The sequence below is a fragment of the Methylobacterium durans genome (genome assembly GCF_003173715.1).
Lineage (GTDB): Bacteria > Pseudomonadota > Alphaproteobacteria > Rhizobiales > Beijerinckiaceae > Methylobacterium > Methylobacterium durans.
In genome coordinates this window covers 5,506,841-5,561,942 of record NZ_CP029550.1, presented here as the reverse complement: position 1 = coordinate 5,561,942, position 55,102 = coordinate 5,506,841, and the positions used below count along the sequence as shown (strand labels likewise).

Annotated in this window: 53 protein-coding genes, 1 tRNA gene, 5 pseudogenes and 1 other annotated feature (2 of these 60 cut by a window edge); of the genes and pseudogenes, 27 read left to right on the top strand and 32 right to left on the bottom strand. The window is 68.9% G+C overall.

What is annotated here, in order from left to right:
• Together DK389_RS25765 and DK389_RS25760 are read left to right on the top strand one after the other, a co-directional pair.
• Positions 1-271: the 3' portion of a septal ring lytic transglycosylase RlpA family protein gene (locus DK389_RS25765; RefSeq protein ID WP_418292076.1), read on the top strand. It extends 77 nt beyond the left edge of the window; 271 of the gene's 348 nt are visible here — the last part of the coding sequence; the start codon falls outside the window, past its left edge; its stop codon occupies positions 269-271.
• A 130-nt stretch (positions 272-401) separates the two neighbouring features.
• Positions 402-1,166, top strand: coding sequence for a hypothetical protein (locus DK389_RS25760; RefSeq protein WP_194075113.1), 765 nt, complete (start codon positions 402-404; stop codon positions 1,164-1,166).
• 68 nt (positions 1,167-1,234) lie between these two features.
• Here the strand turns inward: DK389_RS25760 and DK389_RS25755 are convergent, their stop codons facing one another.
• From DK389_RS25755 to DK389_RS25720, 8 genes and pseudogenes are all read right to left on the bottom strand, one after another.
• Positions 1,235-1,588 (bottom strand): MucR family transcriptional regulator, encoded by a 354-nt coding sequence (locus DK389_RS25755; RefSeq protein ID WP_418291974.1) that lies wholly within the window; start codon positions 1,586-1,588, stop codon positions 1,235-1,237.
• Positions 1,589-1,655: 67 nt separating this feature from the next.
• Positions 1,656-3,137, bottom strand: coding sequence for a methyl-accepting chemotaxis protein (locus DK389_RS25750; RefSeq protein WP_109893935.1), 1,482 nt, complete (start codon positions 3,135-3,137; stop codon positions 1,656-1,658).
• A gap of 639 nt (positions 3,138-3,776) precedes the next feature.
• Entirely contained in the window at positions 3,777-4,010 is a 234-nt protein-coding gene (locus DK389_RS25745; RefSeq protein WP_194075112.1) for a hypothetical protein, read from the bottom strand.
• 182 nt (positions 4,011-4,192) lie between these two features.
• Positions 4,193-5,074, bottom strand: a pseudogene (locus tag DK389_RS25740) (MFS transporter); the annotation flags it as partial.
• Between the two features lie 17 nt (positions 5,075-5,091).
• Positions 5,092-6,320, bottom strand: a protein-coding gene (locus DK389_RS25735; RefSeq protein WP_109888298.1) for an IS3 family transposase whose coding sequence is annotated in 2 segments (ribosomal slippage) — positions 5,092-6,032 and positions 6,032-6,320 — 1,230 coding nt in all. Because the reading frame shifts where the segments join, the coding sequence is not laid out codon by codon here.
• Positions 5,923-6,039: a sequence feature (AL1L pseudoknot), on the bottom strand. Its footprint overlaps the gene before it by 117 nt.
• 49 nt (positions 6,321-6,369) lie before the next feature.
• A pseudogene (locus DK389_RS34570) lies at positions 6,370-6,483 on the bottom strand (arsenical-resistance protein); the annotation flags it as partial.
• Positions 6,484-6,506: 23 nt separating this feature from the next.
• Positions 6,507-6,930, bottom strand: a pseudogene (arsC, locus tag DK389_RS25725) (arsenate reductase (glutaredoxin)).
• Positions 6,930-7,167, bottom strand: a pseudogene (locus tag DK389_RS25720) (arsenate reductase ArsC); the annotation flags it as partial. The pseudogenes arsC and DK389_RS25720, both read right to left, overlap by 1 nt.
• 305 nt (positions 7,168-7,472) lie before the next feature.
• Here DK389_RS25720 and DK389_RS25715 point away from each other — a divergent pair.
• On the top strand, positions 7,473-7,667 hold the full coding sequence (locus DK389_RS25715) for a DUF6522 family protein (RefSeq protein WP_162560860.1): 195 nt from the start codon (positions 7,473-7,475) through the stop codon (positions 7,665-7,667).
• A 160-nt stretch (positions 7,668-7,827) separates the two neighbouring features.
• Here the strand turns inward: DK389_RS25715 and DK389_RS32915 are convergent, their stop codons facing one another.
• Positions 7,828-8,052, bottom strand: coding sequence for a hypothetical protein (locus DK389_RS32915; protein ID WP_162560859.1), 225 nt, complete (start codon positions 8,050-8,052; stop codon positions 7,828-7,830).
• 1,457 nt (positions 8,053-9,509) lie between these two features.
• On the opposite strand from DK389_RS32915, the gene DK389_RS32910 reads away from it, so the two are divergent.
• The 5 genes from DK389_RS32910 (at position 9,510) to DK389_RS25700 (ending at position 11,919) form a co-directional block, all read left to right on the top strand.
• The gene (locus DK389_RS32910; protein WP_162560858.1) at positions 9,510-9,776 is read left to right on the top strand and encodes a hypothetical protein; all 267 of its coding nucleotides are present in this window, start codon (positions 9,510-9,512) and stop codon (positions 9,774-9,776) included.
• 397 nt (positions 9,777-10,173) lie between these two features.
• Positions 10,174-10,437 carry a hypothetical protein gene (locus DK389_RS32905; protein ID WP_162560857.1) on the top strand — a complete coding sequence of 88 codons (264 nt, stop codon included), beginning with the start codon at positions 10,174-10,176 and terminating at the stop codon, positions 10,435-10,437.
• 124 nt (positions 10,438-10,561) lie between these two features.
• Positions 10,562-11,326 (top strand): Crp/Fnr family transcriptional regulator, encoded by a 765-nt coding sequence (locus DK389_RS25710; RefSeq protein WP_109893931.1) that lies wholly within the window; start codon positions 10,562-10,564, stop codon positions 11,324-11,326.
• 136 nt (positions 11,327-11,462) lie between these two features.
• A complete protein-coding gene (locus DK389_RS25705; protein ID WP_109893929.1) occupies positions 11,463-11,705 on the top strand; it encodes a DUF6894 family protein in 243 nt (80 codons plus the stop codon).
• A gap of 7 nt (positions 11,706-11,712) precedes the next feature.
• The gene (locus DK389_RS25700) at positions 11,713-11,919 is read left to right on the top strand and encodes a hypothetical protein (RefSeq protein WP_109893927.1); all 207 of its coding nucleotides are present in this window, start codon (positions 11,713-11,715) and stop codon (positions 11,917-11,919) included.
• A gap of 304 nt (positions 11,920-12,223) precedes the next feature.
• On the opposite strand, the gene DK389_RS25695 is transcribed toward DK389_RS25700, so the two are convergent.
• Together DK389_RS25695 and DK389_RS25690 are read right to left on the bottom strand one after the other, a co-directional pair.
• Positions 12,224-12,688 (bottom strand): Ros/MucR family transcriptional regulator, encoded by a 465-nt coding sequence (locus DK389_RS25695; protein ID WP_418291973.1) that lies wholly within the window; start codon positions 12,686-12,688, stop codon positions 12,224-12,226.
• Between the two features lie 375 nt (positions 12,689-13,063).
• The gene (locus tag DK389_RS25690) at positions 13,064-14,686 is read right to left on the bottom strand and encodes a Na+/H+ antiporter (protein ID WP_109893923.1); all 1,623 of its coding nucleotides are present in this window, start codon (positions 14,684-14,686) and stop codon (positions 13,064-13,066) included.
• Between the two features lie 662 nt (positions 14,687-15,348).
• Between DK389_RS25690 and DK389_RS25685 the strand changes: the two genes are divergently transcribed.
• The 4 genes from DK389_RS25685 to DK389_RS25675 all read left to right on the top strand — a co-directional run bounded on the left by DK389_RS25685 (position 15,349) and on the right by DK389_RS25675 (position 17,223).
• Complete coding sequence (locus tag DK389_RS25685; RefSeq protein WP_109893921.1) at positions 15,349-15,948, top strand: phasin family protein; 600 nt, start codon at positions 15,349-15,351, stop codon at positions 15,946-15,948.
• Positions 15,949-16,080: 132 nt separating this feature from the next.
• Positions 16,081-16,326: a hypothetical protein gene (locus DK389_RS25680; protein ID WP_109893919.1), complete on the top strand. Its 246-nt coding sequence runs from the start codon at positions 16,081-16,083 to the stop codon at positions 16,324-16,326.
• A 29-nt stretch (positions 16,327-16,355) separates the two neighbouring features.
• The gene (locus DK389_RS32900) at positions 16,356-16,727 is read left to right on the top strand and encodes a hypothetical protein (protein WP_162560856.1); all 372 of its coding nucleotides are present in this window, start codon (positions 16,356-16,358) and stop codon (positions 16,725-16,727) included.
• A 253-nt stretch (positions 16,728-16,980) separates the two neighbouring features.
• On the top strand, positions 16,981-17,223 hold the full coding sequence (locus DK389_RS25675; RefSeq protein ID WP_162560855.1) for a hypothetical protein: 243 nt from the start codon (positions 16,981-16,983) through the stop codon (positions 17,221-17,223).
• 539 nt (positions 17,224-17,762) lie between these two features.
• On the opposite strand, the gene DK389_RS25670 is transcribed toward DK389_RS25675, so the two are convergent.
• Complete coding sequence (locus DK389_RS25670) at positions 17,763-19,016, bottom strand: IS701 family transposase (protein WP_109893915.1); 1,254 nt, start codon at positions 19,014-19,016, stop codon at positions 17,763-17,765.
• 162 nt (positions 19,017-19,178) lie between these two features.
• On the opposite strand from DK389_RS25670, the gene DK389_RS25665 reads away from it, so the two are divergent.
• From DK389_RS25665 to DK389_RS25655, 3 genes are all read left to right on the top strand, one after another.
• A complete protein-coding gene (locus DK389_RS25665; protein ID WP_210206705.1) occupies positions 19,179-19,454 on the top strand; it encodes a helix-turn-helix transcriptional regulator in 276 nt (91 codons plus the stop codon).
• Between the two features lie 106 nt (positions 19,455-19,560).
• Complete coding sequence (locus DK389_RS25660; RefSeq protein WP_162560854.1) at positions 19,561-20,397, top strand: hypothetical protein; 837 nt, start codon at positions 19,561-19,563, stop codon at positions 20,395-20,397.
• On the top strand, positions 20,394-22,514 hold the full coding sequence (locus DK389_RS25655; RefSeq protein ID WP_109893911.1) for a bifunctional DNA primase/polymerase: 2,121 nt from the start codon (positions 20,394-20,396) through the stop codon (positions 22,512-22,514). The genes DK389_RS25660 and DK389_RS25655 overlap by 4 nt, the downstream gene beginning before the upstream one ends.
• A 470-nt stretch (positions 22,515-22,984) precedes the next feature.
• Here the strand turns inward: DK389_RS25655 and DK389_RS25650 are convergent.
• Positions 22,985-23,060 (bottom strand) — tRNA-Glu (locus DK389_RS25650).
• Positions 23,061-23,216: 156 nt separating this feature from the next.
• On the opposite strand from DK389_RS25650, the gene rlmB reads away from it, so the two are divergent.
• Positions 23,217-24,053 carry a 23S rRNA (guanosine(2251)-2'-O)-methyltransferase RlmB gene (gene rlmB, locus DK389_RS25645; RefSeq protein WP_109893909.1) on the top strand — a complete coding sequence of 279 codons (837 nt, stop codon included), beginning with the start codon at positions 23,217-23,219 and terminating at the stop codon, positions 24,051-24,053.
• Positions 24,054-24,060: 7 nt separating this feature from the next.
• Here the strand turns inward: rlmB and DK389_RS25640 are convergent, their stop codons facing one another.
• The 3 genes from DK389_RS25640 to DK389_RS25630 form a co-directional block, all read right to left on the bottom strand.
• Entirely contained in the window at positions 24,061-25,608 is a 1,548-nt protein-coding gene (locus DK389_RS25640) for a CYTH and CHAD domain-containing protein (protein ID WP_236960358.1), read from the bottom strand.
• Positions 25,609-25,818: 210 nt separating this feature from the next.
• The gene (locus DK389_RS25635; RefSeq protein ID WP_109893907.1) at positions 25,819-27,000 is read right to left on the bottom strand and encodes an MSMEG_0565 family glycosyltransferase; all 1,182 of its coding nucleotides are present in this window, start codon (positions 26,998-27,000) and stop codon (positions 25,819-25,821) included.
• A 164-nt stretch (positions 27,001-27,164) separates the two neighbouring features.
• Entirely contained in the window at positions 27,165-29,063 is a 1,899-nt protein-coding gene (locus DK389_RS25630) for a YML083C domain-containing protein (RefSeq protein WP_109893905.1), read from the bottom strand.
• A 267-nt stretch (positions 29,064-29,330) separates the two neighbouring features.
• Here DK389_RS25630 and DK389_RS25625 point away from each other — a divergent pair, with 267 nt between their 5' ends.
• On the top strand, positions 29,331-29,762 hold the full coding sequence (locus tag DK389_RS25625) for a cupredoxin domain-containing protein (protein WP_236961048.1): 432 nt from the start codon (positions 29,331-29,333) through the stop codon (positions 29,760-29,762).
• Positions 29,763-29,770: 8 nt separating this feature from the next.
• Here the strand turns inward: DK389_RS25625 and DK389_RS25620 are convergent, their stop codons facing one another.
• Both DK389_RS25620 and DK389_RS25615 read right to left on the bottom strand, forming a co-directional pair.
• Positions 29,771-30,037 carry a hypothetical protein gene (locus DK389_RS25620; protein WP_109893901.1) on the bottom strand — a complete coding sequence of 89 codons (267 nt, stop codon included), beginning with the start codon at positions 30,035-30,037 and terminating at the stop codon, positions 29,771-29,773.
• Between the two features lie 120 nt (positions 30,038-30,157).
• Positions 30,158-31,228 (bottom strand): L-histidine N(alpha)-methyltransferase, encoded by a 1,071-nt coding sequence (locus DK389_RS25615; protein WP_109893899.1) that lies wholly within the window; start codon positions 31,226-31,228, stop codon positions 30,158-30,160.
• A 351-nt stretch (positions 31,229-31,579) separates the two neighbouring features.
• On the opposite strand from DK389_RS25615, the gene DK389_RS25610 reads away from it, so the two are divergent.
• Positions 31,580-32,416, top strand: coding sequence for an SGNH/GDSL hydrolase family protein (locus DK389_RS25610; RefSeq protein ID WP_109896841.1), 837 nt, complete (start codon positions 31,580-31,582; stop codon positions 32,414-32,416).
• A 6-nt stretch (positions 32,417-32,422) separates the two neighbouring features.
• Here DK389_RS25610 and DK389_RS25605 read toward each other — a convergent pair whose 3' ends face one another.
• Positions 32,423-32,656 (bottom strand): hypothetical protein, encoded by a 234-nt coding sequence (locus DK389_RS25605; protein ID WP_109893897.1) that lies wholly within the window; start codon positions 32,654-32,656, stop codon positions 32,423-32,425.
• A 408-nt stretch (positions 32,657-33,064) separates the two neighbouring features.
• On the opposite strand from DK389_RS25605, the pseudogene DK389_RS25600 reads away from it, so the two are divergent.
• Positions 33,065-34,051: pseudogene (locus tag DK389_RS25600) on the top strand (SDR family oxidoreductase).
• A gap of 18 nt (positions 34,052-34,069) precedes the next feature.
• On the opposite strand, the gene DK389_RS25595 reads toward DK389_RS25600, so the two are convergent.
• Positions 34,070-34,900: a 3-oxoadipate:acetyl-CoA acetyltransferase gene (locus tag DK389_RS25595; RefSeq protein WP_109893895.1), complete on the bottom strand. Its 831-nt coding sequence runs from the start codon at positions 34,898-34,900 to the stop codon at positions 34,070-34,072.
• 233 nt (positions 34,901-35,133) lie between these two features.
• On the opposite strand from DK389_RS25595, the gene DK389_RS25590 reads away from it, so the two are divergent.
• On the top strand, positions 35,134-35,412 hold the full coding sequence (locus DK389_RS25590; protein ID WP_109893893.1) for a DUF6894 family protein: 279 nt from the start codon (positions 35,134-35,136) through the stop codon (positions 35,410-35,412).
• A gap of 59 nt (positions 35,413-35,471) precedes the next feature.
• The gene (gene rocD / locus DK389_RS25585) at positions 35,472-36,674 is read left to right on the top strand and encodes an ornithine--oxo-acid transaminase (protein WP_109896840.1); all 1,203 of its coding nucleotides are present in this window, start codon (positions 35,472-35,474) and stop codon (positions 36,672-36,674) included.
• A 3-nt stretch (positions 36,675-36,677) separates the two neighbouring features.
• Here rocD and DK389_RS25580 read toward each other — a convergent pair whose 3' ends face one another.
• From DK389_RS25580 to mprF, 9 genes are all read right to left on the bottom strand, one after another.
• Positions 36,678-36,866 (bottom strand): DUF1192 domain-containing protein, encoded by a 189-nt coding sequence (locus DK389_RS25580; RefSeq protein WP_109893891.1) that lies wholly within the window; start codon positions 36,864-36,866, stop codon positions 36,678-36,680.
• Positions 36,867-36,940: 74 nt separating this feature from the next.
• Positions 36,941-38,749 carry an acyl-CoA thioesterase gene (locus DK389_RS25575; RefSeq protein WP_109893889.1) on the bottom strand — a complete coding sequence of 603 codons (1,809 nt, stop codon included), beginning with the start codon at positions 38,747-38,749 and terminating at the stop codon, positions 36,941-36,943.
• 196 nt (positions 38,750-38,945) lie between these two features.
• Positions 38,946-40,424 (bottom strand): putative bifunctional diguanylate cyclase/phosphodiesterase, encoded by a 1,479-nt coding sequence (locus tag DK389_RS25570; protein ID WP_109893887.1) that lies wholly within the window; start codon positions 40,422-40,424, stop codon positions 38,946-38,948.
• The gene (locus tag DK389_RS25565; RefSeq protein WP_162560853.1) at positions 40,322-41,461 is read right to left on the bottom strand and encodes a hypothetical protein; all 1,140 of its coding nucleotides are present in this window, start codon (positions 41,459-41,461) and stop codon (positions 40,322-40,324) included. The genes DK389_RS25570 and DK389_RS25565 overlap by 103 nt, the downstream gene beginning before the upstream one ends.
• An 8-nt stretch (positions 41,462-41,469) precedes the next feature.
• Complete coding sequence (locus DK389_RS25560) at positions 41,470-42,849, bottom strand: cytochrome P450 (RefSeq protein ID WP_109893883.1); 1,380 nt, start codon at positions 42,847-42,849, stop codon at positions 41,470-41,472.
• Between the two features lie 258 nt (positions 42,850-43,107).
• Positions 43,108-43,578 (bottom strand): Ros/MucR family transcriptional regulator, encoded by a 471-nt coding sequence (locus DK389_RS25555; protein ID WP_109893881.1) that lies wholly within the window; start codon positions 43,576-43,578, stop codon positions 43,108-43,110.
• A 299-nt stretch (positions 43,579-43,877) separates the two neighbouring features.
• Positions 43,878-44,366: a Ros/MucR family transcriptional regulator gene (locus tag DK389_RS25550; RefSeq protein ID WP_109893879.1), complete on the bottom strand. Its 489-nt coding sequence runs from the start codon at positions 44,364-44,366 to the stop codon at positions 43,878-43,880.
• Positions 44,367-44,536: 170 nt separating this feature from the next.
• On the bottom strand, positions 44,537-45,916 hold the full coding sequence (locus DK389_RS25545) for an AcvB/VirJ family lysyl-phosphatidylglycerol hydrolase (RefSeq protein WP_109893877.1): 1,380 nt from the start codon (positions 45,914-45,916) through the stop codon (positions 44,537-44,539).
• Entirely contained in the window at positions 45,913-48,555 is a 2,643-nt protein-coding gene (gene mprF / locus DK389_RS25540; RefSeq protein WP_162560852.1) for a bifunctional lysylphosphatidylglycerol flippase/synthetase MprF, read from the bottom strand. Before mprF ends, DK389_RS25545 begins: the two co-directional genes overlap by 4 nt.
• A gap of 483 nt (positions 48,556-49,038) precedes the next feature.
• Here mprF and DK389_RS25535 point away from each other — a divergent pair, with 483 nt between their 5' ends.
• Positions 49,039-49,923, top strand: coding sequence for a hypothetical protein (locus DK389_RS25535; RefSeq protein WP_109893873.1), 885 nt, complete (start codon positions 49,039-49,041; stop codon positions 49,921-49,923).
• Positions 49,924-49,929: 6 nt separating this feature from the next.
• Here the strand turns inward: DK389_RS25535 and DK389_RS25530 are convergent, their stop codons facing one another.
• Positions 49,930-50,250 (bottom strand): GYD domain-containing protein, encoded by a 321-nt coding sequence (locus tag DK389_RS25530; protein WP_109893871.1) that lies wholly within the window; start codon positions 50,248-50,250, stop codon positions 49,930-49,932.
• A gap of 307 nt (positions 50,251-50,557) precedes the next feature.
• Between DK389_RS25530 and DK389_RS25525 the strand changes: the two genes are divergently transcribed.
• From DK389_RS25525 to DK389_RS25505, 5 genes are all read left to right on the top strand, one after another.
• Positions 50,558-51,355 carry a DUF2189 domain-containing protein gene (locus DK389_RS25525; protein WP_109893869.1) on the top strand — a complete coding sequence of 266 codons (798 nt, stop codon included), beginning with the start codon at positions 50,558-50,560 and terminating at the stop codon, positions 51,353-51,355.
• Positions 51,356-51,435: 80 nt separating this feature from the next.
• A complete protein-coding gene (locus tag DK389_RS25520; protein WP_109893867.1) occupies positions 51,436-52,413 on the top strand; it encodes a phosphoribosylaminoimidazolesuccinocarboxamide synthase in 978 nt (325 codons plus the stop codon).
• Positions 52,410-52,856, top strand: coding sequence for an MEKHLA domain-containing protein (locus tag DK389_RS25515; RefSeq protein WP_109893865.1), 447 nt, complete (start codon positions 52,410-52,412; stop codon positions 52,854-52,856). The genes DK389_RS25520 and DK389_RS25515 overlap by 4 nt, the downstream gene beginning before the upstream one ends.
• Positions 52,857-53,105: 249 nt before the next feature.
• The gene (locus tag DK389_RS25510; RefSeq protein WP_109893863.1) at positions 53,106-53,849 is read left to right on the top strand and encodes a Crp/Fnr family transcriptional regulator; all 744 of its coding nucleotides are present in this window, start codon (positions 53,106-53,108) and stop codon (positions 53,847-53,849) included.
• On the top strand, positions 53,846-54,100 hold the full coding sequence (locus tag DK389_RS25505; RefSeq protein ID WP_109893861.1) for a hypothetical protein: 255 nt from the start codon (positions 53,846-53,848) through the stop codon (positions 54,098-54,100). The genes DK389_RS25510 and DK389_RS25505 overlap by 4 nt, the downstream gene beginning before the upstream one ends.
• On the opposite strand, the gene DK389_RS25500 is transcribed toward DK389_RS25505, so the two are convergent.
• Both DK389_RS25500 and DK389_RS25495 read right to left on the bottom strand, forming a co-directional pair.
• Complete coding sequence (locus DK389_RS25500) at positions 54,090-55,061, bottom strand: bifunctional enoyl-CoA hydratase/phosphate acetyltransferase (RefSeq protein WP_335645502.1); 972 nt, start codon at positions 55,059-55,061, stop codon at positions 54,090-54,092. The two genes, DK389_RS25505 and DK389_RS25500, sit on opposite strands and share 11 nt — an antisense overlap.
• A 32-nt stretch (positions 55,062-55,093) precedes the next feature.
• Positions 55,094-55,102, bottom strand: partial view of an IclR family transcriptional regulator gene (locus tag DK389_RS25495; RefSeq protein WP_109893859.1) — the 3' end only. The gene runs 753 nt beyond the window's last position; the window shows 9 of its 762 coding nt (coding positions 754-762); its start codon lies off the right edge, out of view; it ends in the stop codon at positions 55,094-55,096.

Below are 55,102 nucleotides of genomic sequence, written 5' to 3'. Positions count from 1 at the left end.
CGGTGTGGCCTCGTGGTACGGTCCCGGTTTCCACGGCCGGCGCACGGTCAATGGCGAGCGCTTCAACACGCACGCGCTGACGGCCGCGCACCGCTCGCTGCCGTTCGGCACGCAGGTGCGGGTGACCAACAAGAGCAACGGCCGCTCTGTCGTGGTGCGCATCAACGATCGCGGCCCGTTCGTCGGCGGCCGGGTGATCGACCTGTCAAACGCCTCAGCCCGTGCCATCGGCGTTTCCGGTGTAGCGAAGGTCAGCCTCGCTCGCCTGTGACAAGCTGGGTCAGCCAGAGAGTGACTTCACGGAGGCGTTTGGCATGTCGGGAAGGCAACGGAACTGTGCCGAAGAGCATCCGTTAAGACCCGCATAGCCCGCAGCGGTGCAGGGCTGAGCGGGGGCGTCGATGCTGCTGAACCAGACCAGCCTTGTCCGTCGTGGCCTGCTCGCGCTCACCTCCACCTGCTTGGTGCTCGGAACCGCGGCGCACGTGCAGGCCGCTGACGAGGGTGGCCTGGGTGGTCTCTTCCAGCAGCTGTTCTCACCGCAACCCGCGCAAGCTCCGCAGCCCGCGCCTGCCGCTCAGCCGCCAGCCAATGGCGGCGCCTACGGCAGCGACGCCTCGGCAGGGTACGGCTACGGCCGGCGCGAGTGGCGCCAATCCGCTCGCCGGCGCCAGTTGAAGGATGCACAGGCGCAGGTCCGGCCCAAGGTGCGCTACGCGGCTCTGCCCCGGCCCGAGAAGGTGAAGGCAGTCGCGGAGAAGCCGAAGGCGTCTGAGGCTCAGGCGGCACTGTGGCGGTATGCCGGCAATCCGAACGCGGCTCTGATGCACGACAGCACCCTGCGGAAGGGCGACATCGTCATCACCACGAATGGACCGAAGGTGTTCACGGGCAAGACCGAGGCGCGGCATGCGGCCGGCGATTTCGAGCCGGTGAGCCGCTCATCGGCGGTGGATCGCAAGACCCGCACTCTGCTAGCCGCGATGGTAGCGCCGCACGGTGCGGTGCCGGCCGATGAGGCGCGCAAAGCCATGGCGAAGCTGAGCCGCTCGTCCGAGCCTGCGACTGCACCGGCAGCTACACAGGCGCAAGCCTCAGGCATGCGGGTGGTGTACCCGTCTGCTGATCAGCCTGCTGCCGTGAAGGTCAGCCTGCAAGAGCAGTAACACCTCACACGTGAGTGACCTGCCGCTGCAGCGGAAGGCCTTCAAGACGGCTGACCTGTGTCGGTGGTCTACTCCGCAGCCTCGGCCCAAGTGTCTAACGGGCGGCTCTGATCCCCATCGGCCTCGCGTGCTCGGCCTCGACCCAGGCCTATGGCCTTCGCCAGTTTCGAGCGCTGTGCGGCGTAAGCGGCGGCCATCATCGGGTAGTCGTTGGGCAGGCCGTAGCGCTGGCGGTAGCTGTAGGGGTCGAGCCCGTGGGTCGAGAGGTGGCGCTTGAGCGCCTTGTAGGGCTTGCCGTCGATGAACGAGATCAGCGCGTCCGGCGTGATCGACTTGCGCACCTGCGAAGGCATCGGCTTCTCGACGGCCTCTGCGGGCGTCTGAGACGTCCCGCCCACGGGGCCGCTCAGGGCAACATGCATGCTCGCGAAAAGACGCCGCCGAGCAATCTGCGCACCGAGCTGTTGAGCGCTGCTCCCTGAACAGACATCAGCGCGCCAGGACGCGAGCGGCATCCTTCGTGGTGGCCACAGCCTGCGAGACACTGCCGACTGAGCCTGAGATCGCCAGGATGTTCTGCGCAATCGCCGACACCGCACTCGCCGCATCCTGCATGTTGCCTGACATATCGCGTGTGACCACGCTCTGCTCCTCAACAGCTGCCGCCGCGCTGATGACGTGGTCGCGCATCCGCTCGACCGAGCCCTGGATCGTCGCGAGCGCGCCCACAACCTGCTGCGACACCGCCTGAACGTTGTCGATCTCACCCGCAATCTGCTCGGTCGCCCGTGCGGCTTGGCCGGCCAGGTTCTTCACCTCCTGCGCCACAACCGCAAAGCCGCGCCCTGCTTCGCCTGCCCGCGCGCTCTCGATCGTGGCGTTCAGTGCCAAGAGGTTGATCTGCCCGGCGATGCTCTGGATGAGGCCAACAATGCCGCTCATCGCGGTGGCGGCCTGCGCCAGCCTCTGCGTGAACTCAGCCGCACCGGTCACCTGCCCGTGCGCCTCGTCGGTCGCGGCGCGTGACTTGGCCATGCTCTGCGAGATCTCGGCTACCGAGGCGGCAAGCTCCTCGGAGGCCGCCGCCATGGTCTGCACGTTGTCGGCTGTGCTGCCCGCTGCCTGGGTCGCCTCGCTAGCTTCTTGGTTCGAGCGCAGGATGGCGCTGTCGATTTCGCCGAAGTTCTGTTCGATCAGCCGCTTGAGGTCAGCCAGCAGCTTCACCTGTGCAGTGATGTCGGTGGCGAACTTCACGACCTTGTACGGCCGGCCACTCGCGTCGAGGATTGGGTTGTAGCTCGCCTCGATCCAGACCTCACGGCCTCCCTTTGCGATACGCTTGAACTGCCCCGCCACGTACTCGCCCTGGCGCAGCTTGGACCAGAAATCGCGGTACTCCGGGCTGCTGGCGTAGTCGGCGTCCACGAACTTGCGGTGAGGCTGACCCACGATCTCGGGCAGCGGGTATCCCATGGTCTTCAGGAAGTTCTCGTTGGCGTCGAGCACCACGCCCTCGAGGCTGAAGGCGATCACCGCCTGCGACTTGTGGATGGCCGCAATCTGCCCCTGCCGATCCGCCTCTTCGGCGACTAGGCGCGTGATGTCGCTGGCGAACTTGACGATCTTGTAGGGCTTACCCGCGCGGTCGAGGACAGGGTTGTAGGATGCTCTGATCCAGACCTCCCGACCGCCTTTGGCGATACGCTTGTAGCGGCCGGCCTGGAACTCACCCTGGCGCAGCTTGGCCCAGAAGTCGCGGTACTCGGCACTGTCCTTGTAGGTGGGCTCGACGAACAGGCTGTGGTGCTTGCCCTGGATCTCGGCCAGCGAGTAGCCGACGACTGCAAGGAAGTTCTCGTTAGCGGTGAGCACAGTGCCGTCGAGGTTGAACTCGATGATGGCTTGTGCCCTGTCCAGGGCGGCGAGCTTGGCAATGGCTTCGTCTGCGAGGGCGCTTCGTTTTCCGAACATGCTGCGGCTCCGCATGGTGGTTCCGCGCGGCATTGGAGCTCGCACCTGACCTTGAGAGCTTCAGGATGAGAGCTGGCCGGCACGAGCGGCAACCTAAGTTAATCCGCAGAGTTGCCGGAAATAGATGCTAAACCGTTAATGCTGCTCCGGACTTAGACCCTGCTTCTATCATTGCATCTGAGGTGACATCTGCCCACCGGCCTTATGATCGCCTCGTATGGTCTTCATCGATGGCAAGGATGCGAAGCGTAGAAGAACGAAGCGCAGGATGCCAAAATCCTGACCCAGCCGGCTGGCTTTGGACCAGGTTGATTAGAGGGATCGGTCAGGCCTGGATAATCTGGACGTGAATTGGGGGCAGACTGCGTAGATACGATAGGCTCTCAACAGGTTCAGCCCAGCATATCTGTCAGGTCAGAGTTGACCTGCGCCTCCTCCCATTGTGAACCGAGGCCAGAGGGCGCCTGCCGCTGCGTGCTCACCTGGTAGTAGGCCACGAACTCACCAGTCGCCAGGCACGCCCCTTCCCCTTTTGCTTGCAGCAGTGTTGGTTGCTGCTCGTGTTAAACTCCTAAGGCACGAGCGCTGGGCTGCCGGAGGGTGCCTGTTAGGTGGGGGGATGATGGCTCGCGGCGCTGGTCACGCTTGGAGGGCATGGAACAGGTAGTAGCCGGTCAGCTGCATGGCCTGGTGAGCGGTTTCTGGCTGGAAGCCAGTCGGCGGCTCCTCGCTCCAGACGGTGCCGCCAAACTCCCATGTCTCGCCCTGGACAAAGCTGGGCACCGGCCGGTCCTGGCGAACCGCACAGCGCAAGGCGGGCTGCCGCTTCCTGCTGAACACGTTGTAGGCGCAGTACGGGGTCAACCAGTGCATCCTTCGGCCTCGCGGGGCGGGCCTTGGAGCACACGGCAGCTTGGCTGACACCAGCCTAGATCAAGCCTAGCGCGATCGTGAGGAGGGGGGCGGGAGGGGGCACCGGCCGATCGGGGTTCCCTATTCCTGCGTTACCTCCCCGATGGCCTTAGACTTTCGAGCAAATTTCAAAACGTCGGGATCTATCGCGATCGCCACAGCGCCCCGACCAGTCCGACGTTGGCGAGGCCCAGGACGAGCAGAAGCCACCACAGCGCGTCTGGGCCAGCGTGCGTGAGCACGAACGCGCCGATCAGCGGCGCGAGAGCCTGTGCAATAAGGCTTGGTCGGGCCAAGCGGCCGATCAGCACTGGGTATCGAACTGCCCCGAACAGCGCGAGCGGCACCGTGCCCCGTGCGATGGAATAGATCCCATTGCCCGCACCGTAGAGCACCAGCGCTAATCCTACCCCCGGCAGGCCGGCAGCAAGCAGCCCGAGGCCGAGAGCCACTAGGCTCATCGCAGCTGTGAGCGTCCAAAGCGGGTGATGCCGTCCCTTGAACGACATTTCCACGACGCGCGCGCCGACCTGTGCTGGACCGATGAGCGCCCCGTAGGAGACAGCTGAGGCGAGCGCCACGCCGCGCGCCTGTAGCAGCGTAATCAGATGCACCGATACCAAGGCCATCACGGTGCCGCCGAGCACGAGCACACTGGCCATGAGCAGGAATGCTCGTTGCTCGCGGGCCGCCAGAGGGGCGAGGCCAGTCTGCTGCCGCTCGGACGCCTCTAGCTGGACGGGTGGCGCCGGGATCAGTCCAAGGACCAGCGGCAGCGTGACCCCAAGGTGCAGGCCGGCATACGCCAGACACGCACCGCGCCAGCCCAGTTGCTCGACCAAGAGCGCAGACAGTGGCCAACACACCGTGCTGGCGAACCCGCCCCATAGGGTCAGCGTGGTAATCGCTGGCCGCGCCTCGGCACCGTAGAGACGCCCCAGAGTGGCAAAGGCGGGATCATAGAGACCGCAACCCATTCCGAGGCCGACCACCAGCCAGCCGCTGAACCGCACCGGGTTTCCCGGAGGCTGTTTGGTTTGGATCAGGCGGCCAAGGCTTGAACCTCGACCTCTGCATAGTAGCGCGCTTCCGCCTCGGCGGGAGGCACGTTGCCGATCGGTTCAAGCAGCCGACGGTGATTGAACCAATCGACCCACTCGAGCGTGGCGTACTCGACCGCCTCGAAGGATCGCCACGGCCCACGCCGATGGATCACTTCGGCCTTGAACAGGCCGATCACCGTCTCAGCGAGGGCGTTATCGTAGCTATCGCCAACACTGCCGACAGACGGTTCGATGCCGGCCTCGGCCAGGCGCTCGGTGTAGCGGATGCTCACATACTGCGATCCGCGATCTGAGTGACAGACGAGCCCGCTGCTGGCGAAGGGCCGACGTTGATGAAGGGCCTGCTCCAGGGCATCGAGCACGAAGTCTGCCCGGGCTGAGCGCGACACACGCCAGCCCACGATCCGGCGGGCGAAGACGTCGATCACGAAAGCCGCATAGACGAAGCCGCCCCAGGTGGCGATGTAGGTGAAATCCGCTACCCACAGCCTGTTCGGGCATTCGGCCTTGAACTGTCTGTTGACCCGGTCGAGCGGGCAGAAGGCAGCCGGATCGGGAATGGTCGTGCGAACTCTGCGTCCGCGGACGACGCCCTGCAGTCCTATCGCCCGCATCAGCCGCGCCACCGTGCAGCGCGCCACCGCGATCCCCTCGCGGGCGAGTTGCCGCCACACCTTGCGCACGCCGTAGACGCCGAAGTTCGCCGCGTGAACGCGCCGGATCTCGGCCATGAGCACGGCATCCCGCTTGGCTCGAGCCGGCAGTCTGCCGCGATCGGCCCGCCGCGCGGCATGAGCGTGGTACGTCGACGGGGCGATCGGCAGAACCCTGCAGATCGGCTCGACCCCGTAGGTGGCGCGATGATCGTCGATGAAGGCGATCATGACCGGGACCGGCGGTCGAGCTCCGCCTGAGCAAAATACGCCGACGCCTTCCTCAGGATCTCGTTGGCTTGCCGAAGCTCGCGGTTCTCCTGCTCCAGCGCCTTGATCCTCTCGCGCTCGTCCGTGGTCGGCCCGGCTCGTACGCCGCCGTCGCGTTCGGCCTGTCTGACCCAGTTCCGCAGCGTCTCACCCGAGCAGCCGATCTTGGCCGCGATCGATTGGATCGCCGCCCACTGTGAACCGTGCTCGCTCTCATGCTCCCGAACCAGCCGGACTGCCCGCTCGCGAACCTCAGGGGAGAAGGGTGGAGTATGCTTCGTCATGGCTCCAGTCTCTCAAGAGTTGGAGCCTCCGAAAATCCCGGAGCGGTTCAACCTCGGCCGCGCCGACCAGGTGAAAGAACCCCGGCATGACGTGACCGAGCGCGACGCCGGCCACGATGCAGAGGGTGACCCACAGGGTCAGATAGCGTTCAAAGGCGGACATGGGCGAAAGAGCCTTCTTAGGGGTCAGGCGGTCGCGATGCGGTGGCCACGCTCATCCACGACCCGCTCGCCGTCCTCTTTCGTGAACTCGCCTTGCTGCGCCGGCAGCAGGTCCAGCACGGCCTCAGACGGCCGGCACAGCCGCACGCCCTGGGGCGTAACCACCAGCGGTCGGTTGATCGGGATCGGATGCGCCTCGATCGCATCCAGCAGCTGATCGTCGGTTAGCGCCGGATCGCCCAGGTTCAGCTCGGCGTAAGGCGTACCCTTCTCGCGCAGGAGATCCCGTACGGTGATGCCTGCCCTCTGCACGAGCTGGCGGACCATGGCCCGCGTCGGCGGGGTTTTCAGGTACTCGATCACGTGCGGCTCAATGCCGGCGTTGCGGATCATCGCCAGTGTGTTGCGAGGTGCCGCAAGCCGGATTGTGGTAGATCACCACGTCCATCACGCAACCTCCGGCCGGGGCGAGGTGGCACCTGCCTTCTGGCCGATCTCACGGAACTTGGCCGAGAGCGCCACCTGGTCGAGGCTGGCGAGCGGCAGGGCGACGAAGGCCGCGATCCGGTTCTGTGAGGTAGCGCTGCGCGGTGATGAACGCGCGCTTGCGCTCAATCTCGGACCCTTCGACGGCGGCGGGGTCTTCGATGCCCCAATGCGCCGTGACCGGCTGGCCCGGCCAGTAGGTGCGTGCGTTGAGGCCGTGCAGCTTCCTATCAGCGCCTGATACATGGGCGTGGCGACGAAGGAGTGCGTTCTGACCGAGCGCCCATGCCTCACCGAGCTACGTTGCGAGACGATCTGTGGCTCGGTCCCAGGCGACAGTATCTATAGGCTGCCCGTCGGAGGCTTCTACCAGGAACAGCCTGACAGCAAGACTGCAGAAATGTGACCTTTGAGAGAGCGTGTCTCAGGCATACATCTTCTCACGGATATGATAGAGACATTCTCAGCCCTGCATCTGCGGCCGAGCTGATGGAGGGTTTTCCGATGCACTTCGAATTAGATGAGCAGGGCGATTGGATCGTCGATTTCGACGAACTCGCCGGCAAATTCGGTAACTCAGCCAGCTACCTTCAGCATCAGGTCAAACTTGGCCTTCTCAAAGGATTTCTGGAGGCAGGCAGCGGCGAGAATGCGGGCCTGTCGCGGATCACCATTCGAGCCGGCAGGGCAGCGTGGTAGGGCACGTTCGACGGCGCCGGGTTCCTCGTAAAGGAGATCATGTTCCCGGATGCACCCTGGTTGAAGGATGCACCCTTGTACTGACGAAGGTCTCGTCGGGATGCGAATGCGAGGATTGCGGCGCCATCATCGCTTTCTGAATGCACCAGCGGATCAGCCGTCATTCTTTGATCCGGTGGAGGATTTCTCCGCTGCTTGTCTCCTGGAAGACGTCATTTCCGAGATATACAACTGCCGCTCCGTTGAGCAGAGAGTAGCGACGCTGATCTTTCAGGATGTGCGACCCGCTGAGACCACCGGTTCGTGCGAAGGTCTGCCAAGCGATGATCACGCGAACGGCACCGTCTTCCGCTCTGGCGTCAAAGCGTTCAAGCTCGTGATCCATCGCTCATCTCGCCTGCAGAACACCCCAGCTTACGGTTCGGAATACGCACACGCTCGCCGCCTAAAACTGTTTCTCCGAGATCACCCCCTCGGCCAGCTGCAAACTGGCGGGCAGGCCCGCTGCCTCGCGATGCTAGCCCGACCGCTCGAACGGCTTCGGTGGTTCGGCTTGGAGCACCCGTTTCCGGAGCCTGCGTTTCGAGATCCATGAGTTGATCGATCCGGTTGCCGTCGAGTAGCGGAGGGCCATTGCGCAGGCCAGCGGTCACCTTCACTGCGCTGGCCGCTGTGTTTCGTCGCGCCGCCTTACGCGAAGGGTTGGCCCAGAAGCTTTAGCCTCAGGCGGGTCAGCCAACTGGCTGCGCACGTTCATAGTGCCCGAAGAGCCGGGATCGCGTGCCCTGACACGATCCGGAACGGTTTCGTGCCTCGGGGCCATGTTCGGCGATTGTGCCGCGCCTTGGGGGCCCCCAATCGGGGTTTGGGCAAGCGCAGCAGTAGGCAGAATTCCAAAAAAGGCAAAGGACATGAGAAAATACTTCACAGCAAAATTCTCCGATCAGCACCGAACTAAGATCTACATCTTCAGTTTTGTTCCCACAAAATAAGCTATTCTAGGGTGCTGAACGCAATTTCGTAGGCGCCCTTGGCCTTTGAAGCACGAGCAGATTATCCTGCCCGCGTTGGCGGGAGCCCAGGTGAGAAGCGTACCAACCATGCTGCATTGAACATCGTGCTCTTACGCCGCGCCGATGCTGGGCATCTTTTCATGAGGCTTGATCCTCTTGGCTTGCAGCATCATTGCCTACCGATCGGTACGGTTGCATTCAAGGAATGCTGAGGTCGATCCGCATTGAAATAACAACAAATGATGCAAGCAGAAATATTTTAATTTGCCCTTGAATTTCTTTCACAAATACACGATATGACGTTCAAGTAAAATATTACTTCGCATAACGCGTCCGCTTATCAGCGTATTGTGAGGCTAGGTCTGCTTAAGGATAGCTGGAGGACGCCATGCGCGCCACGATCGTTCCTGTTTTGACCAGCCTCATGTTAAGCTTGGCTCCTCCGATCGCGCTCGCGCAAGGCTATGACACTCCCGCGAACGCTGCAAAGGGTGCGCCTCGTGGTGACCTTGAAGGCCGAGACGGGCTGACCAACTCACTCGAGGAGCACCAGCATGGAGTAGCGCCCGCCTACTCTGGTGAGGAATTGGCTCGAAGCCCGGGCCCAGCAGCTCCTGCAGCATCGAAGAAGACCGCCCCTCGAGAAACGGTTGGACCCACGGTATCACGGTGTGTCGTTCCAAATTTCGGAGCGACCTTCGAATGCAGTTCTTATAAGAATTGGCTTCATATTTAATCAAGGATTGAAAAATTAGATAAACTAAGTGTCTTTGGAGACCCAGAAAAAACCAAGCAAAAATTCTAGATAACTCGCGAATGGAAATGAGATATGAGCAGTGAAATTGATCAGGCGGCCCCCGCAATTCTGATCTGGCTCCCTGAGGGGCTTATCCCTGACGGCGCATCGTTCACGGCGAAGCCAGCAGACGTGGCTCAAGGCGCAGAGGATTGGCCCCATTTCACCGATGTATTTCGTTATGCCATGAACGTTCCGCGATCAGACGAGCGATTACCCTGGATCCAAGTCGGTGATAGGACTATTTCGCCGGAAGAGCTGCGCAGGATGTATGCCCATCGTGGCCACGAAGTCAATTGATCCACAAGCCTGGGTCTTAAGATTTATGTTGCGCACTGCATATCCTTCCGCAGAAATTTAGTTCCATTGGTGACATCAATGAAAAGCAGTTACTTAAAGTCTTGGCTCGATGACCGTCTCAAACAAATCTTTGTCGTGACCATATTCTCTGGCCTCGCCGCAACATACTTCATCGTGGGTATGGACTTACGCTGGTAGGCAAAGACCTGCGCGCCCGAATGCGTATCGTGGCTGAAAGAGAGCGTACAGGGCCGAGAAATGAGCCAAGCTCAAAACGCCACGAAGAAAGGTCCAGGAATTTTCATCACTCGAACAGCATACGGTCCTCTTGCCACTGTAATATCTGGTGTCGCTGGAGAGTGCTTGAGTGGCGGGCCCCTCCCGAAGGAGTTCGGCCATGGCGCGTTTGGACTGTCTTGCTCTGCTCGAAGAGCAGTTTGCTGATGCAGATGGAGCTTGGGCACGCGAAGTTTGTGGCCTTTATGGTGGCAACCCGTACTTCCACGATAACAAACAAAGCGGGCAGGGTGAGCCGGGCAGCGCTCTGCGCTCAGCATACGAGGCGCGCGAGCGCGCCTTCGCAGACTGGTGCTCGGCACGCGGGCTCGACGCAGCAACACGTTTGCGTGAGGATGAAGCGATCCTCCATCAGCTCGCGTGAGGGGCAAGCATTGCTGGCGAGGTAAAACCGGCAGCCCTGCTGAAGGATCGAGTAGCCTGTGCTGTTCACATGGATGCCCGGCCGGCGATTTGACCATCGCATCCTTAGGCTATCTAGCTAGCGAATGTCCGTGTCCGCCCCCGGCTTCCCCTGCCTTGAGCCACCTTCGAACCCGCTGATCCTGAAGCTCGAACACGGCTTCGACCTCTCCGCGGCAGACAAGGCTACGCTGGAAGCGCTGTCGGCTCGCACACGGGAGGTCGAGGCGCGGAAGGATCTCATCCAGGAAGGCGAGCGGCCGGAGGTGGTCCACCTCGTCATGAGCGGACTGGCCTGCCGCTACAAAGTCCTGCCGGACGGCAAGCGCCAGATCTTGGCCTTCCTGATCCCGGGCGATTTCTGCGATCTGCACGTCGCCATCCTCGGCTTCATGGATCACAGCATCTGCACGCTGAGCCGGTGCACGGTGGTGGCGATCTCAAGCGAGAGCATTGCGGAACTGACCCTGAACCATCCTCGCATCACCCGCGCCTTGTGGTGGGCGACGCTGGTCGATGAGGGCATTCTGCGCGAATGGCTCACCGGCATGGGCCAACGCTCCTCGGAGGCCCAGACAGCCCACCTCTTCTGCGAGTTGCTGGTGCGGCTTCAGGCTGTCGGACTTGCGGCACCAAACAGCTGTCAACTCCCGCTAACGCAGAACGAGCTGGCCGATGCGCTCGGGATCTCGCCCGTTCACATGAACCGCACCCTGCAGCAGCTGCGCTCGGATGGCTTGATTGTTCTGGCTAAGGGCATGCTCACGGTGCCGGATGTTGCCCGCCTGCAAGCCTTCGCGCACTTCAATCCGAACTACCTGCATCTTCTGCGCCGAACTGGGCAGGCGTGAGGATTGCGGGCCGCTCCGACGAATTGCGTGGCTATGTGGTTGAGCAGGGCCTAAGGTGGCTCACCGCTGATCCGATCCCTGGCAATCAGCCGCTGAGAGATGCGTGTGCTCCCGCCGATGACCTGCGGAGAGCGACATGGCACGCTACTTCTTCGACATTCACAACAGCAAGTTCTCGTCGCGCGACACCCGCGGGCAGGAGTGTGTGGGTCCGGACGCGGTGAGCGAGTACGCGCTGAGGCTGCTCTGCGACGTGGCGAGAGAACGCCCGCTCGAACACATGCACAGCCGCCTTGGTGCGACGGTGCGCGACGAGAGCGATGATGTCGTGCTCACGGCGACTGTCAGCATGTCGACCACATGGCTGGACGCGGCCTGATGGGCAGATGAGGTCGCGCGTCCTGTCCCGCGCTCCGATCCACTCGCCGGTCTATGTGGCCGCGAGCGGGATCGTGGATGCCATTGACGGGCTGGCCGAGGCCGTCACGGGCAACGCCAAGCACTTCCATTTCAGGGCGCCGACCACACCCGGCGGGAACCTGACGAGGCAAGATGGCGAGGAGGGGCGATCTAACGCCGAGGAAAGAGGATAATGTTGGCCGCCACAGCCAAGCCGGCAGACGCGGGTTCAACACTCAGAGCAGGCTCGGCTACACCCTTTCCTGTACCGGACGCGGCGATCCAACGAACGATCCACCGCATCCTGCCCTGTTCCCGCCTTCGCTCCAGCAACCGACGTAGCCAAACCGGTTCTACGCTTCTCATCGACAGGCCCCCTTGAGCCGAAGCTGAGCAGGAAGCCATAGCGACTTGGGTGGCCTTGCTGCTAATCTTTATCAATGATTAAGCGAGATGCGCAAATTAAATCGCGCCATGTTGCAAAATGAACGCAGAGAATTAATCCGCCTTTCGCCGTCTCCGGCTTTGAGTTTGATTTGTTTGAGCCGCCCCACCAAAGCGTCCGAGGCCGATGGACTTGGCGAGTTCGGAGCGCTGCGCGGCGTAAGCGGCCGCCACCATCGGGTAGTCGTTGGGCAGGCCGTAGCGCTGACGGTAGCTGTAGGGGTCGAGCCCGTGCGTCGAGAGGTGGCGCTTGAGCGTCTTGTAGGGCTTGCCGTCGATGAACGAGACCAGGGCGTCCGGCGTGATCGACTTGCGAACCTGCGCCGGCGTCGGCTTCTCGACCTCTTCTTCGGCGGGCTGCGGCGCGCCGCTCGCGAGGTTGTTCAGGGCCCCATGCACGCTCGCGATCAATGCAGGGATGTCGCTCGCAGTAACATGGTTGCGCGCGATGTAAGCTGAAACGACCTCAGCCGTCATCTCCATTAGACCGTTGCGCAAAATGCCACCTTCGTCCTGCACGTTTGTCTCCCTTCTATGTTGAATGGCGCACACATGATTGCGGGTAGTTCATATGTCAACTGCTCGACAGATGCCATTTCCCGGTTCTTGTTCGGAGCGCTTGAGGCTCAGGAACGAGCACAACCTCACTGGCGATTGTGTGGCCGTCGAACTTCGAGCCGCTCGGTGTTGTGTGAACACGACACACCCCGCCAGCCCGTGATCAGATCGGGCGGTGGGGCAGCTCGCTCATGCCAAGGCTTGCCAGACGCAGCGCAAGCGTGGCCATTTATGGCCATGCCCATCCGGCGCGAACATCGCTTTTCTATTCCATCGACTGGCCGCAGCTTCCGGCCGTGATCTGGTCCCTCCGAAGGGGGCTTCCGACCATGAAGTCTATGCCACGAGGCGGGCTTCAATCAGGTCGACCTCACGCACGAGCCGGCGGAGGATTACATCGTCGATCACCTGAGAGCGACGCATCCGGTAGAGAGCGTTCCTCTCGGCCTCAATGCCCGCGAGGCGTAAACGTTTCTCCATAGCCGCAAGCTGTTGAAGTCGAGTGGTTTCAGCTTGGCCTTCGGCGGTCGCAGCCTTCACGCCTTCGTAGCGGTCCATCGCCCGAGCGCCGGCCTCGACGGTAATCGACGCATCTTCGTGCTCCTCGACAAAACGATGCTGCAGAGCCTCGATGGCCTTCACAGCATCGTCCCGAGCGGCCGCGCGCGCGGCATCCTCCTCGGCATCATGGCTCGGCTCAGGCGGAAGCCGTAGGCCCCGCAGCAGCGGCGGCAGCACCGTGCTGGCGAGCAGAAGCGAGGTCAGGATGACGCCCATCGCCAAAAGGATGGCGAGATCACGGGCTGGGAACGGGCTGCCGTCTGCCAGGGTGAGGGGCAGCGTCAGGATACCAGCTAGGGTAATGGCACCCTTCACGCCCGCGAGGGTCGTAGCAGCCACAAGGCGCCAGGCCATAGCATCGCGCTTCTCGCCGCGACTGCGTGCCCGCATCAGCACGAACTGGAGCGAGACCGAGACCCAGACGAAACGAACGACCATCAGGCCCGCGGTGATCGCCAAGATCCAGGCACCAATCCAGCCGGCACCCTGGACATCGGCCTGCTTCACGGCATTCCTGAAAACTTCCGGGAGTTGCTCACCCAGGAGGACAAAGATTGCTCCGTTCGCGGCTAAGGCCACGGTGTCCCAGACTGCAGTACGGCGCACACGCGTCGAACCGAGGCTGCGTCCCTGGATCTCGACATAGGTCATCGCGATGCCGGCCGCGACGGCTGCCAGGATCCCAGAAGCGTGGACGTGCTCGGCTGCGAGGTAAGCTCCGAACGGCGTGAGCAGGCTGAAGAGGATCTGTAGGCCGGGATCCTCCCCTGTGCGTCGGCGCAGCAGCTCCTGAATTCCAGTCAGAACAAACGTCGTCGCCGCCCCGATCCCGAGGCCACCGATGGCCAGCCACAGGAATGTCGTCGCCGCTTCGGGGAGGGAGAAGGAACCCGTCAGAGCTGCAGCGATGGCGAAGCGCAGGCAGACCAGACCCGTAGCATCGTTGAGGAGCGCCTCGCCTTCGAGGATGTGCATCAGGCGGCGCGGGACAGGTGCCTGGGCAGCCACCGAAGACACGGCGATAGGATCGGTTGGTGAGAGCACAGCTGCCAGGGCGAAGGCGACGGCAAGAGGGACGCTGGGGATCATCCAATGGATCAGGATGCCGATGCCGAGCACCGTCAGGGCTACGAGGCCGAGCGCCAACGCGAGGACGGTCTTTCCATCACGGAAGAGATCGCGTTTGGGGATGCGCCAACCATCTAAGAACAAGAGTGGCGGCAGGAATACGAGGAAGAAGATTTCGGGATCGAGCGAGGTGCTCGGCAGAGGGCCGAGCGCCAAGGCCACACCGATTACGATCTGGATCAGAGGAAGCGGTAAAGGGAGGAGCCGGCCAAGAGCACCACTGACGAGAACCGCCAGCAACAGTGCCAACACGATGGTGACCGTTTCCATGTGGTCCTTTCGTCCAAATCCCGTATCCGATCTGTGTGAGACGCCCACCGTAGACAGGAAAGCCCGGAGCCTGAGTGACTTTCCGCCTTGGCCAACCAACCTCCGCGTGGACTTAGCCGCGCGCCTCTGATCGCCCTGGCAATGCACCGCTCTCAGGTTAGAGAGCAAGGCCGACGCACTTCAATTCGCGGAGCAACGGCGCGCGGCCCATTCCTCGTCAGCCATCACGGGCGCGATCTGAGCCAGAACGTTCTTGCACAGGGTCATGCGGCCATCGACAGCCTGCTGGCGCCAGTCGGCGGGGATCTCGGGCGATCCGCCCTTGGCTCCTCGTCCGTCTGCAGTTTGTCGGAGAGGGATACCTTTGGCCCTGGAATTCTGGCGCACCCCGCTCGTCGGGGTCTGTTTGCCCCTGCTCTCTTAGCAATCCGATATTGTGCAGCGCAGTCAGTGGGTTGCGTCCGAGACCTGACGCATGACGAAGTTCGTCATACTTTAAATAATTATTAAATTCACCTGTGGAGCTTGCAGACAAATTATTGTCATGCAACTTAGGTGCGGTGCGGTAAGAAAATAAAACTCCTCTTACGTTTAATGAAAATGAGTTTATTGTCTTACCAATAAGCGTCTTGAATTCACAATTTACAGGGAAGGAAGCCACCATGGCCTTCAATCAGAATTCCAACCAGAGCAAGCAAGCCGAGCAGAGTGACAAGGCTGCCGACACGGCCAAGGCGACCATCGACAGGTCCGCCGAGCAGAGCAAGCAGTTCGCTGACGTCACGCGCGACGGCGTGAACAAGATGAGTGATCTGCAGGAGCAGGCTGCTGAGAACACCAAGAAGATCGTGCAGCGGAGCGTCGAGACGGCGTCTCAGCAAGCGCGTGAGGCCGCCGAGCGCTTCAACAAGTCGCTGGGCTTCACCGGCGAGGACAGCGAGCGCCTCGCTCGTCAGTCGAAGCAGAACATGGAAGCGGTCGCACGCTGCGGCACGGTCCTGACCCAAGCTTTCCAGGACGCCTCGCGTGGCTGGTTCGGTCTGGCTCAGAACCAGTGGCAGCGCAACCTCGACGGGATGAACAAGCTGACCCGGGCCAAGTCGGTCCAGGAGTTTGCCGCGATACAGAGCGAGCTGGCCCGCGAGAGCCTGCAGCACATCGTGCAGGACAGCCGCTCCATCACCGAGACTTCGGCGCGTGCCGTCGAGGAGGCGGGCAAGGCGTTCACCAGCGTCGCGCAGACCCCGACCCTCGTTCGCTGAGGGCGCAATAGCACCTGAACCCGGGCACAATGATCCAGGGTTCATCACAAGCCAGGGGGGCGGTCGCTTCGGCCGCCCCTTCTCTTTTTCTCAGTCGCACGGGCTCCGGCGCCTCGCGGCGCGGAGCACGCCATGTACACCCCGTTTGCCGTCGCCCTGCTGGCCCTAGAGGCTCAGAGGGTGGTCGAACTTCGGCTCATGAAGCTCGCCTGTGGTGGCTCTGAGGGCTGCGCCGAGGCCCAGCAGATGGTGAGTGAGAAGGTCAGCGCTTTCATCGAGGCGTCCGGCACGCTGATGACGGGCGGCTGCTGCGAGACAGTGGTTGCCCGCTACCGCGAGCATGTCGCGGCCAACACCAAGCGGTTGACCGCTGCATGAGGGACCCCCTGAGCCTTGCTGAGGCCGTGATGGCGATTGTCATCTCTTCCGTGCTGGCGGCTGCACCGAGTGCACAAGCACGGCCAGTCACACAGGTTGAAAGGGCGATCATCCTCGATTGGATGCGCGGAAATCTAGCCAATCCCCATGATCTGCGTTCAGCCCGTATCAGCAACCTGACTATCGTGCCTGGGGCGAACGGACGGCCGGTTACTGTCGTGTGCGTCGACTTCCGCAGGAAGAGCAGCGTAGGTGACAGCTCTGGGCTTTACCGGATGGCCTTCGCTCCTGCCACGGCTGGGTTGGCTTACAGTAACACCTCATCAAACGTAGTCGCGGCGACCTGTTATCTCCCCCAGATTGTCATGCGAGCATTTCCGGAATTGAATTTATTGAAATAAGATGCCCCGGCTAAATTGTAACGCCGAGGTCAACGCGGCACCTGAAAGCGCCAGAAGGCGTTTGACGAGGAGGGGCCTGCCACGCCGACGCGCTTGGACCTCAGCGTCATCAACGGCGGCCTGACAGACGCAAAGAACTGCGCCGAAGCGCAGGCGCCGCGAAATGTGAAATGCGACAGGCAATCTTCGTCCTCGCGGTCACCATTGAATGCGACGCATGGATATCCAGCAATGCTGTCGCGAGGATGCGGACATGGACGTCATCGTCAACCCGACCGGATCGTCCGGCACCGAATGGAGCCTGGACGACCGTCTCGGTCGCCATCTCGGCACGATCCTGAAAACCCAGGGATCCTTTCCCTTCGTGATCGAGCCGGAGCCGGCGAGTGGGCTCAGCGGCGTTAGGCTGCTGCACACCTCGCTTGATGAAGCGATGTCCTCCATCGCGAGGACAATGGGCGGCGCCTGCGAACTCAACAGTCGCTGTAGGGATTGAGGCGTCTCAGGGCCATCTCCGGCCCAATCGAGCTTGCCCACGTGGGATGTGTTTAAACCCTCGGGCAAGTGGTTTCGAGATCGTGGAATGAACCGCTCCGGGTTTCGCGGAGGCTGTTTGGTTTGGATCAAGCAGCCAAGGCTCGGACCTCGGCTTGTGCATAGTAGCGCGCTTCAGCCTCGGCGGGAGGGATGTTTCAGGATGAGAGCTGGCCGGCATGGGCGGCAACCTAAGTTAATTCGCAGAGTTGCCGGAAATAGATGCTAAATCGTTAATTCTGCTCCGGAATTGCGCCTTGTTTGTATCATTGCATCTGAGGTGGCATCCACCCAGGGGCTTATGTGTCATCGCGTGAGGCCCACGTCTCGGCAGACTGGGGGCGTGCATGGCACCCGGCGTGGGTCCCATCTAGCGCCTGTAACAGGTACCTGACGCACGCTGAGTAGCATTACAGTTGCAGTTTCGTTCTGAGGTGCGCCTGTCGGGCGGCAGCTTGGTGGGCGCGCCGCCAGGCTGACCAAGCGAGCACGAGCGCGGGCTCAATGCGCCGCTGCGCCAGCCGCATCGCCACGCGCCGGATCTCCTGAATGGACCACGGCACCGGCGAGCTTGGCGATGAGCGGCGTTTTTGGGGGCGTTCCGTTGGCCAACCGGCGCACCCGCGCCAACATCGCAAAAGCCAGCATCACCAAGCTGACGTGCCGGTGCCAGCCGTGCCACGAACGGCTCTCGTTGTGGGCCAGCCCGAGCTCCGTCTTGGCGGTCTCGAACGCGTCCTCGATGGCCCAGCGTCGCCCCTCCACGGCCACCAGCGTCTGCACCGGCGTGCCGGCCGGGCACCAAGTGGTGAAGTAGGAGAAGCTCCCGTCCGACAGGCTGCGCCGCACGAGCAGGCCGCGCGTCCACACGCTCTGATCAAGAGCGGCGTCGAGCGCATCCGCCGGCAGCGTGGCCAGCGGCAGGTAGGCCCAGTCGAACAGGCGCGGTCCCTTCGTGCCAGATCCGGCCGAGAGCCGGATCCAGTCTGTCTTGGAGAGATCCTTGGCGATCTCCTCGGCGGTGCCCGCGACGTCGAGGTTTTGGTCCCAGGACCAGAACCGATGCTGACCCGTGACACCGAGCACGTAGCCCTTGTACGCACGGCGCAGCGCCAGCTCGATCTCGCCAACCCCGTAGATGCTGTCAGCCGCAACCCACGCAAACGGCACCTCTGCCTTTATCGCCCGCTCGATCATGGCCAGCGCCAGCTGCGGCTTGGTGGCGAAGGTGACGGCCTCCGGCACATGCGCAGCCCGCCTGCGGTCCTCATCCTGGGTCCAGGCTTTGGGCAGGTACAGCTGACGATCGATGAAGGCGTGGCCCTGATCCGAGACGTAGGCGGCAAACACCCCGATCTGGCAGTTCGTGATCTTGCCAGCGGAGCCCGTGTACTGCCGGCTCACCCCGCACGAGGCTCTGCCCTGCTTCAGGAAGCCGGTCTCGTCGATCACCACCACCGCGTCAGGTGAGCCGAGCGTCTCGAGGACGTAGTCACGCACCACATCCCGCAGCGCCTCCGCGTCCCAGTGCGTGCGACCGAGGATGGCCTGCTGGCGCCAGGGGCCTGGATCACCAGCAGCTTCAGCCCGCATCCAGCCGGTCTTGCGCCGCTCACCCCCAAGCAAGCCCTCCAGGAAGGCGTTGGCGGAGGCGGCGACGCTCGGGGCGGCAAACAGCGGGCGGATGCGCTGCTTGGCCTGCCGCAGTGTCGTCGACCAGAGCTCCAGCGTGGATTCGAGCGAGGTTGAGGACATCGCGCTCTCCCATCCGAAACCACTCAGATAGGAGCCTCACCCTGCAACTGTAATGGTAGCGAGCAGTTTCAAAACGTCTGGGGTGACCCTCGCGTTAGCTCGGCCATAAAATCGCATTTTGTGCGCTGACGCGGACGACAGCCTGTTCGCCCCTCAGGCACGGTGTTCCTGCACGCCAGTGAGCGTGTGACCACACTGGGCCTCGATATGCTCACGATCATCGACACAGCTCAGCCTGACACCGCCCCGCGTCCGTACCTGACGCCGGCCGAAGCAGCGGCGCACCTCTCAATCCCTGTGCGCACGCTGGAAAGCTACCGCAAACGCGGTGGCGGCCCCGTCTACCGCAAGCTCGGCCTCAAGACCGTTCGCTATCACCGCGACGACCTGACCGCTTGGGCTGAAGCCGGCAAGCGGCGCTCCGTGCACGAGTGCTGAAACGAAAAAGGCGCCACTGGCTATCACCCAGCAGCGCCCTTCCCCTTCGATCATCTCCCCGGACGACCCAATCCGTGGTCGCGGGACCATAACTGAGATCTATTACATGTATAGCGCGAAAGCCGCCTCCAGCTCTACCTCGACTGATCACCTCGAGTGTAACAATGTTGCACTTTATCGGCAGGTTCAGGCCAACCCCCACCACAACGCTGTGCCGACCAACGATCCAGCCTACCCGATCTCGTCGGACCCAAACAGCAGCCCTCCTGTCTTCGTGGACGCAGAGTATTGGTATGAGGGCGCTCCCCCAACGCCACCTGGCTATATGCCGCCGTGGAACAACCCGGCGTACCCGCAGTACACCTGGTACCACCCAGACATCACGCCATCCGCCTCCTCTCCCGACTTCGTGCCCCCACCTAGCCGGCCCTGGCCGCCGAGGCTCATCACCTACGACAACATTGACGAGCTGCTGGCGGAACACGCCGCCTCGGTTTTCGCGCGCTACGGCGGCCGGAGGCTCTCACCCGACTGGATCGAACGCTTCTCCCGCGAAACCAACTGGGATGGCATCGGGCCTGCGGTGGCTGTCTCATGGGGGGGCGTCACGTGGCTCACCTCGGGCAGCATCGCCCGTGCTGTCGCTCGCATAATCGCCGCCTCGCCGGCACGCGCGCTACTGCGGAACGACGAGTGGGATGCCCAGCACGAGATGACCATCTCCGGCTTCCCGGCAAACATTCTTTCGGCCAAGGGGCCAGAGGAGCGGCAGAGCCGAGGATACGTCGCGACGCTGACGGAACCCGTCACGGTGCTGGCTCAACACGGCCTCGGCGGTATCCTGCGCGAGCGGAACCCTTACCGTCGCAGCTCAACCGTCTCTGACCCGGGAGGCACCTCCGCCCTCGGCTTCTCAGCCACGAACGTGGGAGGCGTCCAGTGACCGTCCTCTCGCCTAAGCCCGCCGCTGCCCTCTCGCCCAACGCGCTAGTCGCGCTTGCTTGGGCTCGGCAAGGCTTCCCTGTCTTCCCCTGCCGCTCCGGCCTCGAACCGGGCGGCAAGCCGAAGACCCCCATCGGGCGGTGGCAGAATGAGACCACGACCGACGAGGCCACCATTCTCCGATGGTGGTCACTTTGGCCCAACGCCCTCGTCGGCCTGCGGCCGCTCGGCCTCGTGGTAATCGACTGCGACCGCGCAAAGCGCGAGGGTGCGAATGACGGCGTTGTGGCTTGGACCGAGCTGGGTCTTCGCCATGGCTTCGATGGCGTGTCGGCCATGAGCGTGGACACGCCGAGCGGGGGCGAGCACCACTACTTCCGCCAACCCTCTGGGCTGCTCCTCGGCAACTCGACCGGCGCACTCCCACGCGGCATCGACGTGCGAGGCAATACGGAGGGTTATGTCATCGCGCCCGGCAGCGTAATGCCGGATGGGCGGGCTTACCGTTACCGCTCCGGCCCCGACCTTCTCCGGTCCGCCCCAGTGTCCGCGCTGCCTGAGCTGCCTCCGGCAGCAGTTGGTCTGATCCGCAGCAAGGCCACGCTCTCGCCTGTGGACACCAACATCACGCGGCTCCCGGACCCCGTGCGACCGCCTCCGCCCCTCCCGAAGAGCTGGGCTGACCTTGACCTGACCAATGTCCGCATCTGGACGGGTGAGAGTGTCTGGGAGGCTGACGACTGCCAGAGCATGGACGAACGCCGTGGTCGGGCACTCCTCACCTGCTGTGCCGACGAGCTGGCAGCGGTGCAGCCCGGAGGGCGTGGGCAGAAGGCACACGCAATCAGCTATCGAGTTGGACGTTGGGTCGGCTCCGGCGCCATCGCCTATCCCGAGGCGCTGCAAGCACTTGTGCGGGCTTGCGAGCGCAACGGCCTCTCTCAGAAGGACGGTGCCGCCAGGGTGCAGACCGCCGTGGCAAGGGCTCTGACGCGCGGCGCCCAGAAGCCGGTGCCGCTGCCTCCGCTGTCTTCAGACCTCAGCCCTCTCCTGGAGGGACAGTCCTTGCTGGGACAGGAGGTTGATCCGCTCGAGATTGAACCGGATGCACCTGAGTGTGCGTCGAGGGCCGACACGCGCTGGCGAACCTGGGGTGACGCCCCGGCGGCTCCTCGCGAAATGCTGGTTAAGGGCGTGTTGCCGCGCCGAGGTGTCGCGCAACTTGTCGCTGCCCAGTTCACAGGTAAGTCGGCGCTGGCCCTGCGCCTTGCCGCGCATATTGCTTCCGGCGAACCGTTCTTCGGCAGCAAAGTCAGCGCGACAGGTGGGACGCTTTGGTTTGCATTCGAGGCCGAGGACGAGATGCAGCCGCGCCTAGAGGCGCTGCGCTGCGAGGGGTTGATCGGCTCGACTGCACCGGTTGCCTGGATCGCTGATGATCTAGTTGCGCTGCTAAGCCCTGAAGGCGAGCAGCGGTTTCGTGTCGATGTTGCTGAAGGCCGCAACCGGCTCGCTCGCGCCTTTGATGTTCCTCTACGCCTCATTGTTATCGACACCGCCGCCGCGAGCGCGGGTTGGACCGATGAGAACAGCAATGCCGAAGGCCAGCGGTATATGTGCATCCTGAGCGACATAGCGAAGGAGTTCGATTGCTTGGTCCTGTGCATCGATCATCTGGGCAAGGCCGGTGCCGAACGCGGGACGCGCGGTAGTTCGGCCAAGGATGGTGCAGCGGACGCCCGCCTGATGCTGACCACCGAGAGCGGCACTCTCATGCTGACCCTCGATAAGCTGCGCGGCGGTAAGAAGGGACCGGTCGGCGCCTTTCGCCTGCGGTCTATTCAACTCGGGCTGGACGAGGATGGCGATCCACAAGAAGCTGTCATCGCAGAGCCCCTGGGCGTCTCATCCAAGATGAGGAAGCCTCCAGGGGCGGGTGAGCTGCGTATCCTCGATGCCGTAGAGGAGTTGAAGAAGGGTGGGGCTACCATTGCGCGCGAAGCGCTTCGGGCTGCGTACCTCGCGAAGGGCGGCAATCCTGAGAGCTTTCGCCGCGATTTGCGGAAAGCCGAGGCTGCGGGCTTCCTTGAGTTGAAGGACGCTGAGGCGAACGAATGATCCTCAGATGGTTCCCAATTCCACCGCTGGAGGGACACACGGGGCCGGACAGGCGGGCAACCCTTTGGGGTTGCCACGCTGCCCGCCCGGCTCCCCCAACGTCCTGAGGCGGGCAGTCCGGGTATTGCCCGCCTTTGTCCGCTGCCCGCCCGTTCGATTTAGGCTAAGCGCATCATGTCGGGCCATGAATGCGCCCCTGTGGGGCCAGACATCCGACTTCCTCCGCTCCGACCGGGGCGCGAAAGGCATCCGCAAGGCTGAACGCCTACTCCCCCACCGAGGATGTGATTGGCATTCGTCCTATCTCACCGCCGCATCGCTTTAATCGTATTATCGTACGCAGCGGCGGTGCCCACAAACGCCGCGGCCGAATGGGTTAGAGCCGTGGGTTGGAATGTAGGTTTTCAACCCAATCAGAAAACCAAGTAAGAATTTGATTTTGCTCGCGAAAATAGCGCCAAACTAGGAAGTGGCGCGCCCTACGGGAATCGAACCCGTGTTTTCGCCGTGAAAGGGCGACGTCCTAGACCGCTAGACGAAGGGCGCTTGCGCGAGCGAGGCGTTCTATAATCGGCTTGGCCTGGGAGGGCAACGGCCCTCGCGCGGCTTGACGTGCGGCCGCGCGGCCGGTTTGTCGCGCCTCACGCTTCGACGTGCGGCCGGCCCGGGACGGGACCGCGTCCGCGAGGGGACCTGTGCAGCATGACCATCCGACGCGATCGACCCGGCGGTCCCCGCCCCGCGCCGTCCGGCCCCGGCCGGTCGCGGACCGGCAGCTTTCGCGCTGGCGAGCGCCGCGCCGCGCCCGGCGGGCCGCGCGGGGGGCCGGAGGATCCCGTCGTGCTCTACGGATGGCATCCGGTCGTGCAGGCGCTCGGCAATGCCGGGCGGCGGCTGCACCGGTTGCTCGCCACCGAGAACGGCGCCGCGCGCCTCGCCGAGGCGCTGGGCACCCTGCCGATCGTGCCCGAGATCGTCCGCCCGAGCGCGATCAACGCGCTGCTCGGGCCGGACGCCGTCCATCAGGGCCTCTATCTCGAGGTCGATCCCCTGCCCGCGCCGGGCCTCGACGCCCTGCCCGAGGACGCTCTGCTCCTCGCCCTCGATCAGATCACCGATCCCCACAATGTCGGCGCCATCGTGCGCACGGCCGCGGCCTTCGGCGTCGCCGGCATCGTGACGACCCTGCGCCACTCGCCGAGCGCCACCGGCGTCCTCGCGAAATCCGCCTCCGGCGGCCTGGAGCACGTGCCGCTGATCACGGTGCGCAACCTCGCCGAGGCCCTGATCGAGCTCGGCGAGCGGGGCTTCACTCGGATCGGGCTCGATTCCGAGGCCGAGGCCGATCTCGACGCCGTCGGCCCGCGCCGGCCCGCAATCGTCGTGCTGGGCGCCGAGGGCAAGGGCCTGCGCCAGCGCACCCGGGAATGCTGCGACGTGCTCGCCCGCATCGCCTTCACGGGGGAGATCCGCAGCCTCAACGTCTCGAACGCGGCGGCCATCACCCTCTACGCCCTGCGCCGGCCGGCGCAGGGCTGAGAGCCGCTCAGCGCCAGAACGGCTTCGCGTCGACCAAGTCCCCGTGGGCCTCGTCGGCGGCCGCGAGCAGGTCGCGCGTGCGCGCCTCGTTGTCGGCCGCGGTGAGCCCCGCGGCGAACAGGGCCGGCCCGCTCGCCGCCGTCCCGGGCGGCCCTTCGGCGAGGCTCGCCATCACCGCATGGGCGGTCGCGAGGTCGTTCAGGGCGCCGAGGTGGTCCTGCAGGTCCGAGAGGGCCGCCGCGAAGGCCTTGTGGCGCTTGCGCGCCGTCTTGTCCGGAAACAGCGAGGCGAAGAAATCGGCGCCGTAGCGCAGCTTCTTGCCCGCGATGCGCACCCGGTGGCGCGCCTCCGGGTCGAGCTTGGCGAGGTGGCGGCCGCGCTTGCGCACCCGCTTGCGGAACCGGCCCAGCACGGCGGCGGCGAAGTCGCGGGCCGGTGCGTCGCGGGCGGGGTCGGCCCCCTCGCCGAGCCAGGGTCCGGTGTGGAGCCAGGCGAGCAGGTCGAGGAGGAGGCCGCGCCATTCCGGCGAGGTCAGGATCGTCGAGACCGTCTCGTGGGCCCGGTCGCGCTCGGTGGCGAGGCGGGCCGCCAGCTCCTCGAGGCCCGGCTCGTCCGGGCGGCGCGCCCGCTCTTCGGGCAGCGTCGTCTCCAGGAAGACGTCGAGATTGCGCGCCCGGCCGAACGGCTCGGTCGCCCCCTTGATCGCCTCGGCGAGGCTCGCGGCGCGGGGGTCGTGCGCGAGGACCGGCTTGAACAGGCTGAAGGCCGAGCGCAGCCGCCGCAGCGCCACGCGGATCTGGTGGAGGGCCTCCGGGTCGCGGCCCGCCAGGAACACCGCCTCGTTGAGACGCAGGTGGCGCAGGCAGGCCATGGCGATGCGGCGGAAGGCGTCGCCCGCGCTCGCATCCTCGGGCAGCACCACCGATCCCGCCTTGCTGGGCAGCCCGAGCCGCCCGTCCCGCAGAGCGAAGCCGCGCTCGCTCTTCGAGAGGGCGCCGAGATGGAGCGGCACCGTCTCGGCGAGCGCCTGGGCGAGGGCGAAGAGGTCGGCGGGCGTGCCCGATTCGAGTTCGAGCTCCAGCTCGCACAGCGCCGCGTCGCCCGCCTGGGTCTCGACGCGCCCCTCGTCGAGGGTGGCGCGGATGCGCGAGGCGCCGTAGGGGACGGTCCGCTCCGTGCGCATCACCACCGTGGTGAAGCGGGGCTCCAGGGTCGCGTCCTTCGCGTCCTTGAGGATCCGGGGCACCGGCGTGTCGGCGAAGGCCGCCGGATCGGGCGCGTCGCCCGTGATCGCCACCTCCCATTCCGGCCGGTCGAACAGGCCGGCGGCCCCCGCTCCCGCCTCCGCCTTCACGGTCTGGAGGCGCGCCTCCCCCCGGCGGCGCACGCGCAAGGTCAGGCCCGCCGCCCGCAGGGCCTCATCCGGCGTGTCGAAATAGGTCGAGAGGACGGCCTCGGGCTCACCCTGTCCGTTCCCCTGCGCGTCCTCCTTCCCATCCCCTCCTCCTGCAGAAGCGGGTGGCCCCCGAGGGCGGCGAGGTCGAGCCGATCGCATTCGAGCTTCAGCTCGGTCTCGCGGGGTTCGCTCATTCCCGTTCGTCTCCTGTCCTGTCCATCGGCCGTGGCGGCAACGCCCCGCCAACGCACGGGGGCGCCGCGGGTGCCGGTTCTGCCCGCATTCTGTCACGCTCGGGGCCGCCGCGCACGCGACGCCCGTCGTCGGCGGGTCCGGATCGCGACCGAAGGGGCGGAGGGTCGGCGCCGCTCAGGCGTCGGCGGTGGCGCGGTTGCGGCGCGAGCAGGCTTGGTAGGCGCCGAGATGGCGGCTCGCGCAGGCCGCCCAGCCGTGCCGCGCCGCGACCCGGCGCCCCGCCGCCGCGAGCCGCTCCGCCTCGGCCGGGGCGAGGGCGGCCCGGAAGGCGTCCGCGAGCGCCCCGGCATCCTCCGGGTCGACGAGGAGGGCGTCGGTGGGGGCGAGGACGTCGCTGAAGGGCGCGCGGGCCGCGCCGACGACCGGCGTGCCGCAGGCCATCGCCTCGAGCACGCCCGGGCCGAAGCCGCCCCGCAGGGCCGGCGCGGCGAGGAGGTCCGCGAGGCGATAGAGGCCCGGCATCGCGTCCTGCGGCACGAGCCCCGCCTGGATCACGGCCCGGCCGATGCCGACGTCCAGCCCCGCCCGGTCGAGGGCGGCGCGGCAGCGGGCCTGGTAGCCGGAATGGTCCAGGATCGAGCCGCCGCCGACGACGAGGAGCTGCGCCTGCGGCCGATCACGCCGCAGGCAATGGAAGGCCTCGATCACCCCGAGCGCATTCCGCCGCTCCTCGAAGCCCCCGAGGCAGAGCACGACGGGGCCCGCCCCGAGGCCCCAGCGCAGGCGCAGCGCCGCGTCCCCGGGGGCGGGCTCGGGCCGGAACCGGGTCTGGTCGACGCCGTTGCCGACCACCTGCGCCGCGACGCCGTGATCGCGCGCGAGCGCCTCGGCCGCGGCCCGGCCGACGCAGAGCAGGCGGTTCGCGTCGTAGATGGCCCGGTCCTGCCAGTAGGCGAACTGCGGATCGGCGAAGGTCTCGAGATCGTGGACGGTGCGCACGAAGCCGTGCACCAGCCGGCGACGGCTCAGGGTGGCGAGCGCGTTGCCGCCGATGCCGCACTGGGCGTGGAACACGTCGAAATCGCAGGCCGCGGGCGTCGCGAAGTGGCGCAGGGTCTCCTCGATCCGGGCCCGCACCAGGTCAGCGGTCGAGCCGCCGACCGGCCGCGCCGCCACGGAGACGACGGGGCAGCGGGCGTCCCGGTAGAAGCCCCGGCCCGTGGGGTCGGGGGCGTGCACCACCGCCTCGTGCCCGAGGTCGCACAGGGCCTCCCCGACCGCCAGCGCGTGGGCGACGCTGCCCCGCGGGCTCGTCGAGGTTGCCAGGATCGCGATGCGCAAAGGTCCGCCGGCCATGCTGCGTTGACACCTGCCGCGGCCGGGGGAGCTGGCCGGAGAGCCCGCGACCGGCGGAAGGAGCGAGTCCCGGGGTCGTCCTGGCGGCCACGCATCGTTCGTGCCGGTTCGGGCGGTCCGCCCACCGCGCACGGGGCCGGACGCTGCCGCCCGCCCCGTTTCCCTCAGCGGGCCGGCCCGTCGAGGGAGAGCAGGTACTGGACGAGCGCCGCCTGCTCCGCCGGAGCGACGCCCCCTGGCGCGTCCGCCCAGTAGGCGTGGCCCTCGCCCGTGACGCGGGCGGTCGCCGCGCGCGGGTCGGCGCGGTTGGCCGCGATCACCTTCGCCCGCAGGTCCCGGTCCACCAGCGCGCGCAGGCTCTCGGCCGGATCCGCCCCGGCCGCCGGGTCGAGGAGCGGCCCGATGCCCGGCGCGTGCGCGGGTCCGGGGCCGACCGCGACGCCGCCGTCGTGGAGGTAGGGGGCGGATTCGGCGAGGCCGATCAGGTTCGGCACCTTGTAGCCGCCCGGCGTGCCCGCCTGCGCCCAGGCGAGCTGCACCTGCGCCCGCGCCGCGTCCGTCAGCGGCACCGGCAGCGTCACGGTGCCCGCCGGCACCGGAAAGGGGGTGCCCGCGGCGTAGAGGTCGGGCGGCCGGAGGGTCGCCTCGGTCCTGGCGAAGGAGCGGGCCCGGCTCGGCTCGGTGCCGATCTCGGGCGCCGGGATCACCCGGTGGTCGGTGTAGGCCGGCCCGGAATGGCAGCCGGCGCAGCCCGCCCGCTCGAACACCTGCCGTCCCGTCGCGAGGATCTCCGGCGGCGCCGGCCGGAACGGCGCGCGCAGGGCATTCTGGAAGGCCGACATGGCGTCGTTGGCGTAGCCGACGGGCTCGCCGGGGCTCGTCGCGACGAGCCCGTTCGTGGTCACGTAGTTGGCGTTCGGAAAGCTCGGGAGGACGGCGTAGCTGTTCAGCCCCGGCGCGTCCGGGGTCGGGTCGGTGGCCTTGAGGACCTGCGACGGCGTCCGTCCGTCCTGCGGATCGAAGCGGAAGCTCGGGGACGGGGCCCGCTGCAGGAGCGTGCCGAGATAGACCTCCGGATCGAGGCCGAACAGGAAGGGCGCGGCCTCGGCCTGGGCGGTCGTGTCGGAGTTCAGGGCGTGGACGTTGTTGTTCAGCGCCGAGAGGCCGCGGAAGGGGCCGAGCCCGGCATGCCCGCTCCAGCCGTAGGGATGCCCGTCGGCGGTGAAGCTCGACGGGATCGAGGTCGGGTTGGTGACGAGGTCGGGCGAGGAATCGAAGCTGCCGGGCGGCCAGCTCGCCGCCTGCACCTTGGCGGCGGCCTCCAGCGCCTCCGGGTCCGGCAGGCGCTCCCGGCCTCCGCCGCGGGTCGCCACGGTGCGGTTCGGGTCGGTCCGGAACGGGTCGAGGGAGGGCGTCGAGCCGTGCATGTAGTAGGCGGTGGTGTTCGAGGCCAGCGCCATCATCAGGCCGACATTGAGATCGCGGTTCGGAGCGCCCTCCACGACCTTGCCGGTGCCCGGGTCGAAGGCCGCGTGGCAGAGGGCGCAGGTGATGCCCATGCGCACGTGGCCGCGGTCGTAGAAGGTCCGGATGCCGAGGGGGAACAGGCTGCCCCTCGCGACGTCGAGGCCGGTCGGGATCAGCTCGCCCACCTGGTAGGTCCGGCCGGCGACCGTGACCGGCCGGGCGACGCGCACCTCGAGATTCGCGGTGCCCCGCCCCGCCAGCAGGGTGAGCGCGCGCGAGACCTCGTAGAGGCTGAGCGCCCCGTCGAGCATGCCCATCACGTCGGTGAGGAAGACCTCGTTGCCGAAGGTCTCGCGATAGAAGGCCTCTCGCCCGCGCCGGAACAGGGCGTCGTCGATCCGCACGGCGCCGGGCTCGGGCGCGGCGGCGGCGCGGCCGAGCACGTCGTAGGCGGCTGGCTCAGCGTTTCGCTGGGGGTTGGCGAGGTCGGCCTCGTCCGGCATCGGGGCGTGGCTGAACCGGCCGAGCGCGGCCGCGAGGCCGCCGGCGGCGATCAGGATGCCGGCGGCGGCGAGGAGGCGGCGGGACGAGCCCATCGGGTGCGGCGTGCTCCGGTGCGGGATTGCCGGGCACAACACCGGGTGGCCCGCGATGGTTCAGGCCGCCGCCGGTTCGGGCCGCGGCGGCACCCGGCGACGCTCTGCCGCGCGGCCGGAACATCGCGCCCGGCAGGCCGGTAGTTCGAGGCGGGCCATCCGCCCCGATGCCCCTCGCCCGATACCTCTCGACGGAGTCGAAGAAGCCCCATGACGCTACGCTCCAGCCGCCGGGCCGCCCTGCTCCCGGCCGCCCTCGCCGCCCCGATGCTCCTCGCTGCCGGCCTCGCCGCGAACCTCGCCCTCGCCGAGGAGAAGCCCTCCCCGCCCTCGAAATCCGGCGCCGCGGTGCCGCCCGTCGAGCTGACGGTCGAGCTCGACGGCGACAAGCCCCGCTGCAGCCCCGCGGAGCTGCGCCTGCCCGCGCAGACCAACGTGGAGCTGCGGGTGATCAACCGGGCCGACCGGCCGGTGACGCTGACGGCGCCGGGACAGTTCGAGAACCGCAACGTGCTGCACGCCGACGGCGACCTCGTCCACGTGATGAGCAACGAGGGCTACCTCGTGAAGCAGGGCGGCAAGGGCACGCTCAAGCTGAAGACGCTCGCGGCCGGGGAGTACCCCTATGCCTGCACCAGCGTGCAGAACCAGGACGCGCCCTTCAGGGGCAAGCTCATCCTCGCCCCCTCGGCCGGCTGAGGCGGTGATCAGGCCCGGGCCGGCGCGTCGCCGGCCCCGCGCCGCGGGCGCAGGCTGAGGAACAGGTAGTAGCCGGTCAGGCTGGTTGCGGCCTGCGCGGCGCGGGGCCGGAAGTCCGGCGGCGCCTCCCGCGCGTCCGCGATCGTGCCCGCGTAGGACCAGCCCTCGATGAAGTCGGGCACGGGCTGGTCCTGGCGCACGGCGCAGCAGAGGCCGCCATCCGGCTCCTTCGCGAAGAGGCTGTAGGACAGGAACGGTCCCTCCGCGTCGGACATGCCCATTCATCTCCCGGTGCTGGTTCGTCACTGAGCCGGACCCGTCGCGGCGCGACCGCGCGGCGCCCGCCGCCCTCCCGGGGCGGCGTGCGGCCGTCGTTGCAAGGATCCGGCCAGTGCTTAAGCTTCGCCCCGCAGTAGGTGCAGGCTGAACAACCCGTCCGGGTCGAGCCAGCAGCGCACGGGCTCCCAGCCCGCATCGGCCGCGAGTTCCTGGAACACGCCCGGCGCGTAGCGGTAGGCGCAGCCCGTGCGCACGCTCTCCCCGTGGGCGAAGGGGATGGTCTCGTCGCCGACCCGGAGCGTGCCCGCCCGCTCGGCGACCAGATGGGTCTCGACCCGGAACGGATCGAGCCGCACCCGCGCCTCGTGCCGGAAATCCTCCGGTCCGAGCGGCGCGGCGGCCGCGTCCGTACCCGCCTGCGCACCCGCCTCCGAGGGCCGGTCCGGCGTCGCGTCGCCGTTGGCGCGGGCGAGGCGATGGAGCACATTGAGGTGGAAGGCGGCCATCAGCCCGCCGTCGTCCGCGTGGGCGCGCAGCAGGCTCTCCGTGTCGCCGTTCGGGTCCGTGCCGACGAGGAGCCAGCCGCGCCCGAGGATCGCGCGGGCCCGTTCGAGGACGGCGACGAGGTCGGCGGGGGCGAGGCTGCCCGCGGTGGCGCCGAGGCAGGCGCCGAGCAGCGCCTCCGGGCGCGCTCCGTCCCCGTCCGGACGGGGCGCCGCCCCGTCGAGGGGCAGGATCTCCGGCGGGTGCGGCCGGTCGAGGGCCGTCAGCAGCGCGTCGAGTCCACCCGCCGGGGCGGCCCCGAAGACGAGGACCCGGGGCTCGGGCCCGACCAGGGTCGCGACCTCCGCCGCCACCTCGCCCAGAAGCCCGGCCTCGCGGGAGGCGGGGTAGCAATCCGGATCCTCGGCGGCCCGCGCCAGCAGGTCCGCCCCGGTCTCGTCCCAGAGGCAGGCCGGCGCCAGCGCCTTCTCGGGCAGCGACAGGCCGCGCGAGACGGCTTCCAGGAAGGCCGCATCGATCTCCGTCGAATCGGTGTTCCCGCCCTCCGCGAGGCTCGGGCGCTCCACTGCCGTCCGGGGTTCGACGGGGCAGTGCGGGGCCTCGACGGCGTCGGCGCTGCGGGGATGCCAGCTCTTGAGCCAGACCGACTCGGAGGCGGGACGCGATTCGAACTCATGACGCATGGGACGGTTCCGCGCTGATTGTCAGGTCTCCGACGGACTTCCGAAGGCGCGGGACTGTATCAATCCGATGCGTGCGTGATCTAACACTCGTTAAGGTCTTGAGACGAATGGGGCGTTTTCCTCCGGAGATTTCGCGCCTTGCGCTTCGTACGCTTGTCGACACCGCGTATTGTCGACCGAGAACCGCCGGATCAGGAGGCCGGGCTGCCGTCCGCAGGCCGCCAAACGGGGCAGACGAATGATGAATTATGTGTTACGAAGTTCCGCCGCATTCATCTGATCAAACGAGCGGGTTCTTCCTGTTTGGCCTGTATGACCTCTAGAGTGAAGACGCCGAAGCCCGCTGCGCCGATGATCGCCCGAATCGCCTCCTCCCTCAGCTCCCGTGTCCGGCCGCTGCGCGCGCTCCTGCGGGGCGCGGCCGTCCTCGTCGGCCTAAGCGTGCTGCCCACCGCCGTGCTCGCCTACGCGGATCTCCTGCCGGAGGGGTTTGATCTCGCCATCCTCGGCTTCGAATCCTCGCCCGCGATGGACCTGCCCCATGTGCGCGAGCAGCTCGCCGCGGGCGGTCCCCTGCGGATCGTGGCCTTCGGCTCCTCCTCCACGGAAGGCGTCGGCGCGAGCAGCCCGGCGGCCGCCTACCCGGCCCGGCTCCAGGCCGCCCTGAACCGCGCCCTGCCGCATCTCGTCGGCGGCGTCAGCGTTCTGAACCGCGGCATCGGCGGCGAGCACGTGGACGACATGATGCGCCGCCTCGAGCGCGACGTCATCGCGGCCAAGCCCCAGCTCGTGATCTGGCAGACGGGCAGCAACGACCCCTTGCGCGGGATCGACCTCGACCATTTCCGCGAGGCGACCCTGACGGGCCTGCGCGCCATGCGGGAGGCCGGCATCGACGTGGTGCTGATGGAACCGCAATGGTGCCCGAAATTCGATGCGACGCCGGGCTCGTACCGTTTCCGCGACGCCGTGCGCGAGATCGGCGAGGAGACCGGCGTTCCGGTGATCCGGCGCTCCGAGCTGATGCGCAGCTGGATCAACGAGGCGCGGCTGACCCGCAAGGAGCTATTTGCCCCCGACGGGCTGCACATGGCCGACCGCGGCTACGCGCTCCTCGCGCGCGCCGCGGCCGACGAGATCCTGCGCGATGCCGGCGGCCCCGTCCGGGTCGCCGAGGCGGCGCAGTAGGGCCCCTCAGCCGCGACCCTCGTCGTCGAAGTTCCGCCGGGCACCCGCATGGTCGTGGTACTGCTCGGTCTGGACATGGCGCCCGTCGAGGCCGCGCTCGTCGCTGTGGCGGGACTTGTCCCGGTTGCTGAGCACGCTGTTCTCCGGGAGGACGCCCTCCGGCAGTTCCGTCATCGCGCCGGTGCCCGAGCCCTTGCCCTGTGCCCCGGGACCCATGTTGTGCCTGTCGGCCTTCGCCATCGCGTGTCTCCTCTGCGGTTGCGTTGATCGGTCCGCCGCTCGGGCCGTCGCCGCCGCACCGGGGTGCGGGACGCGGCGCGGACGCCGCCTCAGGGGCGATCTCTTCGACGTCGGGATGGGCGCGTTCGCCGGCGGATCGGCCGGCTCATGCCGGTTCCCGCGCGTGGGAGCCGAGTGGGAGCCGTGCCGCGTGCGGGACCAACGCCGCAGGTGGGAGCCGGTTTCAGCTTGGCCGATCCGCAATCCGGAGCCTCGGAACTGGCCGGGAGGGCCGCGGTTGCTCCTTCGAGACCGTCCATGAGACCGGTCATGACATCGCGGTAGCCCGGGCGCGGCCGCGCGTCCTGCCGCGGGCTCGGCCCCGGTCCGGAGGCGCAGGCTTGAGCGATCGTTCATGAGGGAGCGGGCATGAGGGATCTTCGCGGCGCCGTCGTCGTCGTCACCGGCGCATCGAGCGGCATCGGCCGGGCCGCGGCGCTCGCCTTCGCGCGCCGGGGGCCCGCCTCGCCCTCGCCGCCCGCAGGCCGGAGGCGCTGGAGACGATCGCCGCCGCGTGCCGGTCGCGGGGGGCGGAGGCCATCGCGGTCTCCACCGACGTGACCGACCCGGAGGCGGTGGAGCGCCTCGCCAGGCGCGCCGAGGAGGCGTTCGGGCGCCTCGACATCTGGATCAACAATGCCGGCACGGGGGGTGTTCGGGCCGTATCAGGACGCGCCCCTCGACCTCCACCGCCGCACCGTCGAGATCAACCTCCTCGGCGGCATGTACGGCGCCTACGCGGCCCTGCCCCGCTTCCTCCGCCAGGGCCACGGCACGCTCATCACCAACATCTCCCTCGGCGGCTGGGCGCCGGCGCCCTTCGCGGCCGCCTACTCGGCGAGCAAGTTCGGGCTGCGGGGCTTCACCGCGAGCCTGCGGCAGGAAGTGCGGCGCCACCCGCGCATCCACGTCTGCTCGGTCTTTCCCGCCATGATCGACACGCCGGGCCTGGAGCACGGCGCCAACGTCTCCGGGCGGCGGATCGACAGCGGCCCCCTCGTCTACGCGCCCGAGGAGGTCGCCGAGACCTTCGTGCGCCTCGCCCGCCGTTCCCACGACGAGGTCGCGGTCGGCTGGCCGGCCCGGGCTGCGCAGGTCGCCTACGCCCTCGCCCCCGGCCCGACCGAGCACGCCACGGGCGCGGCGATCCACCGGATGCTCGACCGGGCCGCGCCCGCGCGCCACAGCTACGGCGCCATCCGCCGGCCCCTCGACGACCCGCCCCGCACGAGCGGCGGCTGGCGCGCGCGGCACGGCGCGCCCTCCGCCCGGACGCTCGGCCTGACGGGGCTGGCGATCCTCGGCGGCGCCACCCTCGTGGCGCTCGGGAGCGCGGCCTCCCGCGCCCGGCGCTGAGGGAGAGCGGCGGCCCCCTCAGGCGGGCAGCGAGAGCGCGGCTCGCGCCTCGGCGGGCGTGGCGGGCCGCCCGCCGTGACGGGCGAGCGCCTCGGCCGCCAGGCGCACGAGCTCGGCGTTGCTCGCGGCGAGCCGGTCCTTCGTGACGCGGATGTTGTCCTCGAGTCCCGTGCGCACGGCATCCGCCCCGCGGGCGAGCGCCCATTCCATCACGATCGCCTGGTTGCGGCCGATGCCGGCGGCGGTCCAGGTGGCCTGCGGCAGGAGCCGGCGCAGCTCGGCGAGCAGGATGTCGAGGAGGTGGGCCTCGGCCGGCATCGCGTTCTGCACCCCCATCACGAACTGCACGTGGGGCCGCGCGTCCATGAGGCCCGCCTCGACGAGGCGCTTCGCCCCGTGCAGGTGCGAGAGGTCGAAGATCTCGATCTCGGGCCGCACGCCGAATTCGCGCATCCGCGCGGCGAGGTCCGTCACGAGGCTGGTGTGGTTCTCGTAGACGATGGTGGGGAAGTTGACCGAGCCCGTCGAGAGCGAGGCCATGTCGGGCCGGTGCATCAGAGGCAGGCCGCGGGCGGAGGGGTCGCGCCCGCGCCCGCCGGTGGAGAACTGAACGATCAGCCCGGGGCAGTGCCGGCGCAGACCCTCCTGCACGGCGGCGAAGCGCTCGGGATCGGAGGACGGGCTCTCGTCGTCGTTCCTCACGTGGATGTGGGCGAGGCTCGCGCCCGCCTCGTACGCTTCGTGGGTCGACTCGATCTGCTCGGCGACCGTGACGGGGAGCGCCGGGTTGTCGGCTTTGCGCGGCACCGAGCCGGTGATGGCGACGGCGATGACGACGGGCTTGTCCATGATGTCTCGACCCTCGCTGGTCCCGCTCCCCCGCATTCAGGTAGCGGGGCGCCGGGCGCGGCGCCAGTCGGGCCAAGGCCCCGCCGGGTGTGGCGCCGGTTCGGACGGGCCGCCCGCCGGTCCGCGCTCCGGCGCGGAGGGCCCGTGACAGGGGCGCGGATTCGCGCCACACTCGGGCCCGGCGCGAGGCACGAGACGGTCCGCGCCACCGGGGGCGGGCAACGGATGGTGCCATGCCGCGATTCTACTTCGACGTCCGGACCCCGTCGGGGGTCGTGTGCCTCGACCACGAGGGCCTCGATTGCGCCGATGCCTCGGCCGCCCTCGCGGAGGCCCGCCACGGCGCCCATTTCGTGACGCCGGAGGAGGGCGCGGGCAACCCGCTCTTCAGCGGCTACCGCTTCTCGGTGGCCGACGAGGCGCACCACGTCCTGTTCACCGTGCCCTTCACGGACCTCGAGGCCGACGAGGCCGCAGGAGGGCCGAGCGGGCGGGCACGGCACCTGTCCTGACGCGCCGCTTGCCAGGCTTCGGGAGCGCGTCCGGGGGCGAGAGCCACGGGGAGATCGGCGTGTTCGACGGCCCGGACTTCATCGAGATCGAGACCCGGCTGGGGGCGCACAATTACAAGCCCCTCGACGTCGTGCTGACGGAGGGCCAGGGCGTCTGGGTAACCGACACCGACGGGCGGCGCTACCTCGACTGCCTGTCGGCCTATTCCGCGGTCAACCAGGGCCATTGCCACCCGAAGATCCTGGCGGCGCTGACCGCGCAGGCCGGGCGCCTCGCCATCACCTCGCGGGCCTTCCGCAACGACCAGCTCGGCCCCTTCTACGAGGAGCTCGCCGCGCTGACCGGCTCGCACAAGGTGCTGCCCATGAACAGCGGCGCCGAGGCGGTCGAGACCGCCATCAAGGCGGTGCGCAAATGGGGCTACGAGGTGAAGGGCGTGCCCGAGAACGCCGCCGAGATCGTCGTCTGCACGGGCAATTTCCACGGTCGCACCCTCGGCATCGTCTCCTTCTCCACCGACCCCGACGCGCGCGGCGGCTTCGGCCCCTTCCTGCCGGGCTTCACCGTCGTGCCGTTCGGCGACGCGGCGGCGCTCGCGGCGGCGATCACCCCGAACACGGTCGCCTTCCTCGTGGAGCCGATCCAGGGCGAGGCCGGCGTCGTGATCCCGCCCGCGGGCTACCTCGCCGCGGTGCGCGAGATCTGCAGCCGGAACCGGGTCATCCTGATCCTCGACGAGATCCAGACCGGGCTCGGCCGCACCGGGCGCCTGCTCGCCGAGGAGCACGAGGGGATCGTGGCCGACGTGACCCTCGTCGGCAAGGCGCTCGGCGGCGGCTTCTACCCGATCTCGGCGGTGCTCTCGACCACCGAGGTGCTCGGCGTCCTGAAGCCGGGGCAGCACGGCAGCACCTTCGGCGGCAACCCGCTGGCCTGCGCGGTGGCGCGGGCCGCGCTCAAGGTCCTCGTCGAGGAGGGCATGGTCGAGAACGCGGCCGTCAACGGCGCCTATTTCCTGGAGCGGCTGCGCGCCCTGCGCTCGAACCGCATCCGCGAGGCGCGGGGGCGCGGCCTGATGCTGGCGCTGGAATTCCACGCGGATGCGGGCGGGGCGCGGCCCGTCGTCGAGGGCCTGCGCGCAAGCGGCCTCCTCGCCAAGGAGACGCACGAGCACACGATCCGCCTCACCCCGCCCCTGGTCATCACCCGCGACGAGATCGACTGGGCGATGGAGCGGATCGAGGCCGTGGTGCAGGATTGAGCCTCAGAACTTGAAGACCGAGCCCGCCGCGGATTTCGCCGCCTGCTTCGCCGCACGGGCCGCCTCCAGGCGCTCGATCTCCCGTCGCAGCAGGGCGATGCGCTCGCCGATCTCCTCCACCGAGAGGTCGTCGAGCTTCTGCCCGATCTCGTGGCCCGCGCTCCGGCGCAGCGGCAGCATCTCGTCGTCCATCGTCCGACCCCCGTCCGTCGTCCCGTCAGACCGGTCTATCTGGGCGCCGGCCGCCCGGGGTCAAACGGGGCGCCTCACGCCTCCGCGAGCCCGCCGAGCGCCCCGCTCCGCGCCTTGGACAGGTCCTTCACGAAATGCGGCAGGAAGCTCGACATCACGCTCGCCGGGATGTCGAGGGGGCGGTAGCGGACCGTGTCGACGAACATCAGGGATTGCTCGCCGCGGCCGAGCAGCCCCTGCGTCCGGCTGTGGATCTCGTGGGCGAGCGTGACGAACTTGCGATTGTAGCTCGCGATCCGGATGCGGACGACGATGGGCTCGAACTCCCGCGCCTCCCGGCGGAAATCGTGGTTGAAGGAGCGGGTCAGGATGTAGAAGTTCGTCGTCGCGAGGTCGAAATCCGGCATGCAGGTGTGGAAGAACAGTTCCCGCGCCTTGCCGACCCAGCGGAAGTAATTGGCGAAGTAGACGTTCCCGACCGAGTTGGTGTCGTCGTAGGTCGGCAGGAGCTGGAGCACGAACCAGGGCCCGTCGAAGCCGTGCGAGGTCACGTTGTCCTCGCGGGGGACGACGAGGGTCGCGAGGGCCGCCTCGCCCTCCGGCAGGGTCCGGGGCGCCTCCTCGGCGGCGCCCGCGCCCCCCGCGAACAGGTTGACGATCGCCGGGAGCGCCCCCACGGCGCCGACGAGGGGCGCGATGGCGAGCAGCGCGCCGGCGGGGGCGACGTAGCCCGTGACGAAGATCAGGGCCGAGGCGGCGCCGATCATCGCGCAGAGCACCCCGTCATAGGCCGGCCGCGCGCCGAGCGCCTCGCAGAGGAGGCACAGCGTCGCCCCGACGAACAGGGTCGCGAAGGGCAGCATCAGGTACATCATCGAGAGATTCGCCGCGATCATGCCGGCGGCCAGGGCGCAGGCGGCGATCAGGGTCCAGAGCGGCGAGGCGACGAGGCCGGCGGGCACGAAGGCGAGGAGCGGGCTCTCGCTGCGCCGCGTCACGGCGGTGAGGAACCAGCGGGTCGCGCAGTAGAAGCTGTCGATGGTCGAGGCCGCCGCGATCGCGGTCCAGACGAGGAAGGCGGCGGTGAGGGTCGGGTCGCGCAGGCGGATGAGCGCCTGGGTCACCGCGCTCTGGCCCTCCGGGATGCCGTCGGCGGAGGCGACGGGAATGCCGGGCCCGGCGAGCGCGGCAAGCGCTCCGTTGAGGACGAGGAGGCCGAGGAACAGGAGCGCGCCGCCCGCGTAGGCGACCCGGATCGAGCCGCCCTCCCGGTGGATCGCCACCGCGCGCTGCCAGTGCTGCACGTCGCTCCAGGGCCCGAGCAGGAAGCCGACGAGGCAGGGCAGCATCAGCCCGTAGAACCGCTCGTCGAAGGACGCGAGCGGCACGGGCGCCGACGGCGCGGCGCGGGCGAGGCCGAGGGCCGCGACGAGGGCCGCGCCGATTCCGATGACGAGGTAGAGCACGTGCAGCCGGCGCAAGGCCCCGATCGAGGCCGCGTGGCCCGAGGCCGCCGCGAGCAGGAGCAGCAGCAGGGCGCCGAGCAGCGAGCCGCTGCCGAACAGGGGCAGGAGCAGGTAGGCGCAGAGCCCGTAAGCGGTGAGCGCGAGGGCGACGAGCTGGCAGGCCAGGAACAGTCCGGCATAGCGCCCCTCGACGGCCTTGAGGATCTCGGCCGGGTTGCGCCCGGGCGCACCGAGCAGGTGGCCGAACAGGTAGAAGCCCGCCGCGTTCGGCAGCGCGAAGGCGGCGAAGCCGAGCCAGCCATACGTCACCGTGACGTGGATCGCGTAGAAGAAGCCCAGGCCCCAGAGCCAGGACAGGCCGATCGTCGGCGCCCAGACGAGGGAGCGAAGGAGGCGGGAGCCCTCGTCTGCGTGCATGCTGACAACCTGACCGTGCGTGCGTCATCATGGCTGCTCGCTACGGGCAGGTCCATTTCCGTACCGCAACACCCGCGCGGGTCCGTACGGCGCGGACGATTTGCCGCGTGAGGAAGACGCGTGATTCACGCCCCGAGGCGGCAGGCGCCGGATGCCGGAATCCGGCCCAAGTCCCGGCAGGGACTAAGCCTCCGGGTTAGCGCCCCGCCACGAGGCGCGGCTGGATCTCGCTGCGGGCGGGAGCCGGAAACAGCCTGTGGAAATCCTCCGGCACCCGCGCGATCAGGCCCGGGATCTCGGAGGCGGGCCGGGCCGGGCTGATCAGGAAGCCCTGTATGTCGTTGCAGTTGCGCGCGCGCAGGACCTGGGCCTGCTCAACCGTCTCGACGCCCTCCGCGGTGACGGCGATGCCGAGCTTCTGGGCGATGGCGAGGATCGCCTCGATCACCGCGAGGTTCCCGTCCTGCTCGTCGATGTCGCGCACGAAGGAGCGGTCGATCTTGATCTTGTCGACGGGGAACTTGGCGAGGTAGCTCAGGCTCGAGTAGCCGGTGCCGAAATCGTCGAGGGCGATCCGGATCCCGCGCGAGCGCAGCTCGTGCAGGTTCGCCATCGTGATCGCGGTCTTGTCGAGGAACACGGATTCGGTGATCTCGATCTCGAGGCGCCCCGGCTCCAGGCCGCTCGCCTCCAGCGCCGCCGCGATGTCGCGCAGGAACTCGCTGGTGCGGAACTGGATCGGCGAGATGTTGACGGCGACCCGGATCTGGCCCGGCCAGCGCGCCGCCTCCCGGCAGGCGGCCTGAAGGGCGAAGCGGCCGATCGCCACGATCATGCCGGTCGCCTCGGCCACGGGAATGAACTCGGCCGGCGTGACGAAGCCCCGCGTGGGGCTGCGCCAGCGCAGGAGCGCCTCGAAGGCGACGACGCGCCCGTCCCGCAGGGCGGTGAGCGGCTGGTAGTGCAGCTCGAACTCGTCGCGCTGGAGGGCGAGCTTCAGGTCGGCCTCCAGCTCCCGGCGGGTGCGCTGGGTGATCTCGAGGTCGCGCTCGAACAGGTGGACGATGCCCTTGCCCCGGGCCTTCGCCCGGTAGAGCGCGAGATCGGCCTTGCGCAGCAGGCTCTCCGGGTCGAGGGCGTCGGCCGGGGTCAGCGCGACGCCGATGCTGACGCCGATCTCGGCGGCGAGCGCGTCGATCCGGTAGGGCGCGCTCACCGCCGCGATGATCGCGCGGGCGAGGTCGGCGGCCTCGAGCGGGCCCGCGCAGCGGTGCAGGACCGCGAACTCGTCGCCGCCGAGGCGGAAGATCCAGGTGCCCGCGTCCGCGAAGGGCTGCAGGCGCTGGGCGACGCTGCGCAGGAGCTGGTCGCCCGCCCCGTGCCCGAAGGAATCGTTGACGGTCTTGAAGCCGTCGAGGTCGAGGTAGAGCAGGGCGCAGGGCTCGCCGGTCTCGGCGGCCCGGTCGCACTCGGCGCCCGCGAGGTCGTGGAAAAGGGTGCGGTTGGCCAAGCCCGTGAGCGGGTCGTAGCTTGCCAGGAAGGCGATCCTGGCCTCCGAGATCCGGCTCGCGGTCACGTCCGAGCCGACGCCGCGAAAGCCCGCGAGGCGCCCGGTCCGGTCGAGGACCGGCTTGCCGCTGAGCTGCCACCAGCGCGTGCCCTCGGGGAAGGGCAATTCGACGACGAGATCCTGGAAGGCGGAGCCCTCGCGCAGATGCGCGACGACCTCCGCCGCGCCGCTGCCGTGGCGCCCCCCTGCCCGCAGGCGAGGAGGGCCGAGAAGGGCAGCCCCTGCAGGGCCGCGACGGGGCGCCCGGCGACCTGCGCGACGCGCTCGGAGACGTGCTCGAAGCGCCCCTCCCGGTCGGTCTCCCAGAGCCAGTCGCTGGTGCTCGCCTCGAACTCGCGCAGGAGGAGGCCGATCGTCTGGTTCTGGTCGCTCACCCGCACCCGGTCGAGGATGCGCTGGAAGGAGAGCAGGCTCATGCGGCGGGCGCTGAACAGCACGAAGGCGGCGTAGATCCCGAGCAGCACCGCGATGCTCGTCGCGACCGCGTCGCCGCTCGTGGCGAGCGCCACGAAGCTGCCGACCACCACGGGCACCGCGAAGAGCATCGACACCGACAGGATCGGCCCCAGCGTGTAGGCATCCGAGATCAGCCCGGCCGCGATCGCCACGATGATCATGCGGTGGCCGGCATCGGCGGGGGGGAACAGCACCATCGGCATGGTGCTCCAGCCCGCGCCGATGGCGAGGGCGATCGCCCCCGAGATCCGGTAACCGCGCACGATCTCGGTCTCGGTCGGCGTGCCGGCGAAGCGGCCGTGATACTTCCAGGCGGCGACGATGGCGACGATGCTCGCCGTCCCGATCACCACGAGGAGACCGATCAGGTAGGTGCGCGGGGCGGTCTCCCAGAAGAATCCGACCACGGTGAGCGCGATGGCCGCGTGGGTCAGCGCCGAGTACTTGGCGAGCTTCAGGGTCTCGGCGAGGAGGCCGGAGCGGGTCTCCAGGAGGTAGCGGGCGAGCGTGGCGGCCGAGGTCGCGCCCGTCTCCGGCGGCATTGCCGGCGCGGCCGGACGGAGCCGGCGGAGGAGGGCGGAGACGAGTCGCACGGTGCCGGCCAGGGCGCCGGGCCGGGAACCCGCCCGCGCCGGAGCGCCGGCGAGGCCGGTCCCCGGGGCGGCGGATCTGCGCTTCCCGGCCACGGCCCGCGTCACCGGCGCGGCGACACGGTCATGCCGACGCCGCCATGCGGACGCAGGGTGACCTTGAAGCGGGTCTCGGGCCGCGCGGGCCCGAGCCGCGCGGTGCGGAAGGCGGGCAGGAGCTCGGCGAGGATGGCGAGGCACTCGGTCAGCGCGAAGCCCATGCCGATGCAGACCCGCGGGCCCGCGCCGAAGGGGATGTAGGCGTAGCGGTCGCGGCCGGCGCTGCGGGCGGGGTCGAAGCGGTCCGGGTCGAAGCGCTCCGGGTTCGCCCAGAGCCGGGCGTGGCGGTGCACGGCGTAGACCGGCACGTGGACCGAGCGTCCCGCCGGGATGCGGGCGGCGCCGAGCCGGATCTCCGAGAGCGTCTTGCGCACGATCAGCGGCGCCGGCGGATAGAGGCGCATCACCTCCATCACGACCTGCCGGGTGTAGGCCAGCGCGTCGAGGTTCGGGCCGCCGGGGGCGCCCTGCGCCGCCGCGATCTCGGCGAGCACCCGCGCCTCGATCTCGGGGTGCTCCGCGAGCAGCCAGAAGGTCCAGGCCAGCACGATCGCCGTGGTCTCGTGGCCCGCGGCGATGAAGGTGAGGAGGTTGTCGACGAGGCTGTCGTCCGGCATCCCCTCCCCGCTCTCCGGATCGCGCGCCTGCAGCATCAGGCCGAGGAGGTCGTCGCCGCTCCGCCCGCTCCGGCGCCGCCGGGCGATGCCGTCGGCGACGGTGCCGCGCAGGAAGCGGGCGGCGGCGGCGCCGCGCCGCGAGCCGGGATGCGGCGTCCAGGCCGGCGCGCCGAGGAGGCTCAGCGCCATCTTCCAGGTGGTCTGGTCGAGATAGGCGTTCATCGCCCGGCCGAACCGCTCGGTGTCGAGCCCGCCCTCCCCCGACATCATCGTGGCGACGATGATGTCGAAGGTGGTGCGCATCATCTCGGCGAGCATGTCGACCGGGGCCTCCCCGCGCGCCTGCCAGCGCGCCCGCGTCGCGGCGGCGGCCGCGCTCATGGCCGGGACGAAGGCGCGGAGCCGGTCGTGCCGGAACACCGGCGTCGCGATCCGGCGCTGGTGGCGCCAGCGCTCCCCGTCGGAGGTGAGGATGCCCTTGCCGAGCGCGGGCGACAGGGAGCGGGTGAGGAACTCCTCCCGCCCGAGCGCGGCGGCCTGATCGACGAGGAGCGAGCGGATGAGGGCAGGATCGCTGACGAAGACGGTGCGGCGGCCGATGAAGCGGGCTTCCACGAGCCCGTCGCGGTAGACCTCCGCGGGCCACGCCTCGATCAGGTTTCGCACGACGGTGCGGATCAGCCGCGGGAAGCCCGCCGCCTCGGCCACGACGTCCCGCAGGCCGGGCGTCGCGCCGATCGGAAACCCTGCCGCTGAATCGTACTGCATCCGAGACGTCCCGGCTTCGAGACTGTGAAGGTTCCAGATGCTGCTTGCCGCGCCGTTAAGCGCGCCCGTCGAATACGAGGCTTGTCGACGTTTTCTGTTCAAAACCCGGACGGATTGGCCCGCGATTGCTCATTGCCGATGCACCGGCCGCGCGGCCTCAACGCGACGAGCGGCCGGGCGCACCCGCGCCCGTCCGCTCGAATTTCGCCGCTCGAATGTCTCCGGTGAAAGCTCGCCTGTCCTGGGCGATGTGGGCCGTCAGGCGGCCTTGTTGCGGCCGCGCGGCTTCGGCCGGGCGGCGTCGTCCTGCAGGCCGCCGGGGCGTCCGAGGCCGATCGACTTGGCGAGCTCGGAGCGCTGCGCGGCGTAGCTTGCCGCCACCATCGGGTAGTCGTTGGGCAGGCCGTAGCGCTGGCGGTAGCTGTAGGGGTCGAGCCCGTGCGTCGAGAGATGGCGCTTGAGCGTCTTGTAGGGCTTGCCGTCGATGAACGAGATCAGCGCGTCCGGCGTGATCGACTTGCGAACCTGCGCCGGCGTCGGCTTCTCGACCGTCTCCACGGGCGGAGCAACCGGCTCGGCGAGCCCGGAAAGGGAGCCGTAGACCGCGTGGATCAGGGCCGGGATATCGCTGGCGGCCACATGATTGCGCGCAACGTACGCCGAAACGACTTGCGCCGAGAGTTCGATGAACTGATCGTGCGCGTGCGAAGACGTTTCTTCTGGTTCCATCGGCTTCTCCTTGATCGCCTACGTACTTCGCCGCAAACTCATCCAAATGCAAGCGTAAGTAGCCGAGTGATGCACAGGCGTTCCTGCATCGGACACAACAAAAGCCCTATGGGTAACGCCCAGTACGAGGAAAAGGCCGATTTGCGCCGCTTAAGCTGATCAAATGACATGTAAAACGCGGTCCGGCCTCTGAGGAGCAGCCTCTGAGGAGCAGCCTCGGAGAAGCGGCCTCGGAGAAGCGGAGTCGCCGGCCGGGACCGCGCCGGGGGCGGGGCCCCGGCAGCGCGGCCGTCCGGGGCTCAGGCCGCCGCGGCCTTGCGCCGGCCGCGCGGCTTCGGCGCGGCGGGCTCGGCCCGCTCGGCGGCGGGAGCGGGCCGGCGCTGCTGGCCGAGGCCGAGGCTCTTGGCGAGCTGGGAGCGCTGGGCCGAGTAGTTCGCGGCGGTCGAGGGGTAATCGCCCGGCAGGCCGTAGCGCTGGCGATAGGCGTGGATGTCGAGCCCGTGGGTCGAGAGGTGGCGCTTGAGGGTCTTGTAGGGCTTGCCGTCGATGAACGAGACCAGGGCGTCCGGCGTGATCGACTTGCGAACCTGCGCGGGCGTCGGCCGCGGGGCGGCTTCCGTCTCGGCGGCCTGCTTCTCGGAGCCGAGGCCCGTCAGCGCGGCGTAGACGCCGCTGATCAGCGCGGGCAGTTCGGCCACCGGCAGCGAATTGTTGGAGACGAAGGCCGACACGATGTCGGCGGCCAGTTCCGTGTAATTGTTACCCCGAGCTTCAGCATCGTCCGTCATGTTGCCGATCCTTCTTCGCGACAGCTCAGAGGTGAAGTCGATATCGGTCGCGTAAAATCAATCGGTGTTGAGCCGCTGTGCACAGCTCGATGATCGTCCGGTGACATCTGTCTTCCGTCGACAGGCGATTTTTTGGTTTCCGCAGCCGCGCACACTCGGCCGCGTCCCGCTCAGCCGGACAGGCGCATCGCCTCGAGGATGCGCCGGGCGATGCCCGGATAATCGCCGTCGAAATGGTGCCCGCCCTCGAGGCGGATCGTGCGGATGCCCTTGAGGCTCGGGTCGGTGCAGGCCGGCTCCTTCTCGGCCGAGCCGTAGATGCAGAGCACCTTGGCGGGCGGGAGGCCCGCGATCTGCGGCACCACCGCATGGGCCCCGCCGAGGCCGAGGAAGCCCTTCACCGAGACGCTGAAACCCGTGCTCCGGCCCGGGCCCAGCAGGGCGACGAGACCGATCCGGTCGGTCAGGCTCGTCGGCAGGTAGGGCCAGGCAAAGGGGAATACGTCCGCCCCGAAGGAGTAGCCGAGGACGAGGACCGGCAGGCGCCCGTCGGGATCGGCGGCCTTGAGGGCGGCCGCCGTGTCGGCCGCGACCGTCTGCGGGCTTTTGTCGGACCAGAAATAGCGTAGCGCGTCGACGCCGAGGACGTGCACGCCCTCCCGCGCCAGCCGGTCGCCGATCGTCTTGTCGATGTCGCGCCAGCCGCCGTCGCCGGAGAAGAAGATCGCGATGGCCCGGGCCGGCCCGGCGGCGGGATGCTCGACGAGGGGGAGCTGCCCGGCTCCGGCATCCCGCGCCGCGAGGGCGGCGGCCGCCGCGACCGTCTCCGTCAGGCGCGCCGCGTCGTCGGCCTGCACCCGGGTCTCGGGGCGGTGGGCGCCGCGCGCCGGGCCGGGCCCGTCCGTCGGGGCGGGCGCGGCCTGCACGGCGACGAAGGGCTCCTGCAGCGGGGTCGCCCGCCCGTACCGGAAGCCGCCGGGCGCGGGCTCGGCGGGCAGGCCGTCGCAGGTGGGCCGTCCGAGGGCGAGGGTCGGCGCCGGATCGAGGGCGACGCCGCCCGCGACCGTCGCCGAGAGGGCCTGGCCGAGGATGGCGTGGACGAGGGCGCCGCCCTCCCCCACCCCGACGAGGACGGGGTGGAGGTAGCGCTTGGCCTTGAGTGCCCGCTGCAACCCCTTCGAGAGATCCTCGACGTCGGACATCGGGCGCAGGCACGGCCCCGCGTCGCGCTCCAGCCCGGCGCGCCAGGTCTCGAGGTCGAGGCTGAGCACCATCAGGCCGCGGCGGCGCAGGCGCTCGGACAGGGCCTCTTCGGCCGGGCCCGGGCCGCCCGCGCCGGAGACGAGGAGCGCGAGGCCGACCGGACTCGCGCCGGGCATCGCCACGGGCACGTCCTTGAAATGCGCGGAGGAGACCCGCACCGGCGTCGCGGAGGCGATCAGGGTCGGGGCGGGCGGGCGCCAGGCGAGGAGGAGGCCCGCGCCCGCGGCGGCGAGGAGCAGGGCCGCCCCGATCAGGAGGGCGAGGCGGGCCCGGCTCCGCCGCGTCATCGCCGGATCAGCCCGAAGGGCGAGCCGTTGACGAGGGTCGCCACGTCGAGGAGGGCGCGGGGCGTGCCGAGGCCGCCGGGGCAGATCAGGTAGTAGGGCGTCCAGACCGGATCGAACTTCTGCTTGAACGTCCGCAGCCCGTCGAAGCTGTAGAGGTCGGCTCCGCGCCGGTAGAGGAAGGCGCCGAAGCGGTTCCAGCGGGAGGCGAGGCGCCGGTCGACGAGGCCCGAGAGGGGCGCCGCGCCGAGGTTGAACCAGCGGTAGCCCTCGTCCTTCGCGGCGAGCAGGAGGTTGGCGAACAGCGCGTCCATGATCACCCGCGAGGCGTCGGGCGTGTAGCGGATCAGGTCGATCGCCATCTCGTTCCGCTCCGCGCCCCGCCAGAGATTGGCGAAGGCGACGATGCGGCCCGCCTTGCGCATCACCGCGACGTCGAACCGGGCGAGGTAGGCGGGGTCGAAATAGCCGAGGGAGAAGCGCTTCTCGCTGCCCGACTTCATGGCGAGCCACGCGTCGGAGACGGCGGCGAGCTCCTCCATCGCGGCCGGCACCTCGGCGCGGGGCAGGATCGCGAAGGTGAGCCCCTCCTTCTCCGCCCGGCGGGCGCCGTAGCGCAGGTCGTGCCGAGCCGGCCCCTTCAGGGAGAAATCGGCGAGCGGCACGCGGGCGACCTCGCCGAGCTTGAGGGCGGCGAGCCCCATGTCGAGGAAGAGCGGCAGGTTCTCGGGCCCGACCCCGTAGAAGACGGGGCGCGCGGCCGCGCGGTCGGCGAGTTCGCGGAAGGCCCAGGCGAGTTCGGGCGCGGTGCCGTCCGGTGCCACGGGCTCGCCGAGCGCCACGAGGCTGCGGCCGGCGCGGGCATACATCACGAAGCCCTGCCCGTCGGCGGAGGTGAGGAATTCCTTGTCGCCGAGGAGCGCCAGCGCCGCCGAGGCGCCGGGGGCGCGGGCGACCGCCTCAACCACGGCCGGCGGGATCTCGGGCTCGGCCTCGGGCGCGCCGCGGCGGTTGACCGCGTTGTCGAAGCCGATCGCGGCCATGCCGGCCATCAGCGCGAAGGAGGCGCGGATGAGGCTCGGGGCGTCGCCGTCCCAGGCTACCTGCCACCAGAGCGCGTCGGCGTCCGCGCAGTGGCGCCACGCGACGAAGCCGAGGCCGATCGCCCCCGTGAGGAGGGCCGCGACGCCCGCGAGCGCCGGGCGGCTCAGGGCGAACAGGCTCGCCTGCGCGGCGCGCGGGCAGCGGTAGAACGAGGCGCGGAAGGCCGCGAGCAGGGCGGCGAGCGTGCCCAGCAGGATCGCCTCCTCCCAGTCGAGCCCCTTGCCGAGGGAGAAGGCGGCGCCGAGCACGAGCAGCATCAGGGCGAAGCGCCAGGCCCGGGCGAGGCGCCGGTTGAGGCCCCGCGCCAGCACGAGGAGGGCGAGGCCGACCAGGGAGGCCGCGAAGTGCGAGGCCTCGACGAAGGGCAGCGGCACCAACTGCGAGAGGATCTCGATGCGGGCGGCGAGGTCGCGGGTCAGCCCCGAGGCCAGCAGCATGACGCCCCCGACGAGGGCGATGCCGGCGGCGGCGCGGGGCACCATCGGCTCCAGGAGGCGCCCGGCCGTCCGGGCCGGGGCGGCGAAGACGGCGCGGCGGCGCACCAGCTCGGACGCGGCGAGGCCGAGGAGCGCGGCCGCGAACGGCAGGAGGGTGTAGATGATCCGGTAGGCGAGGAGGCCGCCCAGCACGTCCGCCCGGCCGCCCGCGCCGAGGCTCGCGATCAGCGTCGCCTCGAAGGCGCCGAGGCCGCCCGGCGCGTGGCTGGCGATGCCGATGACGGTGGCGGCGACGTAGATCAGGGCGAAGGCCGGGAAGCTCCCGACCGCGTCGGCGGGCAGGAGCACGTAGAGGGTGGCGGCCGCGGCGGTGAGGTCGACGATGCCGGCCGCGATCTGCACGAGGGCCGCCCGCGTGGTGGGCAGCCGCATCGAGAACCCGCCGAGGCCGAATCCGCCGACCCGGAGAACGCGCTCGCGCGCCCCGAGCCAGAGCACGAGGCCGCCGACGAGCCCGAGGATGGCGAGGCCCGCGACGGCCTCCGCCCGCGGCAGGCCGGCCGGCGCCGCGGCGCCGGCCAAGCCCGGCAGGTTCGCGGGGCCGAGCACGAGGGCCACCGCCGCCATGGTGACGAGGGAGACGAGGAGGGCGAACCACGAGGCGCCGAGGATGCGCCCGACATCCGCGAGCGGCACCGCGTGCGGCCCGTAGGCCCGGTAGCGCAGGGCGCCCTGCGTCAGGAGCGGGAAGCCGAGCGCGTTCGAGACGGCGTAGCCGCCGGCCCCCGTGGCGGCGGCGAGGGGGCGCGGGATGCGGCCGGGCGCCACCGTCTCCACGGCGACGAGGTCGTAGACGCCGATCGCCGCGAAGCTGATCCCGGTGAACAGGCAGGCCAGGGCCAGGGCCTGGACGGAGATCTGGTCGAGGGCTTCGGAGACGGAGGCGAGGGTGACGCTGCCGAGGGTGCGGTGGAGCACGGCCAGGCCGATCGCCGCGATGCAGAGACCGGCGAGCGACGGCAGCAGCCGGCGGAGATGCGAGGCGGGCGCCGCGACGGCGGCGTCCTCGTGCAGGGGCAGGATTTCGGGGCTCGTCGGCATGCGCGGCGTCGGGCTCGAAGCGGTGATCATCCGGAGGGCGGGTTGCGGCGGTTCAGGCGCCTGCGCGCCCCGTCCGGCGAGGCTGGCGCACGAGGCTGGCGCGAGGGTCACTCAAGTGCGAACTCCGATTCATCCCGCACGATGGGGGACGTGCATCCCTTTTAACCAGGAAAGCTCAACGCTGCCTGAATGAATCTCACGTCATGGTCGCGGAGCGAGCAGAAATCAGGCCCGGCATGTCCGCATCTTGTTTGGCGAAAATCGGGCGCCGCGGCCGTTCGGGGCGTCCTGCCGGGAGCATTCCGCGGGCGGAATGCGAATCGGCGCCGGCTCGTCGCGCATCGCGGCAAATCCGGGGCCGCGCCGGCTCACGGCCGACTTGAGCGCAATGCATGGCCGGAGGCGCGATCGGGCGAGACTTCCCCGCGCGGTTTCGCCTATACGGCGCCTCCCCCATCACCGAGGCACAAGGCTCCCATCCGGATGAACGACGCGCTGTGGACGGACGAGACGACCCGCAAGGCGGTCTTCCAATGGATCGAGGGCCGCGACGCGTCGGAGATCGCCGCCGAATTGGGCACCACGCCCGAGGACGTGATTCGCCAGGTCGCGCAGGCGGCGCAGACGCTCGGCGCCAAGCCCGAGGCGCCCGCCGCCCCCAAGACGGAGCCTGCCGCTCCTAAGCTGGTGCCCGCCGCGGCCAAGGCTGCGCCCGCCGCGGCCAAGGCTGCGCCCACCGCGGCCAAGGTTGCTCCCACCGCACCCAAGGCTGTGGCGGCCGCGCCCAAGACGGCTGCGCTCAAGACGGCTGCGCCCGCCGCGCCGGCGCCGAGCCCCGCCTCGCCTCCGGCCGAGACCGCCGCGAAGCCGCGCATCCTGCCCCGCACCGAGCCGGCGGCCCAGCGGGAGACGGCGCGCGGCGAGACGCCCTGCCGAATCGCGCCGGCCGCGGTCCGGCCCGCTGCCCCCGCCGTGCCCAGTCCGGCCGCGATCTTGCCGACAGCGGCTCGGCGCCCGGCGCCGGGTGCCCTGTCCGTGCCCGCGCCGGCGGCGCTCGCCGTCCCGGCCCCGGCCGCTTCCCATGCCCCGGCAGCGGCCGCTTCCCATGCCCCGGCGGCGGCCGCTTCCCCTGCCCTCCCTGCGCCGGGAGCGCGGCGGCCCCTGGTGGCGGCGGATGGCGGCGAGGGCGTGCCCTTCATGAAGGCGGGCCTCCTCGACTGCGTCTTCCCCCTCTGGTCCGACCACGAGGGCGGCTCGATCGAGACGAAGCGCGTCTGCGGCTGCCGCGTCGTCACCGGCAAGCGCTGGTGCCCGCAGCATTACGCGGTCGTGTTCGAGCCGCTGCGCAAGCCCCAGCGCGCGGCCTGAGGGGCTTCAGGTCCGCCAGCGTGGCGGCTCCTCGTAGCTGAGCGAGCCGATGATCGCCCGGTAGGCGGCTTCCGGGAACGCCTTCAGCGTCTCGGCCCGGACGTTGCCGAGCATGCCGAGCTGCAGGCTGAACCGGGCCGCCACCGCGTCGTCGGGCGCCTCGTAGACCGCGATGATGTCGTAGGCGCCCATCGTCAGGAAGAAGTGCTTGAACTCGCCGCCCATCCCGGCGAGCAGCGCCTTGGCCGCATCGAGGCGGCGGGGCGAATCGACGGCCGAGCGGGCGCCCTGGTCCGTCCAATGTCCGAGCATGATGTAGGTGGTCACGACAGGCCTCCGTGCGAGAGACGCGCCAGGATGGATTCTCGCATGTCGGCCCGCCCTGCGCAGGTCGTTCGTCATTCGCGGCGGACATGGCTCCGGCGCGAGCAAGACGACGGGCGCATATTTGCCCGGTTGCGCACTGTAAGGGCGCGATGAACGGCCCGTCTCGTCTCGGTTTCGTCTCGTCGGGGATCGGGACAGATCTTGCGCGATCCGATAAATCGGCGCCTCTTCGTGCTCGATATCTCGGTGGCCGCTGCCGGTCGGACAGCTTGGCCGCGCGCCTGTCGTCCCCGCGGAGGGCCCTGCCATGACGACGCTCCACGCTGTCTTCCACCAGCCGCCATCGGTGCCGCACCCGCGCGTGCGCGCGCTCGGGATCCACGATCTCCGGGTGGCTCTGGCCCGGGGCGTCGAGGATTTCCTCGCCATGCCCACCCACGTCGTGTTCGCCATCGCGATCTACCCGATCGCCGGCATCGTCATCGCGACGCTGACCTTCGAGGAGAGCCTGATCCCGCTGCTCTTCCCCCTCGCCTCCGGCTTCGCGCTGGTCGGGCCCTTCGCGGCGATCGGCCTCTACGAGATGAGCCGGCGGCGGGAGCAGGGCCTCGTCTCGACCTGGTCGAACGCCTACGAGCCCCTGCGGGCGCGCTCGGCCGGCTCGATCTTCGCCGTGGGCTTCCTCCTGATGACGATCTTCCTCGCCTGGCTCGTCGCCGCGATGGGCCTCTACTGGGCGCTCTACGACAACGCGAGCCACGCCTCGGTCCCCGCCTTCCTGGAGGAGGTGGTCACCACCGGCCGCGGCTGGACCCTGATCCTGCTCGGCAACCTCGTCGGCTTCGCCTTCTCGCTGGTGGCGCTGGCGGTGAGCGTCGTCTCGATCCCGCTCCTCGTCGACCGGGACATCGATGCGCTCGCCGCGATCGAGACGTCGATGGCGGTGGTGCGGGAGAATCCGGGCCCGATGCTGCTCTGGGGCTTCATCGTCGCGGGCCTCCTCCTCGTCGGGATGCTGCCCCTCTTCGTCGGCCTCGCCGTCGTCCTGCCGGTGCTGGGCCACGCCACCTGGCACCTGTACCGGCGGGCGGTGGCGCCGCCCTGAGGCGCGCGGCGGCGTTCCGGGCTCGCGCTCGCGGGCGCGATCGCGCATAAGCCTCCGCTCGGTCCGACGGAGGCGGCGCGATGACAGCGGCAGACCTGACCCCTTACGCCCATCTGGTCCTGCGGGAGGCGAGCCTGCCGGAGCTGCCGAACCATTACCGCGGCAAGGTCCGGGACAATTACGACCTGCCGGACGGGCGCCGCATCCTGATCAGCAGCGACCGGCTCAGCGCCTTCGACCGGATCCTCGCCGCGATCCCCTTCAAGGGGCAGGTCCTGACCCAGACCGCCCGGCACTGGTTCGAGGCGACCGCCGACATCTGCCCGAACCACGTCCTCGCCTACCCGGACCCGAACGTGGTGGTGGGCCGCTGCCTCACCATCCTGCCGGTGGAGATCGTGGTGCGCGGCTATCTCGCCGGCACCACCGCGACCTCGATCCTGACGCAGTACAAGGCCGGCGCCCGCACCCTCTACGGCCACCGCCTGCCGGACGGGATGCGCCCGAACGAGCCCCTGCCCGCCCCGATCATCACGCCCACCACCAAGGCGGAGGCCGGCGCCCACGACGCGCCGCTGACCGAGGCGGAGATCCTCGCGAAGGGCCTCCTGAGCCCCGAGCAGTGGCGCATCGTCTCGGAGGCGGCGCTCGCGCTCTTCGCCCGCGGGCAGGAGGGGGCGGCGGCGCGCGGCCTCATCCTCGCCGACACCAAGTACGAGTTCGGCACCGACGCGGCGGGAGAGATCGTGCTCGCGGACGAGATCCACACGCCCGACAGCAGCCGCTACTGGTTCGCCGAGAGCTACCCCGAGCGCTTCGCCGAGGGCGCTGCCCCGGAGAGCTTCGACAAGGACTTCGTGCGCAACTGGGTGGCCGCGCGCTGCGACCCCTACCGGGACGACATCCCCGAGATCCCGCAGGATGTCGTGATGGAGACGGCCGCGGTCTACATCCGCGCCTTCGAGACGATCACGGGGCAGCACTTCCCCCTGCCCGACCGGGACGAGCCGCCCCTCGAGCGCATCCGGCGCAACCTCGCCGCCTATCTCGCCGCGTGAGCGGGCTGGCGCTGGATCCCGGCTTCTTCGCGCTGCTGACGGGGAGCCACGCCCGGCTCGTCGGCCGGCCGCTGGTGCCGGCGGGGTGCGGGCCGGACTGGCTCTACGCGGCGGCGCCCTTCGCGGTGCTCGCCCATGACGGGGCGGCGGACCCGCGCTTCGTCTATGCCAACCGGACTGCGCAGGGCTGCTTCGGCTACGATTGGGACGCCTTCACCGCCCTGCCCTCGCGGCTCTCGGCGGAGGCGCCGGAGCGCGCTGCCCGCCAGGCGCTCCTCGACCGCGTCGCCCGCGACGGCTTCGCCACCGGCTACCGGGGCGTCCGGATCGCGGCCTCGGGCCGCCGCTTCTGGATCGAGGACGGCACGGTCTGGCAGCTCGTCGACGCGGACGGCACCCCGCGCGGGCAGGCCGCGACGTTCACCCGCTGGCGCGACGCCTGAGAGCGGGTGCGGCCGCCCGCCGCCAGCGTATCAGGCGCGCGCTGCCTTAACATGAGGCAATGAATTCTTCGGCTGTATTATCAGGCGGTACTATTTACCGACCGATGAGGAAGGTACAACCAAAGTAACACAGGGCAATGACGTCGGATGAGCCGGCCTGTAGGCCGGGCTTGCCACAGGGAGCGATGGTTCCTACGCCGCCACGCGGCGACGCTCTCCCCGTCCCTTGCAAGCCGCGGTGCCGCGTTCATGGGTTCAGCGTCGAACGCCGAGTTGGCTCCGCTCCTGCGCAAGCTGGAGAGCATCGCAACCCTCTCGGACCCGGCGCGCGAGGCCGTCGCGGCGCTGCCGATGACCGTGCGCGTGGTCGAGGCGCGCCACGACCTCGCGCGCGACAAGGACCGGCCCACCCATTGCTGCGTCGTCCTGACGGGCTGGGCCTGCCGCTGCAAGCTCCTGGACGAGGGACGGCGGCAGATCCTGTCCTTCCACGTGCCGGGCGACATCCCGGACCTGCAGAGCCTGCACCTGAAGGTCCTCGATCACAGCCTCGGCACCGTGACCCAGTGCCGGGTCGGCTTCCTCCCGCACGAGGCCCTGCGCGAGCTCAGCGTCCGCTTCCCGGATGCGGCGTCCGCCCTCTGGCGCGACACGCTGATCGATGCATCGATCTTCCGCGAGTGGATGACCGGCATCGGCCGCCGCACGGCGCATGGCCGGATCGCGCACATCATCTGCGAGATGTACCTCAAGCTCCACGCCGTCGGCCTCGCCGAGAACGACCGCTGCCCCTGGCCGGTCACGCAGACCGACATCGGCGACGCGCTCGGCCTGTCGAACGTGCACGTCAACCGGGTGCTGGGGGATCTGCGCGCCCAGGGGCTGATCGGTCCGCGGGAACGCGACCTCGTCATCCTGGACTGGGATGCGCTCCGCGCGCTGGGCGAGTTCGACGAGACCTACCTGCACATGGAGAGAAAGGCCGCCGCGTGACCCTGCATCTCAGGCCCGTGCGCGTCGCGACCGGCAGCGGAGACGAGGAGGGCCGGCTCGTCTTCGACGGCGAGCGCTTCCTGTGCGTGCTGGTGCGCCTGTCGGACGCCTACGGGCCGGACGCGGACAAGTGGTTCCTGGAGGTGGGGGTCGGGCGGCTCGACGGCCCGGACCATCCCACCTTCGCCGATCTCGACGCGGTGCAGGACTGGATCGCGCGACGCCTCGCGAGACGGCTCCTCAGTTCCTGAGCGGCGCCATCGGCTCGGCCATGCCCCGGGCGGCGAGTGCCGCCAGCGCGCAGGAGGCGACCCTTGCCTGGCGGGAATCGGCCCGGCTCGTGAGGATCACGGGCACCCGCGCGCCGAGGACGAGGCCGGCGCAGGCCGCGCCGCCGAGATAGACCAGCGACTTGTAGAGGCTGTTGCCGGCGTCGAGGTTCGGCACCAGCAGGATGTCGGGCTCGCCCGCCACCAGCGAGACGATGCCCTTGGTGCTGGCCGAGGCCGTCGAGACCGCGTTGTCGAAGCCGAGCGGCCCGTCGAGGATGGCGCCGGTGATCTGGCCGCGATCGGCCATCTTGCAGAGGGCCGCCGCATCGATCGTCGAGGGCAGCGAGGGGTTCACCGTCTCGACGGCCGCGAGGATCGCGACCTTCGGGTTCGCGATGCCGAGGCCGTGGGCGAGGCCGACCGCGTTCCGCACGATGTCGGCCTTCTCCAGGAGGCCCGGCGCGATGTTGACCACGGCGTCGGTGAGCATCAGCGGCTTGTGGTAGGCCGGGCAATCGAACCAGAAGACGTGGCTCGCCCGCCGGCCCGTGCGCAGGGGCGAGTCGCGCCCGACCACCGCGCCGAGCAATTCGTCCGTGTGCAGCGAGCCCTTCATCAGCGCACCGACCTCCCCCTGCGCCGCGAGCTCCACCGCCCGGCGCGCGGCCGCGTGGGGGTCGCCCGCCTCGACGATCCTGAGGTCCGACAGGTCGAGGCCCTCGTCCTGCGCCACCCGGCGGATCAGCTGGGAGGGGCCGATCAGGACGGGCTCGATGAAGCCCTGCTCGCCGGCCTCGATCGCGGCGGCGAGCGCCCCCGCCTCGCAGGGGTAGACGACGCCGACCCGCAGGCTGCCGCAGCCGAGGGCGAGGGCGGTGAGCGCTCCGAGCTTCGGGTAGCTCGGCGGCATCGGCAGCATCGTCGTCGGCATCTCGGTCATCACTGGGCTCTCGGCGTTGCCTCGGGATCAAGTCAGGTCAG

Bases quoted from the DNA above. Each gene is read 5' to 3' on its own strand.
- DK389_RS25760 (WP_194075113.1), top strand. From the start codon at position 402: ATGCTGCTGAACCAGACCAGCCTTGTCCGTCGTGGCCTGCTCGCGCTC.
- DK389_RS25755 (WP_418291974.1), bottom strand. From the start codon at position 1,588: ATGCATGTTGCCCTGAGCGGCCCCGTGGGCGGGACGTCTCAGACGCCC.
- DK389_RS25750 (WP_109893935.1), bottom strand. From the start codon at position 3,137: ATGTTCGGAAAACGAAGCGCCCTCGCAGACGAAGCCATTGCCAAGCTC.
- DK389_RS25745 (WP_194075112.1), bottom strand. From the start codon at position 4,010: ATGCACTGGTTGACCCCGTACTGCGCCTACAACGTGTTCAGCAGGAAG.
- DK389_RS25715 (WP_162560860.1), top strand. From the start codon at position 7,473: ATGCACTTCGAATTAGATGAGCAGGGCGATTGGATCGTCGATTTCGAC.
- DK389_RS32915 (WP_162560859.1), bottom strand. From the start codon at position 8,052: ATGGATCACGAGCTTGAACGCTTTGACGCCAGAGCGGAAGACGGTGCC.
- DK389_RS32910 (WP_162560858.1), top strand. From the start codon at position 9,510: ATGAGCAGTGAAATTGATCAGGCGGCCCCCGCAATTCTGATCTGGCTC.
- DK389_RS32905 (WP_162560857.1), top strand. From the start codon at position 10,174: ATGGCGCGTTTGGACTGTCTTGCTCTGCTCGAAGAGCAGTTTGCTGAT.
- DK389_RS25710 (WP_109893931.1), top strand. From the start codon at position 10,562: ATGTCCGTGTCCGCCCCCGGCTTCCCCTGCCTTGAGCCACCTTCGAAC.
- DK389_RS25705 (WP_109893929.1), top strand. From the start codon at position 11,463: ATGGCACGCTACTTCTTCGACATTCACAACAGCAAGTTCTCGTCGCGC.
- DK389_RS25700 (WP_109893927.1), top strand. From the start codon at position 11,713: ATGAGGTCGCGCGTCCTGTCCCGCGCTCCGATCCACTCGCCGGTCTAT.
- DK389_RS25690 (WP_109893923.1), bottom strand. From the start codon at position 14,686: ATGGAAACGGTCACCATCGTGTTGGCACTGTTGCTGGCGGTTCTCGTC.
- DK389_RS25685 (WP_109893921.1), top strand. From the start codon at position 15,349: ATGGCCTTCAATCAGAATTCCAACCAGAGCAAGCAAGCCGAGCAGAGT.
- DK389_RS25680 (WP_109893919.1), top strand. From the start codon at position 16,081: ATGTACACCCCGTTTGCCGTCGCCCTGCTGGCCCTAGAGGCTCAGAGG.
- DK389_RS32900 (WP_162560856.1), top strand. From the start codon at position 16,356: ATGGCGATTGTCATCTCTTCCGTGCTGGCGGCTGCACCGAGTGCACAA.
- DK389_RS25675 (WP_162560855.1), top strand. From the start codon at position 16,981: ATGGACGTCATCGTCAACCCGACCGGATCGTCCGGCACCGAATGGAGC.
- DK389_RS25670 (WP_109893915.1), bottom strand. From the start codon at position 19,016: ATGTCCTCAACCTCGCTCGAATCCACGCTGGAGCTCTGGTCGACGACA.
- DK389_RS25660 (WP_162560854.1), top strand. From the start codon at position 19,561: ATGTATAGCGCGAAAGCCGCCTCCAGCTCTACCTCGACTGATCACCTC.
- rlmB (WP_109893909.1), top strand. From the start codon at position 23,217: ATGACCATCCGACGCGATCGACCCGGCGGTCCCCGCCCCGCGCCGTCC.
- DK389_RS25640 (WP_236960358.1), bottom strand. From the start codon at position 25,608: ATGCGATCGGCTCGACCTCGCCGCCCTCGGGGGCCACCCGCTTCTGCA.
- DK389_RS25635 (WP_109893907.1), bottom strand. From the start codon at position 27,000: ATGGCCGGCGGACCTTTGCGCATCGCGATCCTGGCAACCTCGACGAGC.
- DK389_RS25630 (WP_109893905.1), bottom strand. From the start codon at position 29,063: ATGGGCTCGTCCCGCCGCCTCCTCGCCGCCGCCGGCATCCTGATCGCC.
- DK389_RS25625 (WP_236961048.1), top strand. From the start codon at position 29,331: ATGCTCCTCGCTGCCGGCCTCGCCGCGAACCTCGCCCTCGCCGAGGAG.
- DK389_RS25620 (WP_109893901.1), bottom strand. From the start codon at position 30,037: ATGTCCGACGCGGAGGGACCGTTCCTGTCCTACAGCCTCTTCGCGAAG.
- DK389_RS25615 (WP_109893899.1), bottom strand. From the start codon at position 31,228: ATGCGTCATGAGTTCGAATCGCGTCCCGCCTCCGAGTCGGTCTGGCTC.
- DK389_RS25610 (WP_109896841.1), top strand. From the start codon at position 31,580: ATGATCGCCCGAATCGCCTCCTCCCTCAGCTCCCGTGTCCGGCCGCTG.
- DK389_RS25605 (WP_109893897.1), bottom strand. From the start codon at position 32,656: ATGGCGAAGGCCGACAGGCACAACATGGGTCCCGGGGCACAGGGCAAG.
- DK389_RS25595 (WP_109893895.1), bottom strand. From the start codon at position 34,900: ATGGACAAGCCCGTCGTCATCGCCGTCGCCATCACCGGCTCGGTGCCG.
- DK389_RS25590 (WP_109893893.1), top strand. From the start codon at position 35,134: ATGCCGCGATTCTACTTCGACGTCCGGACCCCGTCGGGGGTCGTGTGC.
- DK389_RS25580 (WP_109893891.1), bottom strand. From the start codon at position 36,866: ATGGACGACGAGATGCTGCCGCTGCGCCGGAGCGCGGGCCACGAGATC.
- DK389_RS25575 (WP_109893889.1), bottom strand. From the start codon at position 38,749: ATGCACGCAGACGAGGGCTCCCGCCTCCTTCGCTCCCTCGTCTGGGCG.
- DK389_RS25560 (WP_109893883.1), bottom strand. From the start codon at position 42,849: ATGCAGTACGATTCAGCGGCAGGGTTTCCGATCGGCGCGACGCCCGGC.
- DK389_RS25555 (WP_109893881.1), bottom strand. From the start codon at position 43,578: ATGGAACCAGAAGAAACGTCTTCGCACGCGCACGATCAGTTCATCGAA.
- DK389_RS25550 (WP_109893879.1), bottom strand. From the start codon at position 44,366: ATGACGGACGATGCTGAAGCTCGGGGTAACAATTACACGGAACTGGCC.
- DK389_RS25545 (WP_109893877.1), bottom strand. From the start codon at position 45,916: ATGACGCGGCGGAGCCGGGCCCGCCTCGCCCTCCTGATCGGGGCGGCC.
- mprF (WP_162560852.1), bottom strand. From the start codon at position 48,555: ATGCCGACGAGCCCCGAAATCCTGCCCCTGCACGAGGACGCCGCCGTC.
- DK389_RS25535 (WP_109893873.1), top strand. From the start codon at position 49,039: ATGAACGACGCGCTGTGGACGGACGAGACGACCCGCAAGGCGGTCTTC.
- DK389_RS25525 (WP_109893869.1), top strand. From the start codon at position 50,558: ATGACGACGCTCCACGCTGTCTTCCACCAGCCGCCATCGGTGCCGCAC.
- DK389_RS25520 (WP_109893867.1), top strand. From the start codon at position 51,436: ATGACAGCGGCAGACCTGACCCCTTACGCCCATCTGGTCCTGCGGGAG.
- DK389_RS25510 (WP_109893863.1), top strand. From the start codon at position 53,106: ATGGGTTCAGCGTCGAACGCCGAGTTGGCTCCGCTCCTGCGCAAGCTG.
- DK389_RS25500 (WP_335645502.1), bottom strand. From the start codon at position 55,061: ATGACCGAGATGCCGACGACGATGCTGCCGATGCCGCCGAGCTACCCG.